The 56,300-nt window shown below is 70.6% G+C and carries 52 protein-coding genes, 2 pseudogenes and 1 riboswitch (2 of these 55 running past the window's edge); of the genes and pseudogenes, 19 read left to right on the forward strand and 35 right to left on the reverse strand.

The window, feature by feature from the left end:
* A protein-coding gene (ileS, locus tag ACZ48Z_RS22015; RefSeq protein WP_468737550.1) for an isoleucine--tRNA ligase crosses the window boundary here: on the forward strand, positions 1–1,211 show its end. It extends 1,927 nt beyond the left edge of the window; the window shows 1,211 of its 3,138 coding nt (coding positions 1,928–3,138); its start codon lies off the left edge, out of view; it ends in the stop codon at positions 1,209–1,211.
* 169 nt (positions 1,212–1,380) lie between these two features.
* Here ileS and ACZ48Z_RS22020 read toward each other — a convergent pair whose 3' ends face one another.
* The 16 genes from ACZ48Z_RS22020 to rsmH form a co-directional block, all read right to left on the reverse strand.
* Positions 1,381–2,616 (reverse strand): DivIVA domain-containing protein, encoded by a 1,236-nt coding sequence (locus ACZ48Z_RS22020; RefSeq protein ID WP_468737551.1) that lies wholly within the window; start codon positions 2,614–2,616, stop codon positions 1,381–1,383.
* A gap of 46 nt (positions 2,617–2,662) precedes the next feature.
* Entirely contained in the window at positions 2,663–2,947 is a 285-nt protein-coding gene (locus tag ACZ48Z_RS22025; RefSeq protein ID WP_328746617.1) for a YggT family protein, read from the reverse strand.
* Positions 2,948–3,019: 72 nt separating this feature from the next.
* The gene (locus ACZ48Z_RS22030) at positions 3,020–3,661 is read right to left on the reverse strand and encodes a cell division protein SepF (protein WP_468737552.1); all 642 of its coding nucleotides are present in this window, start codon (positions 3,659–3,661) and stop codon (positions 3,020–3,022) included.
* A gap of 129 nt (positions 3,662–3,790) precedes the next feature.
* The gene (locus ACZ48Z_RS22035) at positions 3,791–4,510 is read right to left on the reverse strand and encodes a YggS family pyridoxal phosphate-dependent enzyme (protein WP_468737553.1); all 720 of its coding nucleotides are present in this window, start codon (positions 4,508–4,510) and stop codon (positions 3,791–3,793) included.
* Positions 4,511–4,516: 6 nt separating this feature from the next.
* The gene (pgeF, locus tag ACZ48Z_RS22040; protein ID WP_468737554.1) at positions 4,517–5,245 is read right to left on the reverse strand and encodes a peptidoglycan editing factor PgeF; all 729 of its coding nucleotides are present in this window, start codon (positions 5,243–5,245) and stop codon (positions 4,517–4,519) included.
* Positions 5,242–6,438 (reverse strand): cell division protein FtsZ, encoded by a 1,197-nt coding sequence (gene ftsZ / locus ACZ48Z_RS22045; RefSeq protein WP_468737555.1) that lies wholly within the window; start codon positions 6,436–6,438, stop codon positions 5,242–5,244. The genes pgeF and ftsZ overlap by 4 nt, the downstream gene beginning before the upstream one ends.
* A 278-nt stretch (positions 6,439–6,716) precedes the next feature.
* A complete protein-coding gene (locus ACZ48Z_RS22050; RefSeq protein ID WP_468737556.1) occupies positions 6,717–7,511 on the reverse strand; it encodes a cell division protein FtsQ/DivIB in 795 nt (264 codons plus the stop codon).
* A 25-nt stretch (positions 7,512–7,536) separates the two neighbouring features.
* Entirely contained in the window at positions 7,537–8,628 is a 1,092-nt protein-coding gene (murG, locus tag ACZ48Z_RS22055) for an undecaprenyldiphospho-muramoylpentapeptide beta-N-acetylglucosaminyltransferase (protein ID WP_468737557.1), read from the reverse strand.
* A gap of 6 nt (positions 8,629–8,634) precedes the next feature.
* A complete protein-coding gene (ftsW, locus tag ACZ48Z_RS22060) occupies positions 8,635–9,996 on the reverse strand; it encodes a putative lipid II flippase FtsW (RefSeq protein WP_468737558.1) in 1,362 nt (453 codons plus the stop codon).
* 20 nt (positions 9,997–10,016) lie between these two features.
* Entirely contained in the window at positions 10,017–11,450 is a 1,434-nt protein-coding gene (gene murD / locus ACZ48Z_RS22065) for a UDP-N-acetylmuramoyl-L-alanine--D-glutamate ligase (RefSeq protein WP_468737559.1), read from the reverse strand.
* Positions 11,432–12,505 (reverse strand): phospho-N-acetylmuramoyl-pentapeptide-transferase, encoded by a 1,074-nt coding sequence (gene mraY / locus ACZ48Z_RS22070; RefSeq protein ID WP_468737560.1) that lies wholly within the window; start codon positions 12,503–12,505, stop codon positions 11,432–11,434. The genes murD and mraY overlap by 19 nt, the downstream gene beginning before the upstream one ends.
* Entirely contained in the window at positions 12,502–13,911 is a 1,410-nt protein-coding gene (locus ACZ48Z_RS22075; RefSeq protein ID WP_468737561.1) for a UDP-N-acetylmuramoyl-tripeptide--D-alanyl-D-alanine ligase, read from the reverse strand. Before ACZ48Z_RS22075 ends, mraY begins: the two co-directional genes overlap by 4 nt.
* 4 nt (positions 13,912–13,915) lie before the next feature.
* Positions 13,916–15,436 carry a UDP-N-acetylmuramoyl-L-alanyl-D-glutamate--2,6-diaminopimelate ligase gene (locus tag ACZ48Z_RS22080; RefSeq protein WP_468737562.1) on the reverse strand — a complete coding sequence of 507 codons (1,521 nt, stop codon included), beginning with the start codon at positions 15,434–15,436 and terminating at the stop codon, positions 13,916–13,918.
* 190 nt (positions 15,437–15,626) lie between these two features.
* Complete coding sequence (locus ACZ48Z_RS22085; protein WP_468737563.1) at positions 15,627–17,603, reverse strand: peptidoglycan D,D-transpeptidase FtsI family protein; 1,977 nt, start codon at positions 17,601–17,603, stop codon at positions 15,627–15,629.
* A 5-nt stretch (positions 17,604–17,608) separates the two neighbouring features.
* Positions 17,609–18,196, reverse strand: a complete 588-nt coding sequence (ftsL, locus tag ACZ48Z_RS22090) for a cell division protein FtsL (RefSeq protein ID WP_468737564.1) — start codon at positions 18,194–18,196, stop codon at positions 17,609–17,611.
* 60 nt (positions 18,197–18,256) lie between these two features.
* Positions 18,257–19,213, reverse strand: coding sequence for a 16S rRNA (cytosine(1402)-N(4))-methyltransferase RsmH (rsmH, locus tag ACZ48Z_RS22095; protein WP_468737565.1), 957 nt, complete (start codon positions 19,211–19,213; stop codon positions 18,257–18,259).
* A 435-nt stretch (positions 19,214–19,648) separates the two neighbouring features.
* Here rsmH and ACZ48Z_RS22100 point away from each other — a divergent pair, with 435 nt between their 5' ends.
* The 4 genes from ACZ48Z_RS22100 (at position 19,649) to ACZ48Z_RS22115 (ending at position 25,244) form a co-directional block, all read left to right on the forward strand.
* Positions 19,649–20,191 (forward strand): beta-class carbonic anhydrase, encoded by a 543-nt coding sequence (locus tag ACZ48Z_RS22100; protein WP_468737566.1) that lies wholly within the window; start codon positions 19,649–19,651, stop codon positions 20,189–20,191.
* 237 nt (positions 20,192–20,428) lie between these two features.
* The gene (locus ACZ48Z_RS22105; RefSeq protein WP_468737567.1) at positions 20,429–21,463 is read left to right on the forward strand and encodes an AAA family ATPase; all 1,035 of its coding nucleotides are present in this window, start codon (positions 20,429–20,431) and stop codon (positions 21,461–21,463) included.
* Positions 21,463–22,833, forward strand: coding sequence for a DUF58 domain-containing protein (locus ACZ48Z_RS22110; RefSeq protein WP_468737568.1), 1,371 nt, complete (start codon positions 21,463–21,465; stop codon positions 22,831–22,833). The genes ACZ48Z_RS22105 and ACZ48Z_RS22110 overlap by 1 nt, the downstream gene beginning before the upstream one ends.
* Positions 22,833–25,244, forward strand: coding sequence for a transglutaminase TgpA family protein (locus tag ACZ48Z_RS22115; RefSeq protein ID WP_468737569.1), 2,412 nt, complete (start codon positions 22,833–22,835; stop codon positions 25,242–25,244). The genes ACZ48Z_RS22110 and ACZ48Z_RS22115 overlap by 1 nt, the downstream gene beginning before the upstream one ends.
* A 169-nt stretch (positions 25,245–25,413) precedes the next feature.
* On the opposite strand, the gene ACZ48Z_RS22120 is transcribed toward ACZ48Z_RS22115, so the two are convergent.
* From ACZ48Z_RS22120 to ACZ48Z_RS22130, 3 genes are all read right to left on the reverse strand, one after another.
* Positions 25,414–25,809 carry a DUF3040 domain-containing protein gene (locus ACZ48Z_RS22120; protein WP_468737570.1) on the reverse strand — a complete coding sequence of 132 codons (396 nt, stop codon included), beginning with the start codon at positions 25,807–25,809 and terminating at the stop codon, positions 25,414–25,416.
* Between the two features lie 276 nt (positions 25,810–26,085).
* A complete protein-coding gene (locus tag ACZ48Z_RS22125; RefSeq protein WP_468737571.1) occupies positions 26,086–26,856 on the reverse strand; it encodes a methyltransferase in 771 nt (256 codons plus the stop codon).
* Positions 26,857–27,132: 276 nt separating this feature from the next.
* Positions 27,133–27,720, reverse strand: coding sequence for an SAV_6107 family HEPN domain-containing protein (locus tag ACZ48Z_RS22130; RefSeq protein ID WP_468737572.1), 588 nt, complete (start codon positions 27,718–27,720; stop codon positions 27,133–27,135).
* 186 nt (positions 27,721–27,906) lie between these two features.
* Here ACZ48Z_RS22130 and ACZ48Z_RS22135 point away from each other — a divergent pair, with 186 nt between their 5' ends.
* From ACZ48Z_RS22135 to ACZ48Z_RS22155, 5 genes are all read left to right on the forward strand, one after another.
* A complete protein-coding gene (locus ACZ48Z_RS22135; protein ID WP_468737573.1) occupies positions 27,907–28,665 on the forward strand; it encodes an ATP-binding cassette domain-containing protein in 759 nt (252 codons plus the stop codon).
* A complete protein-coding gene (locus ACZ48Z_RS22140; RefSeq protein WP_468737574.1) occupies positions 28,637–30,721 on the forward strand; it encodes a YhgE/Pip family protein in 2,085 nt (694 codons plus the stop codon). The genes ACZ48Z_RS22135 and ACZ48Z_RS22140 overlap by 29 nt, the downstream gene beginning before the upstream one ends.
* A gap of 47 nt (positions 30,722–30,768) precedes the next feature.
* Positions 30,769–31,401: a TetR/AcrR family transcriptional regulator gene (locus ACZ48Z_RS22145; protein ID WP_468737575.1), complete on the forward strand. Its 633-nt coding sequence runs from the start codon at positions 30,769–30,771 to the stop codon at positions 31,399–31,401.
* A gap of 382 nt (positions 31,402–31,783) precedes the next feature.
* On the forward strand, positions 31,784–32,398 hold the full coding sequence (locus ACZ48Z_RS22150) for a DUF4126 domain-containing protein (protein WP_468737576.1): 615 nt from the start codon (positions 31,784–31,786) through the stop codon (positions 32,396–32,398).
* Between the two features lie 45 nt (positions 32,399–32,443).
* A complete protein-coding gene (locus ACZ48Z_RS22155; RefSeq protein WP_468737577.1) occupies positions 32,444–33,946 on the forward strand; it encodes a phytoene desaturase family protein in 1,503 nt (500 codons plus the stop codon).
* A gap of 12 nt (positions 33,947–33,958) precedes the next feature.
* Here the strand turns inward: ACZ48Z_RS22155 and ACZ48Z_RS22160 are convergent, their stop codons facing one another.
* From ACZ48Z_RS22160 to ACZ48Z_RS22185, 6 genes are all read right to left on the reverse strand, one after another.
* On the reverse strand, positions 33,959–34,942 hold the full coding sequence (locus tag ACZ48Z_RS22160; RefSeq protein ID WP_468737578.1) for an SCO2102 family sporulation regulator: 984 nt from the start codon (positions 34,940–34,942) through the stop codon (positions 33,959–33,961).
* 56 nt (positions 34,943–34,998) lie between these two features.
* Entirely contained in the window at positions 34,999–35,922 is a 924-nt protein-coding gene (gene metF / locus ACZ48Z_RS22165) for a methylenetetrahydrofolate reductase [NAD(P)H] (protein ID WP_468737579.1), read from the reverse strand.
* A gap of 130 nt (positions 35,923–36,052) precedes the next feature.
* Positions 36,053–36,703 carry a thiamine phosphate synthase gene (gene thiE, locus ACZ48Z_RS22170; RefSeq protein ID WP_468737580.1) on the reverse strand — a complete coding sequence of 217 codons (651 nt, stop codon included), beginning with the start codon at positions 36,701–36,703 and terminating at the stop codon, positions 36,053–36,055.
* Positions 36,704–36,796: 93 nt separating this feature from the next.
* Positions 36,797–37,168: an Rv2175c family DNA-binding protein gene (locus ACZ48Z_RS22175; protein WP_468737581.1), complete on the reverse strand. Its 372-nt coding sequence runs from the start codon at positions 37,166–37,168 to the stop codon at positions 36,797–36,799.
* A gap of 573 nt (positions 37,169–37,741) precedes the next feature.
* On the reverse strand, positions 37,742–38,962 hold the full coding sequence (locus ACZ48Z_RS22180; RefSeq protein WP_468737582.1) for an NAD(P)/FAD-dependent oxidoreductase: 1,221 nt from the start codon (positions 38,960–38,962) through the stop codon (positions 37,742–37,744).
* Between the two features lie 32 nt (positions 38,963–38,994).
* Positions 38,995–39,366 carry an avidin-fold protein gene (locus ACZ48Z_RS22185; protein ID WP_468737583.1) on the reverse strand — a complete coding sequence of 124 codons (372 nt, stop codon included), beginning with the start codon at positions 39,364–39,366 and terminating at the stop codon, positions 38,995–38,997.
* Positions 39,367–39,418: 52 nt separating this feature from the next.
* A riboswitch (TPP riboswitch) is annotated at positions 39,419–39,530 on the forward strand.
* On the opposite strand from ACZ48Z_RS22185, the gene thiO reads away from it, so the two are divergent.
* From thiO to ACZ48Z_RS22210, 5 genes and pseudogenes are all read left to right on the forward strand, one after another.
* On the forward strand, positions 39,528–40,685 hold the full coding sequence (gene thiO, locus ACZ48Z_RS22190) for a glycine oxidase ThiO (protein WP_468737584.1): 1,158 nt from the start codon (positions 39,528–39,530) through the stop codon (positions 40,683–40,685). (Overlaps the previous riboswitch by 3 nt.)
* Entirely contained in the window at positions 40,682–40,882 is a 201-nt protein-coding gene (gene thiS / locus ACZ48Z_RS22195; protein WP_468737585.1) for a sulfur carrier protein ThiS, read from the forward strand. The genes thiO and thiS overlap by 4 nt, the downstream gene beginning before the upstream one ends.
* Before the next feature lie 3 nt (positions 40,883–40,885).
* Positions 40,886–41,683, forward strand: coding sequence for a thiazole synthase (locus ACZ48Z_RS22200; protein ID WP_468737586.1), 798 nt, complete (start codon positions 40,886–40,888; stop codon positions 41,681–41,683).
* Positions 41,684–41,996: 313 nt separating this feature from the next.
* Complete coding sequence (gene pknB / locus ACZ48Z_RS22205; protein WP_468737587.1) at positions 41,997–43,928, forward strand: Stk1 family PASTA domain-containing Ser/Thr kinase; 1,932 nt, start codon at positions 41,997–41,999, stop codon at positions 43,926–43,928.
* A gap of 75 nt (positions 43,929–44,003) precedes the next feature.
* A pseudogene (locus tag ACZ48Z_RS22210) lies at positions 44,004–44,270 on the forward strand (deoxyribonuclease IV); the annotation flags it as partial.
* Between the two features lie 101 nt (positions 44,271–44,371).
* Here ACZ48Z_RS22210 and ACZ48Z_RS22215 read toward each other — a convergent pair.
* A complete protein-coding gene (locus ACZ48Z_RS22215) occupies positions 44,372–44,572 on the reverse strand; it encodes a hypothetical protein (RefSeq protein ID WP_468737588.1) in 201 nt (66 codons plus the stop codon).
* 99 nt (positions 44,573–44,671) lie between these two features.
* Between ACZ48Z_RS22215 and ACZ48Z_RS22220 the strand changes: the two genes are divergently transcribed.
* Positions 44,672–44,908, forward strand: coding sequence for a GntR family transcriptional regulator (locus ACZ48Z_RS22220; RefSeq protein ID WP_468737589.1), 237 nt, complete (start codon positions 44,672–44,674; stop codon positions 44,906–44,908).
* Between the two features lie 548 nt (positions 44,909–45,456).
* Here ACZ48Z_RS22220 and ACZ48Z_RS22225 read toward each other — a convergent pair.
* The 8 genes from ACZ48Z_RS22225 to ACZ48Z_RS22260 all read right to left on the reverse strand — a co-directional run bounded on the left by ACZ48Z_RS22225 (position 45,457) and on the right by ACZ48Z_RS22260 (position 54,100).
* Positions 45,457–46,857: a phage major capsid protein gene (locus ACZ48Z_RS22225; RefSeq protein ID WP_468737590.1), complete on the reverse strand. Its 1,401-nt coding sequence runs from the start codon at positions 46,855–46,857 to the stop codon at positions 45,457–45,459.
* A gap of 254 nt (positions 46,858–47,111) precedes the next feature.
* Positions 47,112–47,306: a hypothetical protein gene (locus ACZ48Z_RS22230; RefSeq protein WP_468737591.1), complete on the reverse strand. Its 195-nt coding sequence runs from the start codon at positions 47,304–47,306 to the stop codon at positions 47,112–47,114.
* Complete coding sequence (locus tag ACZ48Z_RS22235) at positions 47,303–48,277, reverse strand: hypothetical protein (protein WP_468737592.1); 975 nt, start codon at positions 48,275–48,277, stop codon at positions 47,303–47,305. Before ACZ48Z_RS22235 ends, ACZ48Z_RS22230 begins: the two co-directional genes overlap by 4 nt.
* Positions 48,274–49,473 carry a helicase HerA domain-containing protein gene (locus tag ACZ48Z_RS22240; protein WP_468737593.1) on the reverse strand — a complete coding sequence of 400 codons (1,200 nt, stop codon included), beginning with the start codon at positions 49,471–49,473 and terminating at the stop codon, positions 48,274–48,276. The genes ACZ48Z_RS22235 and ACZ48Z_RS22240 overlap by 4 nt, the downstream gene beginning before the upstream one ends.
* A 68-nt stretch (positions 49,474–49,541) precedes the next feature.
* The gene (locus tag ACZ48Z_RS22245) at positions 49,542–49,778 is read right to left on the reverse strand and encodes a hypothetical protein (RefSeq protein WP_468737594.1); all 237 of its coding nucleotides are present in this window, start codon (positions 49,776–49,778) and stop codon (positions 49,542–49,544) included.
* 127 nt (positions 49,779–49,905) lie between these two features.
* Complete coding sequence (locus ACZ48Z_RS22250; protein WP_468737595.1) at positions 49,906–51,918, reverse strand: bifunctional DNA primase/polymerase; 2,013 nt, start codon at positions 51,916–51,918, stop codon at positions 49,906–49,908.
* 279 nt (positions 51,919–52,197) lie between these two features.
* Entirely contained in the window at positions 52,198–52,395 is a 198-nt protein-coding gene (locus ACZ48Z_RS22255) for a hypothetical protein (protein WP_468737596.1), read from the reverse strand.
* Between the two features lie 220 nt (positions 52,396–52,615).
* Positions 52,616–54,100, reverse strand: a complete 1,485-nt coding sequence (locus tag ACZ48Z_RS22260; protein WP_468737597.1) for a recombinase family protein — start codon at positions 54,098–54,100, stop codon at positions 52,616–52,618.
* 44 nt (positions 54,101–54,144) lie between these two features.
* Here ACZ48Z_RS22260 and ACZ48Z_RS22265 point away from each other — a divergent pair.
* Positions 54,145–54,765: pseudogene (locus ACZ48Z_RS22265) on the forward strand (deoxyribonuclease IV); the annotation flags it as partial.
* Positions 54,766–54,840: 75 nt separating this feature from the next.
* On the forward strand, positions 54,841–55,353 hold the full coding sequence (locus ACZ48Z_RS22270) for a DUF4396 domain-containing protein (RefSeq protein WP_468737598.1): 513 nt from the start codon (positions 54,841–54,843) through the stop codon (positions 55,351–55,353).
* A gap of 20 nt (positions 55,354–55,373) precedes the next feature.
* Here the strand turns inward: ACZ48Z_RS22270 and ACZ48Z_RS22275 are convergent, their stop codons facing one another.
* On the reverse strand, positions 55,374–56,006 hold the full coding sequence (locus tag ACZ48Z_RS22275) for a sulfite oxidase-like oxidoreductase (protein WP_468737599.1): 633 nt from the start codon (positions 56,004–56,006) through the stop codon (positions 55,374–55,376).
* 177 nt (positions 56,007–56,183) lie between these two features.
* Between ACZ48Z_RS22275 and bfr the strand changes: the two genes are divergently transcribed.
* Positions 56,184–56,300, forward strand: the 5' end (the start) of a protein-coding gene (bfr, locus tag ACZ48Z_RS22280; RefSeq protein ID WP_007381448.1) for a bacterioferritin. It continues 363 nt past the right edge of the window; 117 of the gene's 480 nt are visible here — the first part of the coding sequence; its start codon is at positions 56,184–56,186; its stop codon lies beyond the right edge, outside the window.

Raw genomic sequence — 56,300 nt, forward strand, 5'->3', positions numbered from 1 at the left:
AGGAGGTCGTCCGCAAGACGCTCCTCACGTACTGGAACACGGTCGCCTTCCAGGCCCTGTACGCCCGTACGTCGAACTGGGCACCCTCCGCGGCCGACCCGGCCCCGGCCGACCGCCCGGTCCTGGACCGCTGGCTGCTGTCCGAACTGCACGCGCTGACCGACCAGGTGACCCAGTCCCTGGAGGCGTACGACACCCAGCGCGCCGGCAAGCTCCTGTCGGCGTTCGTCGACGACCTGTCCAACTGGTACGTACGACGGTCCCGGCGCCGCTTCTGGCAGGGCGACAAGGCCGCGCTGCGCACCCTGCACGAGGTCGTCGAGACGGTCACCAAGCTGATGGCCCCGCTGACCCCGTTCATCACCGAGCGGGTCTGGCAGGACCTGGTCGTCCCGGTCACCCCGGACGCCCCGGAGTCCGTGCACCTGGCCACCTGGCCGGAGGCGGACCTCACCGCGATCGACCCGGAGCTGTCGAAGCAGATGGTCCTGGTGCGCCGGCTCGTCGAGCTGGGCCGGGCCACGCGCGCGGAGTCGGGCGTGAAGACCCGTCAGCCGCTGTCCCGGGCGCTCATCGCCGCGACCGGCTTCGACGCCCTCGACCGCGAACTGCACGCGCAGATCACGGAGGAGCTGAACGTGAGCTCCCTGGCGTCCCTGAGCGAGGTCGGCGGCAGCCTCGTCGACACCACCGCGAAGGCCAACTTCCGTGCCCTCGGCAAGCGCTTCGGCAAGCGCGTCCAGGACGTGGCCAAGGCCGTCGCCCACGCCGACGCGGCCGCGCTCTCGCTGGCCCTGCGCGAGGGCACAGCGTCGGTCGAGGTCGACGGCGAGACGGTCACGCTGGCGCCCGACGAGGTGATCATCACGGAGACCCCGCGCGAGGGCTGGTCGGTCGCGTCAGACTCGGGCGCGACGGTCGCCCTGGACCTGGAGATCACGGAGGAGCTCCGCCAGGCGGGCCTGGCCCGTGACGCGATCCGCCTGATCCAGGAGGCCCGCAAGAACAGCGGCCTCGACGTGGCCGACCGCATCGCCCTGCGCTGGACGGCGACGGACCCCGCGGTGATCGCGGCCCTGTCCGAGCACAGCTCCCTGATCGCCGACGAGGTCCTGGCGACGGACTTCGCCCAGGGTGAGGCGGACGACACCTACGGCACCCCGTTCACCGACGAGGGCCTGTCCCTGACGTTCCGCCTGCGCAAGGCGTAGGTCCACGCGGAAGGCCCGGTCCCACGGAAAGGGACCGGGCCTTCCGCATGCCCGGGACGTCCACGGACGTACGACACCGTGATCAACACGCGTAAAAGGGCGGGGCCCCGGATCAAAATCCGGGGCCCCGCCCTGAACGCCGCCGACGCCTAAGGCGTACTAGAGGCCGTCAGTTGTCGTCCTCATCGATGAGGAACCCACGCATCGGCGACGGAGCCTGGCCCATCGGGCCGGGACCCTGCGGCCGCACCGGCGCCATCGGCTGGGTCATCGCGGGCGACATCTGCTGCTGACCGCCGTAGGACGGACCGGCCGGCGAAGGGCCGCCACCCATGCCCTGGTTGCCGTAGGACGGGGCGCTCGCGCCCGCCGGAGCCATGGACGGCGCCGGGGACGGCGGCAGCGACGCGGTCGCCGGGGTCCGCGGCGGAGCCAGCGAGTCGTCGGCCTGGGTCTCCAGCTGACGCAGCTGCGACTCGAGGTACGACTTCAGACGCGTGCGGTACTCGCGCTCGAAGCCGCGCAGGTCCTCGACCTTGCGCTCCAGCGTGGCGCGAGCGGACTCCAGGGAGCCCATCGCGACGCGGTGCTTCTCCTGCGCGTCCCGCTCCAGGGCGTCGGCCTTGGCACGGGCGTCCCGCTCAAGACCCTCGGCACGCGAACGCGCCTCGCCGACAATCTTGTTGGCCTCGGAACGGGCCTCGGCGATCGCCTGGTCGGCGGTCTGCTGGGCCAGCGAGAGGACTCGGGCGGCGCTGTCGCCACCGGGGCCCTGACCGGGGCCGCCCATCGGACCGCCCATGGGGCCGCCCATCTGCTGCTGCATGGGATGGCCGCCCATCGTGCCCTGACCCATGGGGCCCTGGCCCATCGGACCCTGGCCCATGGGGCCCTGACCCATCGGACCCTGACCCATGGGGCCCTGACCCTGCGGGCCGCCCTGGCCGCCGGGAGGCAGCTGCGGCGCACCGCTCGGCAGCTGGGGCGGGCCGCCCATGGGGCCGCCCATCTGCTGCGGCGGACCGGATATGCCGGCCGGGACGGGGGCGCCGGGACCGGGCCCACGCATGCCCTGCTGAGGCATACCCTGCTGCTGCATTCCCTGTCCGGGCATACCACCCTGCTGCATACCGCCCTGCTGCATGCCACCTTGTTGCATGCCGCCCTGCTGCATGCCGCCCTGCTGGTCCTGCTCCGGGGGCTTGCGCATGTTCTGCTGGTTCTGCGCAGCGGCGCGCGTGGCCGCGGCCAGCTTGGCGCGCAGGTCCTCGTTCTCGCGGAGCAGGCGGGTCAGTTCGGCTTCGACCTCATCGAGGAAGGCATCGACCTCGTCCTCGTCATAGCCTTCTCGGAGGCGGACGGTCGTGAACTGCTTGTTCCGCACGTCCTCGGGGGTCAACGGCATCTCTTCACCTCAACGTAGTCGTCGGCATTCGGCAAGACCGTATCGTTCACAGCCGGCTCACGACGGAGATCAGGATGTAGACGATGATCATCAGTACGAAGAAGGACAGGTCGAGCGCCACGCCCCCGAGACGCAACGGCGGGATGACCCGCCGCAGAAGCTTGAGTGGTGGATCAGTGACAGTGTAGGTGGCCTCCAGAACGACCACCATCGCCTTGCCGGGTTGCCACGAGCGGGCGAACTGGAAGACGTAGTCCATGACCAACCGGAAGATGAGCACGATGAGGAAACACATCAGCGCGATGTAGACGATCTGAACAACCACGCTCATTGCTGGTGCTTCCCTCTCCCCTGTTTCCGTGCTGCTGGGTACTGCTCGTACTGCTGATTCCGGTCCTGCGTCTCAGCTCTGGTTGAAGAACCCGCCCTCTGCGATGCGGGCCTTGTCCTCCGCCGTGACATCGACGTTAGCAGGCGACAACAGGAACACCTTCTGCGTCACCCGCTCGATGCTGCCGTGAAGACCAAACACCAAACCGGCCGCAAAGTCGACAAGTCGCTTGGCGTCTGTGTCATCCATCTCAGTCAGATTCATGATCACCGGGGTGCCCTCACGGAAGTGTTCCCCGATGGTACGGGCCTCGTTGTAGGTCCGGGGGTGAAGCGTGGTGATCCGGTAAGGCTCTCGTTCGGACACGACCTTGGGCATGATCACCGGTGCGTTCTTCTCCAGGCTTGCGCGCTCTTGTGTGATGGATGCCACGGGCGCGATACGCGCGGGGCGCACCGATTCCGCGGCCGGCGAAGCGGATCGGGACACCGGGTCGCGCGGTGCCGCAGAGTGCACAACTCTGACCGATTCGTCCCTTTCGGGCTGAAGTGCCTGATGGGACTGGTGTGACGGCTCGTGCCGTCGGCGGTCCCTCTCGAGCTCCGGGTCGAGTTCGGGCTCGAAGTCGTCGTCGGGGTCAAACCCGCGGCCGTCGTACCCGTCGTCCTCCACGAGGCCGAGGTAGACCGCCATCTTGCGCATCGCGCCGGCCATTCTCTGAGTCCTCCGCTCTGTGGTGGATCGGCTGACGACTGCCAAGTGCCCGCGATCCACGAGGTCGTTACGACCGCCCTCCGGCGGTAATGACCATATTTTCTGCTGTGGTCCGACTTCCTGGCGACGTTACCCGAGCCTGGGACGGACTCCGAGTACCGCGGTGCCGACGCGTACATGTGTCGCCCCTGCCGCCACGGCCTGTTCGAGGTCCGCACTCATCCCTGCGGAGACCATGTTCGCAGCCGGATGAGATCGGCGCAGGTCGGTCGACAAATCCATCAACCGCTCGAATGCCGCCTGTTCGCGTCCCGCGTACTCACCGGTGAGCGGAGCGACGGTCATCAGCCCGTCGAGCCGCAGCCCCGGGGCGCGCGCCACGAGTCCGGCCAACTCCTCGATCCCGCCCGGCGCCACACCACCCCGCTCCCCGCGCTCGCTCGCCCCTGCGTCCAGCGCGACCTGGATGAGGCATCCCACCTCGCGCCCGACCTTCACGGCCTCCTTCGAGAGGGCCGTCACCAACTTCGAACGATCGACGGACTGCACAAGATCCGCGTAGCCGACCACGGATCGCACTTTGTTGGTCTGCAACTGGCCAACAAAGTGCCAAGTCAGCGGCAGATCCGAGCATTCGGCGGCCTTGGGCGCCGCGTCCTGGTCCTTGTTCTCGGCGACGTGCCGCACGCCGAGCTCCGAAAGGATCCGTACATCGCTCGCGGGGTAGGTCTTGGTGACCACGATGAGGGTCACCTCCTCCCGCTTGCGCTCGACGTCCGCGCACGCGGCGGCGATGCGCTCCTCCACTTTCGCCAGGTTCGCGGCGAGTTCGTCCCTGCGGTCTGTCATGTCCCGTCAGCCCAGCCAGACATATCCCGCGAGTCGCCCCGTGGTGCGATCGCGGCGGTACGAGAAGTGGTCGCCCGACTCGAGCGTGCAGACCGGCGACCGGCGTCGGTCGCGCACCCCCAGCCGGTCGAGTTGCGCGTGCACTCCGGCGGTCACGTCGACCGCGGGTGTGCCCCAACTCGTCTCGGCGTGCGCCGCGGGCTCGACGGCGGCGACGTCGGCGCGCATCGGCTCGGGCACTTCGTAGCACCTGCCGCAGACCGCGGGTCCGGTGCGGGCGACGATCCGGGCGGGGTCGGCGCCGAGTTCCGTCATCGCGCGCAGCGCGGCGGGGACGACTCCGGCGATCATGCCGGGCCGGCCCGCGTGGGCCGCCGCGGCGATCCCGGCGACCGGGTCGGCGAGCAGGACGGGCACGCAGTCCGCGGTGAGGACGGCGAGGGCGAGGCCGCGTTCGGCGGTGACGATCGCGTCCACCTCCGGCACCTTCCTCTCGCCCCACGGCGCGGAGACCTCCACGACGTCCGCCCCGTGCACCTGGTTCATCCAGACCACCTGCGTGGGATCGAGTCCCAGTGACTTGGCGGCCAGTTCACGATTGGTCCCCACGGCCTCCAGGTCGTCGCCGACCGCCCCGCCGAGGTTGAGCTCCTCATACGGAGCGGCGCTCACCCCGCCCCACCTGTCGGTGAAGGCGAAGTGCGCGCCGCTCACGCTCTCGCGCTGTCCTATCACTTCAGGAAGTCCGGCACGTCCAGTTCCTCGGCCGCGCTGTCGGAGTAGGTCCGCGACGGCGGGACCGGCGGGGCGACCGGGAGGTCGGCGACCGGCTCGGGCGCGGGCTCCGGGTCCTCCTTCGGCGTGACGCTGCCGAGCGAGCCGAAGGACGGGCGGCTCTCGGTCTGCCGTACCGGAGTGGGCTCCTCGCGGCGGGCCGACGCCGAGGACGAACCCATGACGGTCTCCCGGCGGGTCGGCGGCTGCCCCCCGTCGAAGCCGGCGGCGATCACGGTGACGCGGACCTCGTCGCCGAGGGCGTCGTCGATGACCGCGCCGAAGATGATGTTGGCCTCCGGGTGCGCGGCCTCGCTGACCAGCTGGGCCGCTTCGTTGATCTCGAACAGGCCGAGGTCGGAGCCGCCGGAGATGGAGAGCAGCACACCGCGGGCGCCGTCGATGGACGCCTCCAGGAGCGGCGAGGAGATCGCCATCTCGGCTGCGGCCACCGCGCGGTCGTCGCCGCGGGCCGAGCCGATGCCCATGAGAGCCGAACCGGCCTCGGACATGACCGACTTGACGTCGGCGAAGTCGAGGTTGATCAGACCGGGGGTGGTGATCAGGTCGGTGATGCCCTGGACGCCGGACAGGAGGACCTGGTCGGCCGACTTGAAGGCGTCGAGCACCGAGACCTGGCGGTCCGAGATGGACAGCAGCCGGTCGTTGGGGATGACGATGAGGGTGTCGACCTCTTCGCGGAGTTCCGCGATGCCGTCCTCGGCCTGGTTGGCCCGGCGCCGTCCCTCGAAGGTGAACGGACGGGTGACCACGCCGATGGTGAGGGCGCCGAGGGTGCGGGCGATGTTGGCCACGACGGGCGCGCCGCCGGTGCCGGTGCCGCCGCCCTCGCCGGCCGTCACGAAGACCATGTCGGCCCCCTTGAGGACCTCCTCGATCTCCTCGCGGTGATCCTCGGCGGCCTTGCGGCCGACGGCCGGGTTGGCTCCGGCGCCGAGTCCGCGGGTGAGTTCACGGCCGACGTCGAGCTTGACGTCGGCGTCGCTCATCAACAGCGCCTGCGCGTCGGTGTTGATGGCGATGAACTCGACGCCCTTGAGACCGACCTCGATCATCCGGTTGATGGCATTGACACCACCGCCGCCGACACCGATGACTTTGATGACTGCGAGGTAGTTCTGCGGTGCTGCCACGTCGAAGGCCTCTCGCCTCGAGTTACGTGTCGTCGCTTCGCGGGTGAGTGCGATCCGACGACTGATGCCGAATGGGACGGTCCGTAGCGCCGACCCGAACCCTAACGCTGAAGTTTAGGGTTACCAGTGTGTCTGTTCTCTGGAGTCTTCCGAACAGGACACTAAGTCGACAAGTGGCGCACGTTCAACGAACACGCCGAACCTCCCGTTTTTCTTTTCACCCTATGTGATCAGCCATAGCCGTGCCCAACCAGGGTGTTGGCCTGCGCTGATGTGCGTCAACTCCCTGATGACACAGGGGCGGTGGGAGCGCTGACATCGAAGTACCGCGCATCGGGGGTGGCTTTCAGGAGAGCCGTGAGGGTGCGCGCCTTCGCGGCACCCTTCTCTCCACTGCCCCAGGCGACGGTCCGGCCGTCGGTCAACTCCAGCGAGATGTCGTCGTACGAACGCACCTTGACGGAACGGGTCGCGCGGGCGACGACGGCCGGAATGTCACCCGCCACACGCACCGCTTCGCGCACGAGCCGGCTCTCGCCGAATCGGCGCAGGCTCGCGGCGCGGGAACCCGGCTGAGAGAGCGTCAATTCCAGTGCGGGGACGCCTTTCGGGGCCTGGGAAACCGTGGCGAATCGGACACCTTCATCGTCCACTTCGACAAACTTTCCGCCCTTTTGGACAAGCAGAACCGGAGTACGCTCGGTCACTTTCAGCCCGATTCCGTGGGGCCAGGAACGGGTCACATCAACCGCGTCAATTCGGGGCAATTTCCGGCGCAGTCGCGCCTCGATCGTGTCGGTGTCGACGGAAATCAACGGGGATCCGACCGGTACGTCGGCGGCCTCGCGCACCTGCTCCGGAGTCAGCACGTCGGTTCCCGAGACCGACACCCGTTCGACGCGCAGCCACTGGGAGCCGTACAACAGCCAGACGGAGCCCGCGGAAAGAAGCACGAGCGCCACGGCGAGGATGATGATCGTACGAAGTCGACGCACCCTCAACCGACGGACGGGAGGCGGGCCGGACGACTCCTGCTGGCGTTCACCGCGCTCGGCGGTTGTCGATCCGGCCACGCTTCCTGCCCTCCGTACACGGGTCCTAACGGCGATGCGAGGCGATCGCCTCGTACACCATGCCGACGAGCAGTTCGTCGGCGTCCCGGCGGCCGAACTCGGCGGCAGCGCGGGACATCTCGTACAACCGGTGCGGGTCGGCGAGCACGGGCAGGACGTGGCCCCGTACCCAGTCGGGCGTCAGTTCCGCGTCGTCGACCAGCACTCCGCCGCCGGCCTTGACCACCGGCTGGGCGTTCAGCCGCTGTTCGCCGTTGCCGATGGGCAGCGGGACATAGGCGGCCGGGAGCCCGACGGCGGAGAGTTCGGCGACGGTCATCGCGCCCGCGCGGCAGAGCATCATGTCGGCCGCGGCGTACGCGAGGTCCATCCGGTCCAGGTAACTTACCGGGATGTACGGGGGCATTCCCGGCATCTGCTGTACATGCGGCAGTTCGTTCTTCGGGCCGACCGCGTGCAGGATCTGGATCCCGGCCTGCTGGAGCCAGGGCGCGACCTGCTGGACGACCTCGTTCAGGCGCCGCGCGCCCTGCGAGCCGCCGGAGACCAGCAGGGTCGGCAGGTTGGGGTCGAGGCCGAACGCGTGCCGGGCCTCGGGCCGGACGGCGGCCCGGTCCAGGGTGGCGATGGAGTAGCGCAGCGGGATCCCGATGTAGCGGGAGTTGCGCAGCTTGCTGTCCGGCGTGGCGACGGCGACCTGGGCGGCGTACCGGGAGCCGATCTTGTTGGCCAGACCGGGGCGGGCGTTGGCCTCGTGGACCACGATGGGCACCCCTAGGCGCTTGGCGGCGAGATAGCCGGGCAGCGCCACGTAGCCGCCGAAGCCGACGACGGCGTCGGCCTTGGTGCGCTCCAGGATCTGCTCGGTGGCCTTGATCGTGCCCCGCAGCCGGCCCGGGACGGTGATCAGCTCGGGGGTGGGCTTACGGGGCAGCGGGACGGCCGGGATGAGCGCGAGCTCGTAGCCCCGCTGTGGGACGAGCTTGGTCTCCAGCCCCCGTTCCGTGCCCAGAGCCGTGATCCCCACGCTCGGGTCCTGCCTGCGCAGGGCATCCGCGAGGGCGAGCGCCGGCTCGATGTGGCCGGCGGTCCCCCCACCGGCGAGTACGACATGCACCGAAATTCACCGCTCTCCGGACGAACGCGCCACCGGGGCGCGCCGTCGCATCGTGTTCCATCTCCGAGGCCCCCGTGCCGGCACGGGAGCTCCCGCCCGCTTTCTGCCGAAGCGAGGTTGCCGCATCGACAGCGCCGCCCGCGCGGCGGGGTCGTCACGCGCGAACGCGATCAACAGCCCGACGGCGAACATGGTCGGCAGCAGGGCGGAACCTCCGTAGGAGAACAGCGGGAGCGGGACGCCGGCGATCGGCAGCAGGCCGAGCACCGCACCGATGTTGATCACCGCCTGAGCGGTGATCCAGGTGGTCACGCCACCCGCGGCATACCTGACGAAGGGATCCTCCGTGCGTCCGGCCACGCGGATACCCGCATAGCCTAGAGCCGCGAAGAGGGCGAGCACCGACAGCGTCCCCGCGAGGCCCAGTTCCTCACCGGTGACGGCGAAGATGAAGTCGGTGTGGGCTTCGGGTAGTTGGCCCCATTTCTCCACACTCGCCCCGAGCCCGGAACCGAAGATTCCGCCCGAGGCGAGCGCATAGATGCCATGCACGGCCTGCCAGCAGTCGGCGCCGCCGGACCTGGGCTCGGTGGCACCGATGCAGGCGAGCCGGGCCATGCGGTTCGGGCTGGTCTTGATGAGGATCACACCGATGAGGGCGGCGACCGACAGCACTCCGACGAACAGCCGGGTCGGCGCCCCCGCCAGCCACAGCAGGCCGAACAGGATCGCCGTCAGGATGATCGCCGTGCCCATGTCGCCGCCGAGCATGATCAGCCCGAGCAGCAGGAAGGCGACCGGCACGAGCGGCACCAGCATGTGCTTCCACTGGGTCAGCAGCTTCTTGTCCTGCTTGCGGGCGAGCAGGTCGGCCGCCCACAGCACGAGGGCGAGCTTGCCGAACTCGCTGGGCTGGATCTGGAAGGAGCCGCCGAGCGAGATCCAGTTCTGGTTGCCGTTGACCGACATCCCTATCCCCGGCACCTGCACGAGCGCCATCAGGAAGACCGCGCCCGCGAGGATCGGATAGGCGAGCGCGCGGTGCAGCTTGACCGGCATCCGCGAGGCGACCAGCAGCAGGACGCCGCCGATGACGGCGGCCAGGAACTGTTTGCGGAAGAAGAAGGATCCGGGCAACGACATCTGCAGGGCCGTGATCTGCGAGGCCGAGTAGACCATCACCAGGCCGAGCACGGTGATCAGCAGACTGCCGCCGAGGATCAGGTAGTAGGCCGTCAGCGGCCGGTCCCAGGCGCGCCTGGCGTTGCCGTACAGCCGTCGTACGGGGTTGTCGCGGGGCGGCCGGGAGACGGCGGGACGGCGGGGCGCCCGCTGCACGGGCGGCCTGCCGGTACGGCTGGTGGGCATCAACGCCTCCGCTACGTCGGTCAGGAGCCGAGTTCGCGAACCGCCTCCGCGAACGCGTCACCGCGCTTGTTGTAGTTGGCGAACATGTCCATCGAGGCGCAGGCCGGTGCCAGCAGCACCGTGTCACCTGCGACGGCGAGGCGCGAAGCCTCCTGGACAGCCGCGAGCATCGCCCCAGTGTCGGTCCGGTCGAGGTCGACCACGGGTACTTGCGGGGCGTGTCGCGCGAGGGCTTCACGGATCAGGGCGCGGTCCCGGCCGATGAGAACGACACCGCGAAGGCGCTTTGCCGACTTGGTGACCAGCTCGTCGAAGGTCGCGCCCTTGGCGAGCCCGCCCGCGATCCACACGATCGACTCGTACGCCGCCAACGAGGCTTCCGCCGCGTGGGTGTTGGTGGCCTTGGAGTCGTCGACGTACGCGACCTCGGCCACGTCGGCCACGTGGGCGATGCGGTGGGCGTCCGGGGTGAAGTTCCGCAGCCCGTCCCGTACGGCCCTTGCGGGCACCCCGAAAGCGCGTGCGAGGGCCGCCGCCGCGAGGGCGTTGGCGATGTTGTGCGGAGCCGGCGGGTTGACGTCGGAGACCTCGGCGAGTTCCTGGGCGTTCTTCTGCCGGTTCTCGACGAAGGCACGGTCGACCAGGATGCCCTCCACGACGCCGAGTTGGGAGGGCCCGGGAGTGCCGAGGGTGAAGCCGACGGCCCTGCAGCCCTCCTCGACGTCCGCCTCGCGCACCAGGTCCTCGGTGGCCTTGTCGGCGACGTTGTAGACGCAGGCGACCCGATTGCCCTCGTAGATGCGGCCCTTGTCGGCGGCGTACGCCTCCATGGAGCCGTGCCAGTCGAGATGGTCCGGCGCCAGGTTCAGGACGGCGGCGGAGTGGGCGCGCAGAGAGGGCGCCCAGTGGAGCTGATAGCTCGACAACTCGACGGCCAGGACGTCGTACTGCTCGTCGCCGAGCACCGCGTCCAGCACCGAGACGCCGATGTTGCCGACGGCGGCGGTGCGCAGGCCCGCCGCCGCAAGGATCGACGCCAGCATCTGGGTGGTGGTCGTCTTGCCGTTGGTGCCGGTGATCGCGAGCCAGGGGGCCGCGTCGGGGCCCCTGAGCCGCCAGGCGAGTTCGACGTCGCCCCAGATCTCCAGGCCGGCTTCACGGGCCGCCGTGAAGAGCGGCTTGTCCGGCTTCCAGCCCGGAGCGGTGACGACGAGTTCGGCGCCGTCGGGCAGGGTCGCGCCGTCACCGAGGCGCACGGTGATGCCCAGCGCCTCCAACTCGGCGGCCTGCTCACGCGCGCGTGCGTCGTCGCCGTCGTTGACGACCGTGACGTTCGCCCCGCGCGCGTGCAGCGCCTTGGCCGCCGGGAGCCCGGAGACACCGAGCCCGGCGACGGTGACGTGCTTGCCCTGCCAGTCGACGGGCGCCGAGGAGGTCACTTTTCTGCTGCCCATCCCGCGTAGAAGAGACCCAGTCCGACGATCACGCAGATGCCCTGGATGATCCAGAAGCGGACCACGATGAGGACTTCGGACCAGCCCTTGAGTTCGAAGTGGTGCTGGAGGGGCGCCATGCGGAAGACCCGCTTGCCGGTCAGCTTGAAGGAGCCGACCTGGATGACGACCGACATGGTGATGAGGACGAACAGACCGCCCATGATGGCGACCAGGAGCTCCGTGCGGGACACGATCGCCAGCCCCGTGAGGACACCGCCGAGGGCGAGCGAACCGGTGTCGCCCATGAAGATCTTGGCCGGCGAGGTGTTCCACCACAGGAAGCCCAGGCAGGCGCCCATCAGAGCGGAGGCGATCACCGCGAGGTCGAGCGGATCGCGCACCTCGTAGCAGGCGTTCGGGTTGGTCAGGGTCTGCGCGTTGGCGCAGGACTCCTGGAACTGCCAGACGCCGATGAACGTGTACGCGCCGAAGACCAGCACCGAGGCACCGGTGGCCAGGCCGTCCAGACCGTCCGTCAGATTCACGCCGTTCGACATCGCGAGGATCATGAACAGCGCCCAGACCACGAAAAGGATCGGGCCGATCTTCCAGCCGAAGTCGGTGATGAACGACAGCCGCGTCGAGGCCGGGGTGTTGCCGTGGACGTCCGGGAACATCAGCGCGAGCACCGCGAAGCTGATGCCGACGATCAGTTGGCCGGCCATCTTCGCCTTGGCCCGAAGACCCAGCGAACGCCTCTTGACGATCTTGATGTAGTCGTCGAGGAAACCGACCAGGCCCATGCCGCACATCAGGCCGAGCACCAGCAGGCCCGAGTAGGTCGGGGGGTAGCCGGTGATGACCTTGGACAGGAAGTAGGCGGCGACCGTCGCGGAGATGAAGGCGATACCGCCCATCGTCGGCGTACCGCGCTTGCTGCCGTGCGAGCGCGGGCCGTCGTCCCGGATGTACTGGCCGTAACCCTTGCGCGCGAGCAGCTTGATCAGCAGCGGGGTGCCGACCAGGGTCAGAAAGAGGCCGATGACTCCTGAGAACAGGATCTGCTTCATCATCGGGCGGCAACCTCACCCTCGGCGTCGAGCAGCGCCTGGGCGACGCTCTCCAGGCCGACCGAACGGGACGCCTTCACGAGGACGACGTCTCCCGGGCGCAATTCACTGCGCAGCAGGTCGACCGCCGCCTGTGCGTCGGACACGTGCACCGACTCCTCACCCCACGAACCCTCGTTATATGCGCCCAGTTGCAGCCAGGACGCTTCCCTGCCCCCGACCGCGACGAGCTTGCCGACATTGAGCCGGACGGCGAGCCGTCCGACCGCGTCGTGCTCGGCGAGCGCCTCGTCCCCGAGCTCGGCCATCTTGCCGAGCACCGCCCAGGTCCGCCGCCCCCTGCCCATGGCCGCGAGCGCGCGCAAGGCCGCTCGCATGGACTCGGGGTTCGCGTTGTAGGCGTCGTTGACGATGGTCACGCCGTCCGGGCGCTCGGTGACCTCCATACGCCAGCGGGAGAGGGAGCCCGCCTCGGAGAGCGCGGTGGCGATCTCACTTGCGGACATGCCCAGCTCATGGGCGACGGCGGCCGCGGCGAGCGCGTTCGACACGTGGTGCTCACCGTACAGGCGCATGGTCACTTCGCTTGCACCGGAGGGTGTGCGAAGGCTGAAGGCGGGCTGTCCGCTGTCCGTGAGTCGCACGTTCTCGGCGCGTACGTCCGCTTCGCCGGACTCTCCGAAAAGGATCACCTTCGCCTTCGTACGGGATGCCATGGCCCGTACGAGGGGATCGTCGGCATTGAGGATCGCGGTGCCGCCGTCCTGTGACGACGGAAGCGCCTCCACGAGTTCGCCCTTGGCCTGCGCGATCTGCTCGCGGCCGCCGAACTCGCCGATGTGGGCGGTGCCGACGTTGAGGACGAGGCCGACCTTCGGGGGCGTCAGATCCGTGAGGTAGCTGATGTGGCCGATGCCGCGGGCACCCATCTCCAGGACGAGGAACTGGGTCTCCTCGGTGGCGGTGAGCGCGGTGAGCGGCAGCCCGATCTCGTTGTTGAGCGAGCCCGGCGTGAAGACCGTCGGCGCCTTGCTGCGGAGCACCTGGGCGATCAGGTCCTTGGTGCTGGTCTTGCCTGCCGAGCCGGTGAGGGCGACCAGGGTCGCGCCGAGCCGCCGTACGACATGACGCGCGAGGGCGCCGAGAGCCGTCTGGACGTCCTGGACGACGATCGCGGGGACCCCGACGGGGCGCTGGGCCAGTACGGCCACCGCGCCCGCCCGGACGGCCTGCTCCGCGTAGTCGTGGCCGTCGACGTGCTCCCCCACGAAGGCGGCGAACAGAGAGCCGTCCTTCACCTGCCGGGAGTCGATGACGACGGGCCCGTGCACCTGCACCGACGGATCCGGTATGTCGTGCGTCTGCCCGCCGACGACTGAGGCGATCTCGGCGAGAGAGAGGGCGATCACAAGTTCATCCCTGGGTCTGCTGGATGGCTTCTCGAAGCACCTGGCGGTCGTCGAAGGGACGGACCACCCCGGCGATGTCCTGGCCCTGCTCGTGGCCCTTCCCGGCGACCAGTACGGTGTCGCCCGGCCGCGCGCGGGCCACGGCCGCGGCGATCGCGGCCGCCCGGTCCTCGAAGACCTGGACCTCGCCGCGCTCGTGTACTGGCACGGACGCCGCGCCCTCGAGCATGGTTGCGAGGATCGAGAGGGGATCCTCGGAGCGGGGGTTGTCGGAGGTCAGTACGGCGGTGTCGGCGAGGCGGGCCGCGGCGGCGCCCATGGGCCCGCGCTTGGTCCGGTCCCGGTCGCCTCCGCAGCCCAGCACGATGTGCACCTTGCCCTCGGTGACCTTGCGGAGCGCCCTGAGGACCGACTCGACGGCGTCCGTCTTGTGGGCGTAGTCCACGACCGCGAGATAGGGCTGTCCGGCGTCCACGCGCTCCAGGCGGCCCGGTACACCCGGCACCGCGGCGACGCCGTCGGCGGCGGTCTGCGGGTCGAGTCCCGCGGTGGCGAGGGCGACGATCGCGGCGAGCGAGTTCGCCACGTTGAAGGGGCCCGCGAGCGGTGACCGGGCGGTGATCCGCTCGTCCTTGGGGCCGATCACCGTGAACGTCGAGTCCATGGGCCCGACCTGGACGTCCGTGGCACGCCAGTCGGCGTCGGGGTGGCCCTCGGCGGAGAAGGTGACGACCGGGACCGTGGCTTCCTCGACGAGCCGCCGGCCGTACTCGTCGTCGAAGTTGACGACGCCGATACGGCTGCGTTTCGGCGTGAACAGCTGCGCCTTGGCCTGGAAGTAGTCCTCCATGCCGGAGTGGAACTCCATGTGTTCCGGGCTGAGGTTGGTGAAGACGCCGATGTCGAAGACGCAGCCGTCGACCCGGCCGAGGACCAGCGCGTGGCTGGAGACCTCCATGGCGACCGCCTCCACCCCGCGCTCGCGCATGACCGCGAACAGGGCCTGGAGATCGGTGGCTTCGGGCGTGGTGCGCTCCGACTTGATGCGCTCGTCGCCGATGCGCGTCTCGACGGTGCCGATGAGCCCCGTGCTGCGGGAGGTCTTCAGGCCGCCCTCGACGAGATACGCCGTCGTGGTCTTGCCGGAGGTGCCGGTGATGCCGATCTGGAGCAGGTCGGCGCCGGGGCGGCCGTAGATGGTGGTCGCCAGTTCGCCCATCCGCGCGCGGGGGTCGTCGACGACCAGTGCCGGAAGTCCGCTCGCGGCGGCGCGCTCGGCGCCGGCCGGGTCGGTCAGCACCGCGACCGCGCCGAGGCCGACGGCCTGGGTGACGAAGTCGGCGCCGTGCAGGCGGGCGCCCGGGAGGGCGGCGTACAGGTCGCCGGGGCGCACCGCGCGCGAGTCATGGGTGATGCCCGTGACCTGCGCGGCACTGTCCGGCGTGGCGGCACCCAGCTGATCGGCGAGCTCCGCGAGGGGTGTTGCGGAGACCCGGACCGGCCGGGGCGGTCCCGGATATGTCACGGGTGCGCCCTTCTGGGTGGTTTGGGACTGATCAGGGTGTGGCACGGCGGTGAGCGTACCGGGCGCACCCGCCTCGGGGCGAAGCGAGGGGCGCGGGGTGCTCTGGTTCCCGGAATCGGAGGTGATCGTCGTCACGAGGTGGTTCCTGGTGGCCTTTCGAGGTGCTGACGGGATGCCGCTGAGGCGCTGATCAGGGCGTGTAGGTGACGGGCAGGTTCGCGGCCTTCGCCCCCGTGGGCGGGACCTGGAGGGTCTTCAGGGCGAACTCCATGACCTGCTTGTAGACGGGTCCGCAGATCTGGCCGCCGAAGTAACTGCCCTTGGTGGCGTTCTGGATGGCGCAGTAGACGGTGATGCGGGGCTTGTCGGCGGGCGCGAAGCCGGCGAACGACGAGGTGTAGCCCTTGTACTTGCCGGTGGCCGGATCCACGCGGTTGGCCGTACCCGTCTTGCCCGCGACCCGGTAGCCGGGGATGCGCGCCTTGCCGCCGGTGCCCTCCTGGTCGTCCACGACCGACTCCAGCATCTTGGCGAGCGTCCTGGCCGTCTTCGCGCTGACGACCCTTGTCTGCTTGGGGGTCGCGGCGGGGGTGAAGCGTCCGTCGGGCCCCTTCGTGCCGCGTACGAGCGTGGGTTCGACGCGGACTCCGCCGTTGGCGATCGTCGAGTAGACGGACGCGGCCTGCATCGCGTTGAGGGACACGCCCTGGCCGAAAGGAATCGTGAACTGCTGCGAGGTCGACCAGTCGGCGGGCTTGGCGAGGATGCCCGGGGTCTCGCCGGGGAAGTCGAGTCCGCTGTACCTGCCGAGGCCGAACTTGCGCAGGTACGAGTAGAGGACCTGGTTGGCCTGTGCCTGGGTCTTGCCGAGCTGTCCGGTGGCCAGGATGGTGCCGATGTTGCTGGACTTGGCGAGCACGCCGTTGAGCGTGAGGTACCAGGTCGCGTGGTCGATGTCGTCCTTGAAGAGCCGGTCGCCGCGGTGCAGGCGGTTGGGCACGATCACATGCGTCAGCGGGGTGGCAACGCCCTGTTCCAGTACCGCGGCCATCGACATGACCTTGGCGGTGGAACCGGGCTCGTAGGCGTCCTGGAGGGCCGCGTTGCCCATGTTCACCGAGCTGGCCCTGGACAGGTCGTTGGGGTCGAAGCCGGGCGCGTTGGCCATGGCGAGGACCTGGCCGGTCTGCGTGTCCTGCACTATCACGTACCCGCGGTCCGCACCGGACTCCTTCACCTGGTCGGTGATGGCCTGCTGGGCGGCCCACTGGATGTCGCGGTCGATGGTGAGCTCGACGTCGCTGCCGGGTACCGCCGGGGTCTCGGTGGAGCCCACGGTGGGCACCTGGCGGCCGCCGGACTGGGCGTAGCGGATCTTGCCGTCCTTGCCGGCCAGCAGGGTGTTCAGCTGCTGCTCGACCCCGCCGCCGCCCTTGCCGTCGGCGTTGACCCAGCCCAGTATCCCGGCGGCGAGATCGCCGTTGGGGTACACGCGTTTGGTCGTCGGCACGGACAGGACGCCGGCGAGGACGTTGGCCGTGCCGGGGTCGGTCTCCGCCTTGGTCGACAGCGCGGTCCTGAGGTCCTTGATCTGCTTCCAGACCTGCGGGGTCCGGCGGTTCGCGAGCAGGACGTAGCGGAGCTTCTTGTCCTTGGGCCGCAGCTTTTTCACGATCGTCTCCTGGTCCTGCCCCAGGATCGGGGCGAGCAGGGCGGCGGCCTGTTCGGGGCCGTCATCGATCTTCAGCTGCTTGCGGGTGAACAGCGTGGGGTCGGCCGTGATGTCGTACGCGTCCTCGCTGGTCGCGAGGGCCACGCCGTCGCGGTCGGTGATCCCGCCGCGCTCGGCGGCCAGCGTGTAGCCGACGTACCGGTTCTGCTCGGCCTTGGCGGCATAGGTGCTGGCGTCGACCGCCTGCACCTGGAGCAGTCGTACGACGAAGGCGCTCAGCACGAGGGTCAGCGCGAGGCCGACCAGGCGCAGCCGGGGGCGGGGGCTGCCCAGGCGGATGGTCTTGGGCGCCGCGGAGCGGGGCGCCGCCGGGCGGCGGGCCGGGCGGGCTCCGGGACCCGGGCGCGGCCGGCCGACAGGGCGGGCGGAGCGCTCGGGGCGCGCGGGTCCGGGCACGCGGCGGCGCGGCGGTTGCCTGCCGAAATCGTCGGACACTTCCGTCACCTGCCGGGGGTCGGGGTCGGGTTCGTGGAGGGCGGCGTTTCGGAGGGGGCGGTCTCCGGGGCCGGTACGGCGGATTCGGGGGTCACGGCGGCCTCGGGGGCCTGCGACAGGGCGTCCGTCGGTGTGGGACTCGCCGCCGGCGTCGGGACGGCCGCGTTGGCGATCGCCTCGGGCGCGAGGACGAGCGGCATCCGCGCGGAGGCCGATTCGGCGCCGGAGGCGGGGGACGGGACACCCTTGACGGTGCCGTCGGGGTCGAGGAAGGCCGGGTCCCCGCCGGGCACCATGCCGAGTTCACGGGCGCGGCGCACGAGGGCCTCGGGCGCGGAGTAGGCGTCGATGTCCCGCTGGAGGGCCTGTTGCTCGTCGGTGAGGCTCTTCGTGTCCTTCTGGAGGTCGCTGAGCTTGAACGACCCCTCGCTGAGCGCGGAGTTCAGCACCAGCAGCCCGATGAGGCCGCCGCCGAGAAGCAGGACCACGAGGAGCACGAAGGGGGTGCGGGCCGCCTGTCCGGGGCTCGCCGTGCCGGGGAAGAGGCGTGCGAGCCGGGCCGCCCTCCCTCTCAGTTCGGGTTTCCTACTCACACGTCCTCCAGTGAGTCCGGTTTCCCGACTCACTCACACCCGTCACGCGCCTCATGCACTTCACTCGATGGACTCCCTGATTCGCTCGGCGCCCCTGCAGCGCGCCGGTGCGGCCCGCCGGTTCTCGGCGACCTCTTCCTCCGTGGGAAGTTCGGCACCGCGCGTGAGCAGCTTGAGCCGGGGCTGGTAACGCTCGGGTACGACGGGCAGTCCGGGCGGGGCGGTGGTGGCGGCGCCGGCCGCGAAGACCTGCTTGACCAGCCGGTCCTCCAGCGAGTGGTACGACAGCACGGCGATCCGGCCGCCGACGGCCAGCGACTTCACCGCGGCCGGGATGGCCCGCTCCAGGACGGAGAGTTCGCCGTTGACCTCGATGCGCAGGGCCTGGAAGGTGCGCTTGGCCGGGTTGCCGCCGGTCCGCTTGGCGGCCTGCGGCAGGGAGTCCCGGATCAGTTCGACGAGCCGCGCGCTGTGCGAGAACGGCTCCTTGTCGCGCTCGCGCACGACCGCGGACACGATCCGCTTGGCCTGCTTCTCCTCGCCGTACGCTCTGAGGATCCGCACGAGTTCACCCGGCGGGTAGGTGTTGAGGACCTCGGCGGCGCTCATGCCGGTCGTCTGGTCCATGCGCATGTCGAGCGGCGCGTCCTGGGCGTAGGCGAACCCGCGGTCGGCCTCGTCGAGCTGCATGGAGGAGACGCCGAGGTCGAACAGGACGCCCTGCACGCGCGCGATACCGAGCCTGTCGAGGACGTCCGGGAGTTCGTCGTAGACCGCGTGCACCAGGGTCGCGCGCTCGCCGAAGGGCGCGAGCCGCTCGCCGGACAGGCGCAGGGCCTCCTTGTCCCGGTCCAGGGCGACGAGCCGGGCCTCGGGGAACCGCTGGAGCAGGGCCTCGCTGTGGCCGCCGAGGCCGAGCGTGCAGTCGACGACCACCGCTCCGGGCCGCTCCAGGGCGGGGGCCAACAGGTCCAGGCACCGCTGGAGCATCACCGGGACGTGTCGACTCTGGCTCAAGGGGCCCTCTCAGGTCCGGCGGGCGGTGCGCACCGCCGGTTACCTCGCGCTCCCCCGGCACGCGGGGCCCCGGTGAAGGGGAGGCCTGCCGGCGCCGGAAGCGTCAGCCGACCGGGAGCGGGAGGAGGCCGAGCCGTACGTACGCGCCGCGCACGTGGGGAGACCGTCCGTGCGTGAGCCGGGGGCCTCCGGGGAGTGTCAGCAAGGAGGCCTCGCCTCCCGCTTCGCGTCACTTTAGTCCACGGGGTCTCGCGGTCAATCAACCGGCCTGCGCGTCGCGCAGCGGTCCGGACCCGAAGCGACGAGAGGACGGAAAACACCCGTTCGGGCGCACCCGACGGCCTGTGTGGGTTACCTCACACAGAGGACGTGATGACGCTCTTTTTCCCTTCTCACGGCAGGACCGGGAGCCCCGTGACCAGTACCGTCATGGTTATGACGACTTCCGCATCCGTTCCCACCGAAGGCGCCATATCCCGCGACGGCACCGTGACCGACCGCCTGGTCGACGCCAACGAGCGTTACGCCGCCGCGTTCACCGACCCCGGTATGGACGCCCGCCCGGTCCTGCACGTCGCCGTCGTGGCCTGCATGGACGCCCGTCTCGACCTGCACGCCGCGCTCGGCCTGGAGCTCGGCGACTGCCACACCATCCGCAACGCGGGCGGCGTGGTCACCGACGACGTCATCCGCTCGCTCACCATCAGCCAGCGCAAGCTCGGCACCCGCAGTGTCGTCCTCATCCACCACACCGGCTGCGGTCTGGAGGCGATCACCGAGGACTTCCGCACCGAACTGGAGATGGAGGTCGGCCAGCGCCCGGCCTGGGCCGTGGAGGCCTTCCGGGACGTCGACCAGGACGTACGGCAGTCCATGCAGCGGGTGCGCACCTCCCCCTTCATGCTTCACACCGACGACGTGCGCGGCTTCGTGTTCGACGTGAAGACGGGTCTGCTGCGCGAGATCGACCCCGCCTGACGGACCGCCGAAGCTGTCGTTCGGCTGTTGATTTCGGCCCTTGGGGTGCCCAGAACGCCGCAAGACCGACATAGTGCAGCCAGTTGTCCACAGTCGAGTGACACGAATCGGTAACGGCAGCAAGAATGCGGGTGTGGCATCACGCGGAACGTTTCACGCGTGGTGTCCGTGATTCGGGGTGGGCCGGTTACGCATCACAGAGCGTCGGCCCGGAACGTACGGGCCGAGGAGGGCCGGGTGACCACCTATGACGATCGAGCGAGCCTCACTGATCTGACCGCCGTCGTGGAGCGGGTACGCAGTTCGGTTGAGGGCGTGATCGAGGGGAAGCCCGAGGTCGTACGGCTCTCTCTGACCGTGTTGCTCGCCGAGGGACATCTTCTGATCGAGGATGTCCCCGGCGTCGGCAAGACCATGCTGGCCAAGGCCCTGGCGCGGTCCATCGACTGCTCGGTGCGCCGCATCCAGTTCACGCCCGACCTGCTGCCCTCGGACATCACGGGTGTGTCCATCTGGGACCAGCAGCGCCGGGACTTCGAGTTCAAACCGGGTGCGATCTTCGCGCAGATCGTGATCGGCGACGAGATCAACCGCGCCTCGCCGAAGACCCAGTCGGCGCTCCTGGAGTCGATGGAGGAGCGCCAGGTCACCATCGACGGGCAGACCTACGAACTGCCCCACCCGTTCATGGTGGTGGCCACCCAGAACCCGGTCGAGATGGAGGGCACCTACCCGCTTCCGGAGGCCCAGCGCGACCGCTTCATGGCGCGCGTCTCCGTCGGCTACCCGAGCACGGAAGCCGAGCTGCAGATGCTCGACATCCACGGCGGAGTGAGCCCGCTGGAGGACCTTCAGCCGGTGGCCCACGCGCACGACATCGTGAAGCTCATCGAGGCCGTCCGCGGCGTCCACGTCGCCGAAACGGTCCGGCGGTACGCCGTCGACCTGGTCTCCGCCACGCGCACCCACCCCGATCTCAGACTCGGCGCCTCCCCGCGCGCGACGCTGCACCTGCTGCGCGCGGCCAAGGCCTCCGCCGCGCTCAGCGGCCGGGAGTTCGCCCTGCCGGACGACATCCAGGCGCTCGCCGTCGCCGTGCTCGCCCACCGGCTGCTGCCCACCGCCCAGGCCCAGTTGAACCGGCGCACCGCGGAGCAGGTCGTGCAGGAGATCCTCCAGCGCACCCCGGTGCCCGCCGCGCCCCAGCAGGGCGGCCTCGGGATCGGCCGCGGCGCGCCCTCGTATCCGCAGCAGCCGCCGCGGAGTCTGTGATGAGCTCCGGCGGCCCTGGCGGCGCCGGCCATGCCGAGGCCGACCGGGGCGACAAGGGCGGGATCCGTACGGCGCTGGCCGGTCTGACCACGCGGGGCCGTTCCTTCTTCGCCGCCGGCATCGCCGCGGCCATCTGCTCCTACGTTCTCGGCCAGAGCGACCTGCTGCGGGTCGGCCTGCTGCTGGCCGTGCTGCCCCTGGTGTGCGCCGGCGTGCTCTACCGCACCCGCTACCGGGTGGCGGGCAGCCGCAGGCTCTCCCCCGCGCGTGCGCCCGCCGGCAGCGAGGCCCGCGTCCATCTGCGGATGGACAACGTCTCCCGGCTGCCCACCGGCCTGCTGATGCTCCAGGACCGGGTGCCCTACGTCCTCGGCCCGCGCCCCCGCTTCGTGCTCGACCGGGTCGAGCCGGGCGGCCGCCGCGAGGTGTCCTACCGGGTCCGCTCCGACCTGCGCGGCCGCTACCCGCTGGGCCCGCTCCAGCTGCGCCTGACCGACCCGTTTGGGATGTGCGAACTGACCCGCTCCTTCTCGACGTACGACACCCTGACCGTGATCCCGCGCGTGGAGGCACTGCCGCCGGTGCGGCTGAACGGCGAGGCCAGGGGGTACGGCGACGGACGGCAGCGCTCGCTCGCACTGGCCGGCGAGGACGACGTGATCCCGCGCGGCTACCGGTACGGCGACGACCTGCGGCGCGTGCACTGGCGCTCCACCGCCCGCTACGGCGAGCTGATGGTCCGCCGCGAGGAGCAGCCCCAGCGCGCCCGCTGCACGGTGCTCCTGGACACCCGGGGCATCGCCTTCGCGGGCGCGGGCCCGGACTCGGCCTTCGAGTGGGCCGTCTCTGGCGCCGCCTCCGTCCTGGTGCACATGCTCGAACGGGGCTTCTCGGTGCGGCTGTTGACGGACACCGGGAACTCCGTGCCCGGCGAGGGCGCCGACGGCTTCGCGGGCGCCGGCCAGGGGACGGCGGACGCGGCGGGGCTGATGATGGACACACTCGCGGTGATCGACCACTCCGACGGCACCGGGCTGTCGCTCGCGTACGACGTGCTGCGCAGCGGGAACGAAGGGCTGCTGGTGGCCTTCTTCGGGGACCTCGACGAGGAACAGGCCACGGTGGCCGCCAAGATGCGGCAACGCAGCGGCGGCGCGCTCGCCTTCGTGCTCGACAGCGAGAGCTGGGTACGCGAACCGACCGACGCGGCCGGACCGGTGGAGGAGCGCGAGGAGCGGCTGCGGATGCTGCGCGAGGCGGGCTGGACGGCACTGGGCGTGCCGCGCGGCACCTCGCTTGAAGAACTGTGGCGCCTCGCGGACCGCGAGCGCACGGGCGTCGGTGCGGCCGGCGCCGGGGAGGCATCGTGATGAGCGGGCGGGCACGACTGGCGCTGTGCGCGTGGGCGGCCACGCTGATGGCCGCGTGCGCCCTGCTCCCGCTGGTCGAGCCGGTCACCTGGATCATCCAGGTGGCCTTCCTGCTCGGGGTGCAGACCGTCGTGGGCGCGGTGACCCGGCGGATACCGCTGGCCCGTCCGCTGACGGTGGCGGCCCAGACGATCGTCACGCTGGTCATGCTGACCCTGATCTTCGCCCGTGCTCAGGCCTTCCTCGGGCTGATCCCGGGCCCGAGTGCGTTCCTGCACTTCGGGGACCTGCTCCAGCAGGGCGGCGACGACATCGCGCGGTACGCGATCCCGGCACCGCTGGAGTCCGACGGCATCAAGCTGATGGTGTTCGGCGGTGTCCTGATCATCGGGCTCGCGGTGGACACCATCGCGGTGACCTTCCGCAGCGCGGCCCCGGCGGGCCTGCCCCTGCTCGCCCTGTACTCCGTCGCCGCGGGGCTGTCGGACGGCGGGGGCGACTGGCTGTGGTTCCTGCTCGCGGCGGCCGGCTATCTGCTGCTGCTCCTGGCCGAGGGCCGCGAACGGCTCTCGCAGTGGGGCCGCGTCTTCGGCGGGGCCTCGCGGGTACCGGGCGTCGACACCGGCCCGGTGGCACCGGTCCGTACCGGGCGGCGCATCGGCGCGGTCGCGCTGGGCATCGCCCTCGTGGTGCCGATCGCCCTGCCGACGATGAACGGCGGTCTCCTGGACGCGGCCGGAGCGGGTGTGGGCGTGGGCAACGGGAGCGGCGGCACCATCTCCGCGGTGAACCCCCTGCTGTCCCTGCGCGACAGCCTGAACGTGGACGAGGACCGCCAGGCCCTGTCCGTGCGGACCAGCGACGACACCGACGTCTCCAGCCTTTACCTGCGGATCGTCTCCCTGGACGAGTTCGACGGCCGGACCTGGAAGCCGTCCAAGCGGTCCATCACCGGCGTGCCGGACGACTTCCCCACCCCGGTCGGCCTCGGCTCGGACGTCAAGCGCACCGAGATCGAGACCACCATCTCGGCGGCGAGCTGGTACCAGCAGAACTACCTGCCGATGCCGTATCCGCCCAGTGGCGTCAAGACCCACGGCAACTGGCGGTACGAGCCCCAGGGCATGGCGCTCGTCGGCGACCACGGGCAGAACACGGGCGGGCTGACCTACCAGGTGAAGAGCCTGGAGGTGGAGCCGACGGCCGAACAGCTCGCGGCGGCACCGGCCGCTCCCCCGGCCATCCAGCGCGAGTACACCAAGCTGCCCGACTCGCTGCCCTCGGTGGTCGCCGAGACCGCCCGCCAGGTCACCGAGGGCTCGAAGAACCCCTACGAGCAGGCGGTCGCGCTCCAGGACTACTTCGCGGTGAACGGCGGCTTCGAGTACGACACCCATGTGGAGGTCGGCGACGGGCCCAACGCGATCGCCAACTTCCTGCGCGACAAGCAGGGCTTCTGCGTCCACTTCTCCTTCGCCATGGCGGCGATGGCCCGCTCCCTGGGCATTCCGGCCCGGGTCGCGGTGGGCTTCGCGCCCGGTGTCCCGCAGGCTGACGGCTCGGTGTCGGTGGGGCTCAAGGACGCCCACGCCTGGCCCGAGCTGTACTTCGAGGGGGTGGGCTGGACCCGCTTCGAGCCCACTCCGACCCGGGGCACGGTGCCCTCGTACACCGTCCCGGACGCCACCGGCAACCTGCCTCCCGACGTGGCGCGGCCGTCCGCGGGGTCGTCCACGGCGCCGTCCGCCTCGGCCTCGGCGAGCGAGAACTGCTCGGCCCAGCTGCGGAAGCTGGAGGCGTGCGACAGCGCGTCCCCCGCGGCAGCGGCGGCCCCGGGCGACGGGGGCCCCTGGTGGGCCGTAGGCGGCCAGTGGTGGTACCTGAAGCTGCTGTTCTGGATGGTCGTGGGGCTGGCCGGTCTCGCGATTCCCTTGGCGCCGATGCTGTGGCGACTGCGCACCCGTTCGGTACGTCTGGGCGCGCACGGCCGCAGCGACGCGGACGCCGCCGCGCACACCCTGGCGGCCTGGCAGGAACTGACCGACACGGCCTGGGACTTCGGGATCCCGCCGGACGACTCGCAGACGCCACGCAAGGCGGCGGCGCGGATCGTACGGCTCGGACATCTCGATCCGACGGCCGCGGCCTCGGTGCACCGGGTGGCGGACGCCGTGGAGCAGGTCCTCTACGCCCCGCGGCCCCGGCCGACGGCCGGGCTCGCCCAGGACGTCCACCGGGTGATCGGCGGACTGCGCGGCTCGGTCAGCAGGGGCACACGGCTGCGCGCGCTGGTCGCGCCGCGTTCGACCGCACGGGTGGTGTGGGAGGCGTCGGAGTGGTGGGCCGGGGTCAGGACACGTGTGGTGGCGGCCCGGCCGACCCTGCGCAAGCCGTCCGGTCAGGAAGGCTGAAAGCCGCGCCCACGGGCGACGGAACGGCGGTGGCCCGGGCCTCTCGAAGGCCCGGGCCACTGTGCTGCGGGGGACGTCCTGCGAGCTGAGGGCATGTGTGAGGGGGTGACCTCACCCGGCTGGGTGAGGTCACCCCCTCAGGAGTTCTGTGGGAGCGGCAGGGCCGCGGCTACTGGCCGCCCTGCTCGTCGCGGCGCCGCTGCCAGCGCTGCTCGATCCGGTCCATCATCGAGCGCTTCTGGCGTGCCTGGCGACGGGCGTGCGGGGCGCCCGCGGCGGGCTGTTCGCCCGGCTTGGGGGCCTTGCGCCAGCCGGTCACTGCCAGTACGGCACAGCCCAGCATGACCAGGAAGCCCACCACGCTGAGCCACACCTGCTTGGCGACCATGCCGGCCATGAGGAGCGCGATACCCACGAGGAAGCCGGCGACCGCCTGGTAGACCCGTCGCCGGGTGTACGTACGCAGCCCGCTTCCCTCAAGCGCTGTCGCGAACTTGGGATCTTCGGCGTACAGCGCTCGCTCCATCTGCTCGAGCATTCGCTGCTCGTGCTCCGAGAGCGGCACGTCGTCCTCCTCATCGTGCAGTCGCCGGGGCGACTCGGGGGGTCCCTTCAGGATAGGCAGGGAATCGCCCCCGTGAAACCCGCCCCTCTGCGCCAATTGGCCGACCGGGATCCACCATGGCGCTCCGGCCGCTGAATCTTGTCATTCCCCAGCGGCCGTCCTGTCATGCCGGGCGGTCTCCCTCGATCATACGGCGCTGAACGCCCGATCGGGGGGCCTGTGGCGTACTCCATGTGCCATCAAGTACCTGATCAGCACTACGGCGCGGGAGGCTGCTCAGGCCCCGGCGGCCTCCCGCGTCCCGCCGAGCACATGGAGCTGGGTGGCAACGGAGTGGAAGGCGGAGAGTTCGGCGACCGCCTCCTCCAGCTTCAGCAGCGCTTCCAGGGCACCGGGCTCGGTGTCCACGAGCACGCCGGGGACGAGGTCGGCGAAGACCCGCACGCCGTGCACGGCGCCCACGGTGAGGCCCGCGCCCTCGACGAGCGCGGTGAGCTGTTCGGCGGTGAAGCGGCGCGGCACGGGGTCGCCGTCGCCCCAGCGGCCGTCCGGGTCGCCGAGCGCCTGCCGGGCCTCCTTGAAGTGACCGGCGAGGGCCCGCGCGAGCACGGCGCCGCCGAGACCGGCGGCGAGCAGGCTGAGGACGCCCTCGGGGCGCAGGGCGGCCACCACGTTGCGCATCCCCTCGGCCGGGTCGTCCACGTACTCCAGGACGCCGTGGCACAGCACCACGTCGTAGGCGCCGCGCTCGGCCACGTCGAAGAGACCGTGGACATCGCCCTGAACACCCCGCACCCGGTCGGCGACGCCGGCCTCCGCGGCGCGGCGCTCCAGCGCGAACAGCGCGTTGGGGCTGGGGTCGACGACGGTGACCCGGTGGCCGAGGCGGGCGACGGGCACCGCGAAGTTGCCGCTGCCGCCTCCGGTGTCGAGGACGTCCAGCGCCTGGCGTCCCGTGGCCTTGACCCGGCGGTCGAGGGCCTCCTGGAGGACATCCCAGACCACGGCGGTACGGAGAGAGGCGCGGGGTCGCAGCGGGTCCGACACGGCAGTTGACTCCTCGGCGCGGCGCCGCCTGGTGCACGGCGGAGCGGATCGGGGCGCCTTCCCGGCCGGGGGCGCGGACGGGGAAGGCTGCAGGCGTCCCCCACCCTATTGCCTCGGGTACCACGGCTGGTCATCGCGGCCCGGGCCACCGGGCAGGTCTCACCCGGCGGGCCCCGGGGCGGCTCGCGCGGTGCCACCGCCCGCCGGACCGGATGCCGGCCCACCGCTTTGGTCATGGCCACGGTCCCGGCTCCGACCGCGGCCGTGGCCGCCCGGTCAGCCCGCGTCCGGGAAGTCTCGGTGGGTGTCGCCGCCGCGGCCGGTGCCGTGGCCGGGCTCCTCAGGCCCGTCCGCGTCCTGGCGGGGCTGGGGCAGGACCGGCTGAAGCACGAGCATCCGCTCGACGAGGCGCAGGAACATCGCCACGTCACGTATGAGGTCGTCGGCGTCCCGGCGGCTCGCCGCGCCCTGGATGCCGGCCTCCGCACGGGCGCGGCGCCGGGCCCCGGAGGCGAAGAGCCCGCTCCACTCGGCGAGTTCGGGCGCGATCTCCGGGAGCACTTCCCAGGCGCTGCGTATTTTGGCGCGGCGTCGGGGCGTCGGTTCCGGGCGCCCCCGGGCGGCGAGTACGGCGGCCGCGGTGCGCAGGGCGGCGAGATGGGCCGTGGCATAACGCTCGTTCGGCGTCTCCAGCGCCGAGGCCTCGTCGAGGCCGGCACGGGCCTGGGCGAGCAGGTCGAGGGCGGCGGGCGGGGCCGTCGCCCGGCGCAGCACGGGGTGTACGTCGCTCGCCGGGCCGGTCAGTGAGGGGGCAGGGCCGGTGGCGCGGCGCCGACGGGCGGCGGCTGCGTGGTAGCTGGCCATGACGAACCTCCTGTCGTCTGGTTGACGGCACATCCCGCTACGGAGTGCCGTATGTGCCCATCGTGAGGTATGCCACTGACAATCCGTTCTGACCTGGGCTTTTGCTTCGATCGCAGGTTCGGGTTAGTTTTTGCACTGACCAGTCAGTTCAAAAAGTTCCGGGTTCAAGAGGATCAGGGGGTGGCCGTGGACGGAGTCGCTGTGACGGCCGAGGGTTTCGGGCTGAAGGGGCCCCGCGGCTGGGCGTTCCGCGGGATCGACCTCGCCGCGGAGCCCGGTGCGTTGATCGCCGTCGAGGGGCCCTCGGGGTCCGGCCGTACGAGCCTGCTGCTCGCGCTCACCGGACGGATGAAGGCCACCGAGGGGACCGCGACCGTGGGCGGGATGCGGCTCCCGAAGCAGCTCGCGGCGGTGCGCCGGTTCAGCGCGCCCGCGCACGTCCACGGGGTCACCGACCTCGACCCGGCCCTGACCGTCGGGGAGCACCTGCGCGAACGGGCGCTGCTGCAACACCGCTTCGGCGACTCGGTGCGCGCCCTGCTGCGGCCGCGCGGTGAGCGTACGGCCGAGGCGAAGCTGCGGATCGACACCGCGCTGACGGCCGCCGGGCTCGACCGGGAGACGCTGCCCAAGGGCGCGCGGACCGCCGTACGCGACCTGGAGCGGCTGGAGGCCCTGCGGCTGTCGATCGCCCTGGCGCTGATCAGCCGCCCGCGGCTGCTCGCCGTCGACGACCTGGACCTGAAGCTGTCGGACGCCGAACGCACCGAGGCCTGGGCCCTGCTCAGGTCCCTCGCCGCGGCCGGGACGACGGTCGTCGCGGTGTGCAGCGAAGCCCACGAGGACGCCGTGACGGTGTCCACGCGACCTCAGTCCGAACAGGACACACGGCCCGAGACCCTGAAGGAGGAGGCCGATGCGCTCGCCGAGACTGGCCGCGCTTGAGCTGCGCCGATTCGGCAGGGGGAAGCTGCCGCGTGCCGCCCTGGTGGCCCTGCTGGTGCTGCCGCTGCTGTACGGCGCCCTGTACCTGTGGTCCTTCTGGGACCCCTACGGCCGCCTGGACCGTATCCCCGTCGCCCTCGTGAACGACGACAAGGGCGCCACCGCCGACGGCAGCAGGCTCGCCGCGGGCGACCAGATCACCAAGGGCCTGCGGGACAGCCAGGTCTTCGACTGGCACCAGGTGAGCGCCGCCGAGGCACGGGAGGGCGTCGAGAACGGCAGGTACTACCTGTCGCTCACCATGCCGGCCGACTTCAGCCGCCGGGTCGCTTCCAGTGCGGGCGACTCCCCCGAGACCGGCGCGCTCCAGGTCCGTACGAACGACGCCAACAACTACATCGTCGGGCAGATCTCGCGGACGGTCTTCGCCGAGGTCCGCCAGGCCGCGTCCACCAAGGCCTCACGGTCCTTCCTGGACCGGATCTTCATCTCCTTCTCCGACATCCACGGCGCCACGGTGAAGGCCGCGAACGGGGCCGACGACCTGGAAGGCGGCATCGGCAAGGCGGAACAGGGCTCCGAGGATCTCGCCACCGGTCTGACGAAGGCCCGCAGCGGCAGCTCCCGGCTCGCCGACGGGCTGACGAGGCTCGACACCGGCTCGGGTGACCTGGCGGACGGGGCGCAGCAGGTCGCCGACGGCACCCGGACACTGGCCGGCAAGGTCAACGGGGTCGCGGACAAGCTGGGTCCCTTCCTCCAGGACAACGAGAAGACCATCGGCGACACGGCCCGGCTCGTCGCCGACTCGGCCGGGGTCGTCCGCCACAACCTGGACACGCTGGTGAGGACCGCTCCGGCGGCCGCCAAGGACGCGCATACGGCCGCCGACACCCTGAACGCCGTCTACAAGGCGCGCTGCACGGATCCGGTACTGCCGGACGCCGCCTGCGCCGACCTGAAGAAGGCGCGGCAGGCCGCCGCCGACGTGGCGAAGGTCGCCGACGACGTCAACGCGCTGGTCGCCGACCAGAACGGCGACCTGAAGAAGCTCGACGGACAGCTGGCCACCCTCCAGCGGCAGGCCCACGCGCTCGCCGACCGGGCGCCCCGGCTCTCCGAGGACCTCGACGACGCCGTGTCGAAGATCAACAAGCTGAACGAGGGCGCGGGCAAGGTCGCCGCAGGAGCCAGGACGCTCCACTCGGGCCTCGGCACCGCGCGGACCGGCGCGCAGGACCTGGACGAGGGTGTCGGCCGGCTCAAGACCGGGGCCGACGACCTGAGCGGCGGCATGTACAAGCTCGCCGACGGCTCCGGGAAGCTCTCCGACGGTCTGCACGACGGCGCCTCGCAGATCCCCGACTACGGCAAGAAGGACCGCGACCGGCGCACCGACGTGATGGCCGACCCGGTCCAGCTGGTCTCCAGGGATCTGCACAAGGCACCGAACTACGGCACCGGTTTCGCCCCGTACTTCATCCCGCTGTCCCTGTGGGTGGGCGCGATGGTGGCGTACATGCTGATCACACCGATGAACCGGCGTGCGCTCGCCGCCGGTGCCCCGGCCTGGCGGATCGCGCTGGCGGGCTGGCTTCCGGTGCTGGCGATCGGAGTGCTCCAGACGGTGGCCCTGATGTCGGTGCTGCACTGGGCGGTCGGCCTGCAGATGGTGCGGGCGGCCGGGACGGTGGGCTTCCTGTTCCTGGTCACGGCGTGCTTCGCGGCGATCGTCCAATGGCTGAACGCACGCTTCGGACCGGCGGGCCGGATCCTCGTCCTCGCCCTTCTGATGCTCCAGCTGACCTCGGCCGGCGGCACCTACCCCGTCCAGACCAGTCCCGGTTTCTTCAACGCGCTCCACCCGTTCCTGCCCATGAGTTACGTCGTCGAGGCCCTCAGGAGGCTCATCACGGGCGGTGGTCTGACGCCGGTGTGGCACGCGTGCGTGGTGCTCCTCGCCTTCACCGCGGGCGCCCTCGCCCTGACCGCCCTGTCGGCCCGCCGACGCCAGGTGTGGACACTGGACCGGCTGCACCCGGAGCTGACCCTGTGAGCCCTTCCGCGAGCTCGGGGGCCGCCTCACCTGTGAGAATCAGAGGCATGGAAAGCAGCAGCGCCACGGCGGGCGTCAGTACGCGCCGCGAGGCCACCCGGCAGAAGCTCTACGAGGCGGCCGTCACGCTCATCGCCGAGCAGGGCTTCTCCGCCACCACGGTCGACGAGATCGCCGAGCGGGCCGGAGTCGCGAAGGGCACGGTCTACTACAACTTCGCGAGCAAGTCCGTCCTCTTCGAGGAGCTGTTGCGGCACGGCGTGGGTCTCCTCACGGCCTCCCTGAGGGAGGCGGCCGAGAGCACGGCACGCGCGGGCGGCGGCAAGGTGGACGCCCTGGACGCGATGATCCGGGCCGGCCTCGTGTTCATCGACCGCTATCCGGCCTTCACCCAGCTCTACGTCGCCGAGCTGTGGCGCACCAACAGGGCCTGGCAGTCCACGCTCATGGTGGTCCGTCAGCAGGCCGTGGCGGTCGTGGAGGACGTGCTGCGCGAGGGCGTGGAGAACGGCGAGTTCAGCGACGAGATCGACGTCCCGCTCAGCGCAGCCGCCCTGGTCGGCATGGTCCTGGTGGCCGCCCTGGACTGGCAGGCATTCCAGCCCGAGCGCTCCCTGGACGACGTGCACGCGGCGCTGTCGCGGCTGCTGCAGGGGCGGGTGAGCGGGCGCCGGGGATGACGGACGAAGGCGCCGGTCCGCTGTGGCCGCGTCCCCCGCGGGCCACCTCGAACCGGCGCCTTCTCCTGCTCCCCCGTTTTCCCCCGTATCCCCCGTGCCCCCCGTTGGGCCCCCGTTCGGTCGTTCCCCCGCTTTCCGGGATCCCCCGTGCCTCGCTCCCGTCGGCCTCGGCCGACGGAAGGAGCGGATCCGGGGCGGCTCCGTTCCGGCGCCCCGTGTCGCCGGTGCCGGAGCCGTTCCCCTTCGCCGTGGCTCCACTCTCTCGTCCGCGCAGGCCGCAGCCCATCCGCGCGCGTACTCATCTCACGCCCTAGGTACGGATACTCAGTCGTCCGCGCTCACCCCCAGGACTCCTTGTCGCCGACTGGTTACGATCGCCTCCGTGTCCGTACTCCCCTTGGTGTTCACCAGCGGCTGGGCCAGCGGTGTCAACGCGTACGCGGTGGTGCTGCTGCTCGGCGTGTTCGGCGCGACCGGCCTGAGCGACGACGTCCCGGAGACCCTTCAGCGCCCCGAGGTCCTCGTCGTGGCGGGCGTGCTGTTCCTGTGCGAGGCGGTGGCCGACAAGATCCCGTACGTCGACTCCGCGTGGGACACGGTGCACACCGTGATCCGGCCCGTCGCGGGCGCGTGGGTCGGGGCGCTGCTCGCCGGGCAGAGCGGTTCGCTCTCCGACGTGGCGGCGGGTCTGATCGGCGGTTCCACGGCGCTGGCCAGCCACACGGTCAAGGCGGGCACCAGGATGGCCGTCAACGCCTCCCCCGAGCCGTTCAGCAACATCGTCCTGAGCCTGGCCGAGGATCTCGGCGTCGGCGGCATCGTCACGTTCGCGATGTTCCACCCGGAGGCGGCCGCGATCATCGCGGGCGTGCTGCTGCTGGCCGGCCTGACGGTGCTCTTCTTCCTGATCTCCCGCATCCGCAGATTCCGGCGCCGCAGGGCCCAGCGCCGGGAGGAGAGGCGCCTCGCGGCACGGACCGGACGACCGCCCGGCTGACAGGGCGCGGCCGGAGTGTCAGTGGGGGTCGATAAAGTCGCAGGCATGGCAAGGGTTGCGGTGATCGGCGCCGGGATGGGCGCGATGGCGGCCGCTGCCCGGCTGGCCGTCGCGGGCCACCGGGTGGCGGTGTACGAGCGTACGGAGACGTACGGCGGGTCGGTGCGCCGTCTCGAGCGGGACGGCTTCGCCTTCGACACCGGACCGGGGCTGCTCACGCTGCCCGCGGTCTACCGCGATCTGTTCGTCAAGACCGGCAAGGAGCCGCTGGAGTCGGCCGTCGAGCTGGTCCAGGTCGACCCGTCGTCGCGGCACCTCTTCACGGACGGCACCGAGGTCTCGCTGCCGAACGCCTCCCGCGCGGGCGTCGTCGCCGCTCTGGACGAGGCCCTGGGCGCGGGCGCGGGCGGACGCTGGGGCGACTTCCTGATCCGGGCCCGTGAGGCCTGGGACCGCACCCGCAGGCCGCTCCTGGAGGAGCCGCTGTGGCCCAACTGGCCGGTGCTGATGGACGAGCCCTACCCGGCGGTCCCGCACAAGCGCCTGCTGCGCACCCGACGCGCCTGCACGCTGTACGAGATCGGCGCGTGGGAGCTGCGCGACCCGCGCCTCGCCGCCCTGCTGGACGGCCACGCGCTCGCGTACGGCGTCGACCCCGGTACCGCTCCGGCGAGCGCGGCGATCCTGCCGTACATGGAGCACGCCTTCGGTACCTGGTATGTGCGCGGCGGCATGCGGGAGTTGGCGCGCGCGGTGTACGAGCGGTGCCTTCAGCGCAGGGTCGAGTTCCACTTCGGCGCCGAGGTGACCGCCGTCCTGGAGAAGGACGGCCGTCCGGCGGGGGTGGAGTTCGCCGACGGGACGGTCGCGGAGGCGGACACCGTCGTCGGCACCGGACCGTGGCGCCTGCGCGGACTCGTGCCGGGCCGCGAGCTCTACGGCGCGAAGGACGTCCCGCCCGGCGCCGAGGACCTGCACCCGGGCCGGGTGGTGGTGTGCCTCGCGCTGCGGGGTGCGCGGGACCCTGACGCCGTGCACCGCTCGGTGGTGTACGGCGAGGCCCCCGGGGACGAGCTGGACCTGTTCCGGCACGGCGAGTTGCCGGAACCCACGGTGCGGGTGGACCGGCCGGACGACCCGGCCCTGCGTCCCGACGCGGAACACGAGTCCGTGGTGCTGACGGCGACGGTGCCGTGCGGGCGGGGGTACGACTGGGCCACGCCGTCGGTCGTCGACGCCTTCGCGGACAAGATGGTCGCCGCCGCCGAGCGGGCGCTGCTGGGGCTGCGTGAGCGGGTGCTGTGGCGCGAGGTGCGGACACCCGTGCACACCGAGCGGGAGACAGGGGCCGAGGGCGGAGCCGTTCCGCCGCCCTCGCTGGCGGGTGGTGAAGGCACCCTCCACCCGTCCAACAACACGGCGATGCCGGGCCTGTTCACGGCCGGTGGCTGGTCACATCCCGGCGGGGGCCTCCCCCACGCAGGCATGTCGGGCGCGCTGGTGGCCGGGCTGATCGTGGAGGGGCCGGAGTTCCGCGGTTCTCAGTGAGGAGCCGCGGGATCAGAAGCGGTACTGCTCGTCGTACCCGTTCCCCTGGCCCTGCCCCTGGTTCTGTCCCTGGCCGTTGTCCTGGTAGTACTGCTGCTCCTGCGGGAGTTCGCCGCCGTACTCGTCGGTGCGCTGCTGCGGCACCCACACGCCGCCGGCCGGGGTCTCACCGCCATACCCGGCGTACTGGTCCTGGCCGTAGTCCTGCGGGACGAACTGCTGCTGACCGCCGTAGGAGGTGTCGTACGACCCCGCCCCGTAGGTCTGGGTGCCGATGTACGGGTCGGAGTAGGCGGCGTACTGCTGCTGCCCGGCCTGGTCGTAGCCGTACTGCTGCTGGTCGTAGCCGGAGTAGCCGTCGTAGCCGTACGTCTGGTCGGCGGCGGCTGTCGCGTACTGGTCCTGGCCCTGGTCCGCGGGCGCGTAGGACTGGTCACCGGCGTAGGCCTGATCGCTGTACACGCCGTAGGAGCCGGTGTCGTCGGGCAGGGGCTGGGGTTCGTAGACCGCGGTGCTCTCGGCGGCCGTGGGGCCGGCGGAGCGCGCCGGGGTGAAGACGTCGTCGCGGTCGTAGTCGTCGTCGTGCCCGTAGCCGACGCTGTCCGGGCGGCCCTGGTCGTACCCGGCCTCGTCGCCGTAGGCCGCGTCACCCGACTCCAGGTCGGAGACCTCCAGGCCGGGCTCGTCGTGGCCGCGCTCCCGGCGGCTCTTCTTGCCGCCCGTCAGACCGCCCAGCGCGGCCGGCGGATTGACCGCCCAGCCCTGCTCGAAGCCGCGGCGGAACGAGAGAGTGACGTAGGTCTGGCCGACCGCGAAGGCGATCGCACCGAGCCCGATGACGATCACCTGCGAGATCAGCACGCCGAGGACCACGCCCAGGAAGCCCGCGAAGGCCAGCACCCGCCAGCGCAGTCGTGCCTTGTACTGCAGCAACACCTCGCCGAGCAGCCACAGCGCGACGAATCCGAACGCGATGTAGAGGACCGTCCAGCCCATGTACGCCCCTCTCCCAGTGACCGCTACGCAGTGTGTCGTATGGCCGTGCGGCCGGTCTAGGCCTGCGGTGGATGGTGCAGGCCCAGGTTTTCGTAGATTTCCAGGGACGCCGTGGAGTTGTTCAGCGTGATGAAGTGCAGTCCGGGCACTCCCTCGGACAGCAGCCGTGCACAGAACTCCGTGGCGAACTCGATTCCGATCGAGCGTACAGCGGCCGGATCGTCCTTTGCTGTGAGGATCCGCTCTTCCAGGGCGGAGGGGATGATCGCGTTGCTCAGCTGCGGGAGCCGCTCCAGCATCCGCACGCTGGTCACGGGCATGATCTCGGGAATGACGGGGGTCGCACAGCCCGCCGCGTCGACTCGGTCACGCAGCCGCAGATAGGACTCCGGCTGGAAGAACATCTGGGTGATGGCGTAGTCGGCGCCGGCCCGGCACTTGTCGACGAAGTGCGCGACGTCGGCGTCCCAGCCGTCGGAGCGCGGATGCATCTCCGGGAAGGCCGCGACACCGACGCAGAAGTCGCCCGACTCCTTGATGAGCCGGACGAGTTCGGCGGCGTAGGTGAGGCCCTGCGGGTGGGCGAGCCAGTCGCCCATGGGGTCGCCGGGCGGGTCACCGCGCACGGCCAGGATGTTGCGGATACCGGCGTCGGCGTACTGGCCGATGATGTTGCGCAGTTCCGCGATGGAGTGGTTGACCGCGGTGAGGTGGGCGACCGGGGTCAGGGTGGTGTCCGCGACGATCTGCTCGGTCTCCTTGACGGTGCCCGCGCGGGTGGAGCCACCGGCACCGTAGGTGACGGAGACGAAGTCCGGGGCGACCGCCTCGACCCTCCTGAGCGCACTCCACAGGTTCCGCTCACCCTTGGGGGTCTTCGGCGCCGAGAACTCGAAGGAGTACGTCGTCTTGCCTGCGGCGAGCATGTCACGCACGGTGCGCGCGCGGTCAGTCCTGGTGGATGCGGTTCCGAGGGCCATACCCGCAGGTTAGTCAGGGGGCGGCGGCCACCCAACCGAATCGGGGAAATTTGCCGGGTTTGTCGACTTGTTGTCCACCCCTCGGACACGCCTGGGAGATACGGCGGGACCGTGGCGGTCGTCGGCGCGACTACACCGGGTGCCGGAGCCGCTTCGCGAACTCCGCCGCCGCCGCACCGGGGTCGTCCGCCTCGGTGATCGCCCGGACGACCACGACCCGGCGGGCGCCGGCCTCCAGGACCTCGTCGAGGTTGCCGAGGTCGATGCCGCCGATGGCGAACCAGGGACGGTCGGTGCCGAGCGCGGCGGTGTACCGGACCAGGCCGAGGCCGGGCGCGTGCCGGCCGGGCTTGGTGGGGGTCGGCCAGCAGGGGCCGGTGCAGAAGTAGTCGACGCCGTCCTGGACCGCGGCCGCGGCGGCCTCCGCCTCGGCGTGCGTGGAGCGGCCTATGAGGATGTCGTCGCCGAGGATCGCGCGGGCGGCGGGGACGGGGAGATCGCCCTGGCCGAGGTGGAGTACGCCGGCCCCGGCCGCGTGGGCGACGTCGGCCCGGTCGTTGACCGCGAGGAGCTTGCCGTGCCGGGTGCAGGCGTCGGCGAAGACCTTCAGGTGCTCCAGCTCCTCGGCCGCCTCCATGCCCTTGTCCCGCAGCTGCACGATGTCGACGCCGCCTGCCAGGACCGCGTCCAGGAACTCGGCGAGGTCGCCCTGGCGTCTGCGGGCGTCCGTGCAGAGGTAGACGCGGGCGTCGGTGAGCCGGTCTCGGGCGGTGTCGGGCATGCGGTGTCTCCCCCGGGTTCGGTGGCGTACGGGCCGTGCCGAATCATGGCCGTGGCCTCGACGGTCACGGCCCGTACGCCGGTGCTGTTCGGATCAGACGGCGAGCGCCTGGGCCCGGCGCTTCACCTCCGTGCCGCGATTCTCGCTCAGGGCCTGCGCGGGGGTGCCGGGCAGGCTCTCGTCAGGAGTGAAGAGCCACTCCAGCATCTCTTCGTCGGAGAAGCCGTCGTCCCTCAGGAGCGTCAAGGTCCCGGCCAGGCCCTTGACGACCTTCTGCTCGACCCCGTCGATGAAGGCGGCGGGGACGTGCAGCGCGCGGTTCTCACCGCGGCGTACGGCGATGACTTGGCCGTCCTTGACCAGCTGCCGCACACGCGTCACCTCGACATCGAGGATCTCCGCGATGTCGGGGAGGGTGAGCCAGGCGGGGACGAGTGCATCGGTCTTTGCGTCAATCTCGGTCACGGGATTAAGCGTGCCATCCCGCACTGACAGTCGGAAGCCGGGGCGCCTCCGACGGGCGAAGCGGGGGGCGCGGCCGGACCCCGACGGGTTGTTCCGGACCGACTCCGGAGAAGGCCGGAACCCTGTCCGGCCTTCGGTTCACCGGGACCGGGCAGCACCGGCCACGACCGAACCCCGGTGACTTTCCGACATGCTGGGCGCCCCGGCGGGCGAACCGGGGAACCGCCCCGCCGACAGCGTCGTGCCGTGGCCGGGCAGTGCGGGGCGCCGCCGCCGGGCGAATCCCCGATGCACGGCTCACCCCCGGCGGAAACAAGCGGGTGCGCTGCCGCCAAAACCTTCCGGACCGTTTCCGGCAAGGACCGGCACCTCGGCGAACGGTGCTTCGCGGCGGCCTCGGGCACTGCCGCCCAGCGACTCGCCGACACGTGCGGGCCGCCGCGGCAAGGGAACGAGGCATGAGCAGCCGCGCGCCACCGGAACCGCCACCGGCGATGACCAGGGCCGGCGACTTGGCCGGCGTCGGGCTCACCGGGGCCGGGCAGCACCGGGCTCGGCACGGCACCCGTGCCGCTACGCCGTCGCCGCCTTCAGCGGCCTCGCCGGGTCCGCCAGTAGTTCCGGGCGCATCTCCGTGCCCGCCTCGATCAGGCGGCGCCCCTGGGCCAGGTCGCGGGGGCGGCCCACCGCCAGGAGGGCGACCAGACGGTTCTCCCGGAGCCAGCACACCGTCCAGGCGGGACCGGACGGCTCGCCGCGCCACAGGGTCGTGTCGGCGGACGCGTGGTGGCCGGCGTACTGGACGAAGCGGCCGAACTGTTCGGACCAGAAGTACGGGACCGGGTCGTAGACCGTGGGGGTCTCGCCCAGGATGTCGGCGGCCACCGTGCGGGGCCCCTGGAGGGCGTTGTCCCAGTGGTGGACCAGCAGGCGCTCGCCGTACCGCGCCGAGGGGAAGGAGGCGCAGTCGCCGACCGCGTAGACGTCCGGCGCGGAGGTGCGCAGCCGCTCGTCGGCGACGACCTCACCGTGTGCGCCGAGCTCGATGCCGGAACCGGCGAGCCAGGCGGTGGCGGGCCGCGCGCCGATGCCGACCACGACCGCGCCCGCGGCCACCCGGGAGCCGTCGTCGAGGACGACCTCGCCGGGCTCGACGCGCGCCACACGCGCGTGGGTGCGAAGAGAAGCGCCCGCGTCGGCGTACCAGGAGGCCATCGGCGCGGCCACCTCGGCGGGCAGGGCTCCCGCGAGCGGGCGGTCGGCTGCTTCCACGACCGTCACCGCGCAGCCCGACTCGCGCGCGGCGGTGGCGAACTCGGCGCCGATCCAGCCCGCGCCGACGACCACGATGTCGTGCTGCCGGCCGAGCACCGGGCGCAGCCGCTCGGCGTCGTCCAGGGTGCGCAGCAGATGCACGCCGGGCACACCCTCCGTGCCGGGCAGCCGGACCGGTTCGGCGCCGGTGGCGATGACAAGGACGTCGTACGGCACGGTCCCGGCCTCGGTGTCCAGCTCGTGCGCGTCCGGGCGCACGCCCAGGACCTCGCGGCCGAGCTGCAGGGTGATGCCCAGGGCCTCGAAGTCCACGTCGAAGGCGGAGCCCTCGGCCTTTCCGAGCAGGACCGCCTTGGACAGCGGCGGACGGTCGTACGGCTGGTGGGGCTCCGCGCCGATCACCGTCACGGTGCCTTGGAAGCCCTGCTCGCGCAGGGCGACGGCGGACTGGACGCCGGCCATGCCCGCACCGACCACGACCACCCGCTGCTGCGCCTGTGCCTGCGTCCGCTCGCTCATTTGATCACCATAGTCACCTGACAATCAGTCAGTCAGGGGTCGTGCGCCGTGACCTGCTGCACAACCTCGTCGACCTGTTCCACCACACTCGTCCCGCTGCCCGGCTGCGACTCCCACTCCCACGTCTCCTCCAACCGCACCCGGCCGTCGGGGCCTTCGACGACCGTCGAGAGACAGTGCCCGCAGGACGTCGTTCCGTCGCGCTTGAGCTGTACGTAGCGGAAGTCGAGCCGGTCCCCCGCGCGGGTGCCGACCAGATGCCCGCGTACGACGTCACCGCCCGCGTACTCGGCCCAGATCTCCCCGTCCTTCTCGTGGTACGTGAACCGGGTCCGCGTGCCCACCTGACCCGGGGCCTGGTCGGCCACCGGGGCGAGGACGAGGCCGTCGAGCGAGCGGGACATGGCGGCAGGCTCCCTTACTGAGGCGCGGAGCGAAGGGCTAGGGTGGCCAACGTAGAGCACTCGCGGGAGCCCGGACGCACCGGGCTGAGAGGGAGGCTGGCGGCCTCCGACCGTACGAACCTGATCCGGGTCATGCCGGCGAAGGGAGGGGCTGGACGCCCATGTCCTCAGGTACGTCAGACGTCCTCGTCGTCGGGGGCGGCATCATCGGCCTGGTCACGGCCTGGCGGGCCGCGCAACGCGGTTTCACCACGACCGTCGTGGACCCGGAGCCGGGCGGCGGGGCCGCCCAGGTGGCCGCCGGAATGCTGGCCGCCGTCACGGAACTGCACTACGGCGAGCAGACCCTGCTCGGTCTGAACCTCGCCTCGGCCCGCCGCTACCCCGACTTCGCGGCCGAGCTCACCGACCTCACCGGGCACGACCTCGGTTACCGCCGCTGCGGCACCCTCGCCGTCGCCCTGGACGCCGACGACCGTGCCCACCTGCGCGAACTGCACACGCTCCAGCGCCAGTCGGGGCTGGAGTCGGAGTGGCTGTCCGGCCGGGAGTGCCGGCGTCTGGAGCCGATGCTCGCACCGGGGGTGCGGGGCGGCCTGCGCGTGGACGGCGACCACCAGATCGATCCGCGGCGCCTCACGCGCGCGTTGCTGGCCGCATGCGAGCGGGCGGGTGTGGTCCTCCACCGCGCGTCGGCCGAGCGCCTGCGTGTCGTAGGGGACCGGGCCGCCGGGGTCACCACGACGGACGGCGCCGACCTGGGCGCGGGACAGGTGGTGCTCGCAGCCGGGAGTCTCAGCGGACGCCTGAAGGGGGTCCCGGACGACGTACTGCCTCCCGTGCGGCCCGTGAAGGGTCAGGTGCTGCGACTGACCGTGCCCCCGCGGTACGCGCCCTTCCTGAGCCGTACCGTGCGGGCCGTCGTACGCGGCAGCCAGGTCTATCTGGTGCCCCGGGAGAACGGCGAGCTGGTGGTCGGCGCGACCAGCGAGGAACTGGGCTGGGACACGACGGTCACCGCGGGCGGCGTGTACGAGCTGCTGCGGGACGCGCACGAACTGGTTCCCGGGATCACCGAGCTGCCGTTGACGGAGACCCGCGCGGGACTGCGCCCGGGCTCCCCGGACAACGCCCCGCTGCTCGGCCCGACGGACCTGCCCGGCCTCCTGCTGGCCACCGGGCACTACCGCAACGGCGTGCTGCTGACGCCGGTCACCGGGGACGCGATGGCGCACGTCCTGACGACCGGTGAACTGCCCGAGGTGGCCCGCCCGTTCACCCCGAGGCGTTTCCTGAGGCTCGTGGAGCAGCCGGCATGAAGATCTCCGTCAACGGGGAGCCCCGGGAGTTCGCCCCCGGCACGGCTCTCGACACCGTCGTGCGGGCGCTGACCCCGGCGCCCTCCGGGGTCGCCGCCGCGCTCAACGAGACCGTCGTCCCCCGCACGCAGTGGCCCTCGACGTCCCTCGCCGAGGGGGACCGCGTGGAAGTCCTCACCGCCGTCCAAGGAGGCTGACCCATGGCCGACGATCCCTTCGTCATCGGCGGTACGTCCTTCTCGTCCCGGCTGATCATGGGCACCGGCGGGGCGCCCAGCCCGGATGTGCTGGAGCGTGCGCTGGTCGCCTCCGGCACCGAACTGACCACGGTCGCGATGCGGCGCGTGGAGGCCTCGGTGCACGGTTCCGTGCTGTCCGTCCTCACCGGGCTCGGCATCCGGGTCCTGCCGAACACCGCGGGCTGTTTCACCGCCGGTGAGGCCGTTCTGACGGCCCGCCTCGCGCGCGAGGCACTCGGCACCGATCTGATCAAGCTGGAGGTCATCGCCGACGAGCGGACGTTGCTCCCGGACCCCATCGAGTTGCTGGACGCGGCGGAGACCCTGGTGGACGACGGCTTCACGGTGCTGCCGTACACGAACGACGACCCCGTGCTGGCCCGCAGGCTGGAGGACGTGGGCTGCGCGGCGATCATGCCGCTCGGCTCGCCGATCGGCTCGGGCCTCGGCATCCGCAACCCGCACAACTTCCAGCTGATCGTCGAGCACGCGCGCGTGCCGGTGATCCTCGACGCGGGGGCGGGCACCGCGTCCGACGCCGCGCTGGCGATGGAGCTGGGGTGCGCGGGTGTGATGCTCGCCTCAGCGGTGACGCGGGCGCGGGAGCCGGAGCTGATGGCTCACGCGATGCGGCACGCGGTGGAGGCGGGGCGTCTCGCCCACCGGGCGGGCCGGATCCCCCGGCGGCACTTCGCGGAGGCGTCGTCCCCTACAGAGGGCCTGGCCGCACTGGACCCCGAACGACCTGCTTTCCGCTGACCGACTGGGGGGCCGACTGGGGACGGGTCACGCCGACCACCGCGGTGCACACCTGAGGGCGCGGGAAACCACGCGCCCAGCCCCACCCGCCCGCAGCCGCAGGCCGAACGCCGCCCAGCTGCACGACTGGCCACCCTGCACCCACCCAGGGGCGCGGGGAACTGCGCGACCAGCCCCCACCCGGCCGCAGCCGAACGACGGCCCCAGCGCCGGAGGCGTCCGTGTGCGATCTGCGTCACAGGACGGCTGCAGTACCACCCCTATCCCGGCCGAACCGGATGGGCTGTCAGCGTCGGCTCGTACACTCGCCTGCGTGGATACGACCCTTCAGGACCCGCTGGTCGGGCAGGTGCTCGACGGCCGCTATCGCGTGGACGCGCGCATCGCGGTCGGCGGGATGGCCACGGTCTACCGGGCCGTGGACACCCGTCTGGACCGCGTGCTCGCCCTCAAGGTGATGCACCCGGCGCTCGCGGCGGACGGGATCTTCGTGGAGCGCTTCATCCGTGAGGCCAAGTCCGTCGCCCGGCTCGCCCACCCCAACGTCGTGCAGGTCTTCGACCAGGGCACCGACGGGTCGTACGTCTACCTCGCCATGGAGTACATCGCCGGCTGCACCCTGCGCGACGTGCTGCGCGAGCGCGGGGCACTGCAGCCGCGCGCCGCCCTGGACATCCTGGAGCCGGTCCTCGCCGCCCTGGGCGCCGCCCACCGCGCCGGGTTCGTGCACCGGGACATGAAGCCGGAGAACGTCCTGATAGGGGACGACGGCCGGGTCAAGGTCGCAGACTTCGGGCTGGTGCGGTCGGTGAACACCGTGACCAACACCTCCGGAGCCGTCCTCGGCACGGTCTCCTACCTGTCACCCGAGCAGATCGAGCAGCCCGGCACCGCCGACGCCCGCGTCGACGTGTACGCGTGCGGTGTCGTCCTGTACGAGATGCTGACCGGCGACCTTCCGCACGACGGCGAATCGCCCGCCATAGTGCTGTACAAGCACCTTCACGAGGACGTCCCGCCGCCCTCGGCCGTGGTCCCGGGACTGCCGTACGAACTGGACGCGCTGGTCGCGTCGGCCACCGCCCGCACCCCGGACCTGCGGCCGTACGACGCCGTGGCACTGCTCGCGCTGACCCGCGAGGCGCACGGCAGGCTGAGCGCCGACCAGCTGGACGCGGTGCCGCCGCAGGCGCTCGCCGCGAACCACTCGGGCGCCGAGAACCGTACGAGCGTGATCCCGCGCACCCTGACCGTCCCGCGCCCGCTGCCGGTCGACGAGGACGAGCCGCAGTACCACCGCACCAGCCGTCTGGAGAGCGCTCCGCCCCCGCCGCCCCGGCGCGGACGCTCCTCCGGCGGCTCCCGGCGCGGCCCGCTCCTGATCGTCGCCGCGGTCCTGCTGGCCCTGGGCCTCGGGGCGGGCGTCTGGTACATCAACTCCGGCCAGTTCACCCGGGTCCCGGCCGTGCTGACGAAGACCGAGGCACAGGCCCGGGACCAGCTGGACGGGGCCGGGCTGGAGACCGGGAAGGTCACCTACGCCTACAGCGACACCGTGAAGCGCGGCACCGTCATCAGCACCGACCCGGGGGTGGGCGCCCGGATACGGGACAACGACTCCGTGTCGCTCACCGTCTCCAAGGGCCCGCAGAAGGTGAAGGTGCCCGATGTGCAGGGGGACGCGCTGGGCACGGCGAAATCCCGGTTGCGGGCGGAGGGACTCCAACCCGGCATGGTCACCCGGGAGTTCAGCGACGACGTCCCGAAGGGCTTCGTGATCAGCACGGACCCCGACGACGGCACCACCCTGCGGGCCGGCTCCGCGATCGCGCTCACCGTCAGCAAGGGTGCCCCGGTCGACGTCCCGGACGTCACGGGCGAGGACCTGGAGGACGCGAAGGCCGACCTGGCGGAGGCGGGCCTGAAGGTGAAGGTCGCCGCCGTCCGCGTCAACTCCGAGGACGACGCGGGCCAGGTCGCCCGGCAGAGCCCCGGCGAGGGCAGCCAGGCGGCCGACGGCGACACCGTCACGCTGACGCTCTCCAAGGGCCCCGAGATGGTCGAGGTCCCGGACGTCACCGGCGACAGTGTCGACGACGCGAAGGCGGAGCTGGAGGCCAAGGGCTTCCAGGTCGACGAGGACCGGGGTCTGCTCGGCCTCTTCGGCGACACGGTGAAGAAGCAGTCCGTGGAGGGCGGGGACACGGCGCCGAAGGGCTCGACGATCACGATCACCATCCGTTGACGCACGCCGGTACGGCCTCGGGCCCCAGGCCCACCCGAGCCGTACCGGCGCGGCGGGCAATGGCACCCTTGACCGGTGACAACTCAGCGCAACCCCGTCGGCGGCCATGTCCCCGTGGCCGGCGGTCTGAACTCCGTGGGCCTGTCCTACGCCCGTGAACTCGCCGCCGAAACCGTGCAGGTCTTCGTCGCCAATCCACGCGGCTGGGCCACGCCTCCCGGCAACCCCCGCCAGGACGAGGCGTTCCGCGAGGCCTGCGCCGAGGAGAGGATCCCGGCGTACGTCCACGCCCCGTATCTGATCAACTTCGGCTCGCACACCGAGGCGACGGTGGACACCTCACCATCGTTGGTAGCAATGCCCGTGTGATCTTCTCCAGGACCGATCGTAAGCATGGCGCAGCCCCCGGCGGGGGGTGCCGGGGGCTGCGGGTCTCTTCGGCGTCAGAGGGCGCGGTACGCGGCCCACAGGGTCTTCTCGGTACCGCACCCGCCATCGGTGGAGCAGTCCTTACAGGTGCCCAGGTGGCTCATCCAGGCGGCATAGGCGGCGTGGCGTGAGGGGCCGTCGCCGATCCAGATCACTGTCTTGGGGACCCCGATCGGGCCCGACCCCGTGTCGGCCAACTGCTCTCGCATGTCCATGGTCCGCTCCCTCGGTCTCGGTCTCCTCGCACCGTACTACCCCCTGCTACCCCCGTGGGTAGCTATGGCGGGACAGGGCTGGTCGACCAGACTTGGATCATGAGCATTGACCGCGAGGGACCCGTGCCGCCGTACCGGCAGATCGCCGACGACCTGCGCGCGCGGATTGCCAGCGGGGAGATCGCCCCGGGCAGGCGCATCCCGACCATGGTCGAGCTGGAGGACACGTACCAGGTGGCGCGGGACACGATCCGCAAGGCGACCCAGGTACTCAAGGATGAGGGCCTGGTGGAGACCGTGTCCGGGATGGGGATCTACGTCGTCAAGCCGGAGTGATCACGGCCGGTGGCGACGGAACCCCCGAGAACATCCCCGGACCCAAGGGCCCCGCCTGAGGCGCCCCAGCCTCTGGTGATCAGCGTACCGCATGCGTCCCTGACCCGGTTTGCAGGGGTTTGCTCCCCGAGGACGCCTGATCCAGTTTGCTCCAACGTTTGCTGAATTGTGCCAGCGCGGCCGAGGCCATACCCCCTCTGACCTGCACGTTTGCTAGGTTGTCAAGCTATCCCGGACCTTTGCCGGATCGTACGGGGAGAAAACGATCACAGGGGCTTTGCGGTCCCGGAGGGAGGGGCTACGTGATCCACCCACCCCCCTTCGGCCGCACAAACGTGCAGGTCAGGGGCATGATCAGCCCGCCTGTGGGTTTGCTCGGATCCCCGGCCGACTTTGCTTGGGTGAATCAGTACGAATCGCAAGATCGAAGGGTCGCAGCAATTTGCACAGCAAACAGCCACCTGCCGCGCCCGGGGACCGAGGCCCTTTGCGGCAGGTGGCCGTCTGCACCGCGCTACGTGATCACTCAGGGTTCACGAGGCGGTGCGTCACGTGACGTTGAGCATGCGGAACGCGTTGTCGTTCACGCTGTCTGATCCAGTACGACTCCAGAGCAGCGCACCACGCTGACCAATCGGACGACGATTGGAACCGAGCATGTTCGGGATGAGTTCCAGAGTGCTACCGATTCGATCAACGATGACGAAGTTCTTGAAGTCACCGTAGATCAGCGTGTAGTTCTCTGCGCCAGCGTTGATCACACCATCCATGTTGGACAGCTCGCTGATCGGCTTGCCCAGCAGGCGGCCGTCGGACAGCTCGGGGAACAGGCGCGCTCCGTTGGTGGTCTCCATCTGGCTCATGGTGTTGATGACCGGGAGGGTGGCCGTCCACTGTGCGTTGCCGGAGAAGCGCGGCGGGAGCGCGTTCTGAAGCGCGTACACGTCGGCCTTGGCGAACGCGTCAGCACCGGCACTGGCCACCAGCACGGTCGGGGAGGACGCCACCAGGGCCGTCACGATGCCGGTGGGCTGTGCCGACCCGGAACCGGTGGTGTAGGCCGTGGCCTGCAACTGGTCCGCCGCATCGGCCAGCACCATCTTGAGCTGCCCCAGGAGATCCACAGCGTCGGCCCCCACCTCGAAGGAGTAAGTGGCGAACGCATCATTCTTGTAAACCGGGACGGCGGGCTGAGCCACGGCCGGGGGCGCGTCGGCAACCTCGGAGCCCTCCCCGATCCACTCGGCCGACACACCCGCACTGGTCACGCCGCGCCACTCGTTCGTCATGGTCTGCACGACGCGCGAGATCTTGCGGAGCGGGTTGATCGATCCAGCGCTGGTCAGGATGATCGCGGGGTCGAGCGTGAGAGGGATCATGTACCCGCCTGCCGCGCCGCTCGTGCTCATGGCACGGAGTTCGTCCTGTACGCCGGCCGCGCGGCGGAAGGCTGCGCCCTCCTCGGGTGTCCAGAGCAGGTGACCGCGCTCGGGGTCGGCGGCCAGGCGGGCGAACGCGGTCGCGTACGCCTCGTCACCGGCGGCCACGGCCCAGCGGGCGGCCAGGTTGCGGGAGGTCGGGAGACCGGTGGTCAGCAGGCCCTCAACGCGTTCTGCGCCGTACGCCTCCAGGGCACCGGAGCGCGTCAGGCCGTCCACGGTCCGCATGGCGCGGTTGTAGCCCTCGGAGCGGGCCGGGGTACGCGACCCGCCCCCCGATCCGAAGCCGGTCCCGTTCTCGGTGGAGCCGTCGGCGGCCAGGCTCCGGATGTCTTCCTTCTTGATCGCATTGAGGAGACCGAGGTAGAAGGCACCGGCGAGACCGCCGGGCACCTCACCCTCGTCGCTCATGCGGCGCTTCTCGGCGAGGATCTCGGCATGGGTGGCGCCGGTCAGCCAGGCTTCCAGCTCGGGGCGCGTGGCGGTCTTGGGATCGGGTGCTGCGGACATGGGGGATCTCCCTGGAGTCAGGCGGATGTGTGCACGCCGTTCGGTGGAGATGCCGCGCCCGTGCGCGCTCCGGCCGGAGGTACTGCGGTGGCGTCCGCCCCCTGGGCGTCATCCGGCCGCGACCTAGCTTGATCAGTGTACGCGCCCCGAGGCCTGAGCGGCCCTGAGACCGCGTGGGGGCGCGGGCCGGGGCAGGGAGACACAGAACCGCCCCCCGGCGGTCTCAGGGCCAGCCAGGGGGCGGGAAGGGCGGGTCAGGCGCCGAACATCCCGCCTATCGCGGTGAACAGTTCGATCAGGAAGCCGGTCACGGCGGCGCCGTACGAAGCACCCAGGGTGACGCCCCACAGGGCCGCGACGACCATCCGCAGACGGTCCTTGCCGCCGCTCACGAAGAACACCACGGCCACCACCATGGTCATGATCAGAGTCACCATGGCGGCGGTCATGACGCGCTCCCGTTCATCCGCACGTGGGCCAGGTCGCGCTTCGCCGTGGCGGGGCTCACCCCGAGCTTCTCGGCGGCCTGGGGGCCGGTCAGGGCCGGAGTCTCCGCCAGCAGCTCACGCAGCCTCTCGTGCCGCTCACGGGCGGCGGTGAGCGGCTCATGAGCGCTCGTGAGCGGCTCGTGAGCGGCTCGTGAGCGCTCGATGAGCGGCTCAGGGGTGGCTTCGAGCGGCTCATGAGCGCTCGTACCCGCGATCTGCTTCCGGATCTTGTCCGCCTCGTACTGCGCCACGCGGTGCAGCTCCACGGGGTCGGTGTCCGTCTCGCTCGCGGACAGGTGCACACCGGCCGGGCGGGCGGGCTCCAGGGAGAGGCGTACGGCGGAGGTCTGAGCGTCCAGCCGCGCCACCTGACGATCCACGGAGGCCATCGCCATGCGCACCCCGGCCTTGCTGCGCTTGTCCCTCAGGTTGCCCTTGTCCACCTCGCTCAGGGTCACCTCGATGTGCTTCATGATCCCGAGCCACAGGATCTTGGCGACCCCGGACACCACCGCGCCGATCACGGCGTACCGCAGGTCAGGCATGGCGTGCCAGAAGATCGCGCCCATGGTCACGGCGAGCAGGCCCCAGCCCAGGACCAGCGGGAACGTCCGCTTGTCGTCGTCGTACCGGCTCTTCCACTCCAGGATCAGCGCGGTCCCCCAGCTCAGATCGAACACGATCGCGGCCAGGTAGCCGATGCCGCCGTGCAGCAGAGAGCCGATGGACCAGGTCGACCAGGCCACGGCCACGGCCGTCAGCACGAGGACCATGGCCACGGCCACGCGGGTGCTGAGCAGGTCCCAGTCCCGGGGCGGGGCCACCACGGGGTCGTGGTTCACGGTCTTGTCGTACTCGAACGTGCTGCCGTCATCGCGGGTCGCGATGGCGAGTTCCTTCGTGGGCTTCGGCGTGCGGAACTTCACCGTCATGACGGGTCCTTGGGGGTGTTGAGGGCGAACAGTGCGGGGCGGTTCTCGTCGTCCTTGGTGACCAGGCCCTTTTTGACCAGGGCGTTCAGGGCGTCGGAGGTGCGGTTCTGCGGGAGTCCGGTGGCGTCCATGATCTCTTTGGTCTCCATCGGGCGGTCCGCGATCTCCAGGGCCAGACAGGTCAGTTGCTGGTTGTCGGAGAGCGTGACCGGCCGCGCCTCGGGCGCCTCGGGCGGCGGGATCTTGGCCAACGTGACCGTCGGGGCGGTGTCGGCGGTGACTTCCGGTACCGGGGCGGATACCGGGGCGCGAAGCGCCCCGGGGATCCCAACGGGGTTGCCGAGGGACGCGAAGCGGACCTCGGACAGCCACAGAGCGGCCAGCGGGTGCGGCTTGCTGCGCCGGTCCTCCGTGTGGATGAGCAGGCTCCCGGGGGCGGTCAGCTCATGCGGCTGCCAATCGGCCATACCGGGGAAGACGACGCCGCTCTCGATGCTGCTGTGTACGCGGTGAGCGAGCGTGGTGGTGATGTTGCACTGGATCTCGCTCGGCAGGTTGACCCTGCTGGGGTGCTGGATCCCGAAATACCACCTGATCTTGAAATGCCGGGAGATGTCGATCAGGGTGCAGAGGCTGCCGAACTGGGCCTTGGTGAGCTGCCGGATCAGGGCGGACGTCTCGTCGACGATGATCACTAGGTCGCTGCCGTCGCGCCCCGGGTCGGCCAGAAGAGACCGGATCAGAGAAACGGTATCGGCCGAACTGGTTACCACCCTGGCCTTGCCCGCGTACAGCTCCCCCTCGGGTGCTCCGGGTTTGAGGTCTATCAGGACCAGGGACGCACCGGCCTTGAGGGCGTGCATGGCCAGTACGCGCGTGGTGCTGCTCTTTCCACTGCCGGTCAGACCCGCAATGACGATATGGCGGTCGATCCGGATTTTCACCTTGCGCCACAGGCCGCGCCGGGCGACCACGGCGGGGGTCTGCATCGTCACGCGGCCCCGGGGCGCCTGCCACACGAACAGGCGGGCGAACGCCTTGTAGAGGATCCAGCGGGCGGCCCTGCGGGCGTACCGGCGGGGGTTGGCGGCCCTGACGCGGGCCCGTTCTGCCTTGCGGAGCTTGCGCGTGGTCTTCGCGTGCCTGGCCCACATGGCCAAGGTCAGCAGCGTGACCACGAATATGATCGAAAGCATGGGTTGCGACTCCTCCTAGTCGTTGTCCCTAGGCGCGCTCCCGGGCTTTCACCCCGGGGGCGTGCCGCTTACAAGTACTGGCCGGTCTCCGGAGCCTCGGGCTCGGAGGGCGGGGCCTGGTAGGGCAGGATCCGGATGTGATCGCGGTCGATGACGATCGCGGTCTCCCCGTCGATGAACTGCCGGGCGTACGCGGGTGCTTCGGGGTCGGCCTCCAGGGCCGCGAGGAACGCGCGGAATTCGTCCTGGATGTTGTCCGTGATCTTCGTGACCACGTCGGCGGGGTTGATCTCGGGGCCGGTCATGGTGTGGCTCCTTCGGGGCGTTGGATCATGGTTTGGGGTGTCCCCCTCAGAGGGGTACGGAAGGGTGTCCCCCTCGGTCGGAGGGGTACAGGGGACACCAGGGGGACACCCCCTGATGACCTGGGCTTTAGCCGTCCCCCTCCAGGGGGACACCAGGGGGACGCCCGGTGTACCCCTCACTCCCCGGGGACGTAGTCCCGGGGGAGGGGGACAGGCGCAGCTTGCGAGCAGCGATAGCGGTAGAGAAGTCATCCGTCTTGTGCTTGATCACCACCTGGTTCAGGGCCAAGTGGCCCTTCGCGCCCCGGATGCTGGCGTCGTCCGGCACACCTGCCGCGTCAAGCTCGCGGATGATGCGATCAACGTTGTTGACCGGCGCGGGGGCCGACAGTTCCTCGTTGAAGGGGTCCGGCTCGGTGAACGTCGTGGATACCGGTCCCGGCTTCCCCTCCTCCGCCGTGGAGACCATGACCGCGATGGCTACCGCCCGCCCCTTGGCACCGAGTGATCCCTTGTTGTCCTTGCGCAGCACCAGCCGGGTCCGCCCGGTGGTGCCCGCGTTCAACTCGTCGACCTTGGCGGCCTCGTACAAAGCCCCTTGGACGGCCTGCGACTTGCGGACGGATCCGATCTGCCGGTCCTTGTTCTCGTGGCCGACGTGGTCAATGAAGACGCCGCAGGCACCGCGCAGAGTGAACGGCCCCAGGCACTCCCGCACCACGGTGTCGGTGCCGTCCGAGTCGTTGACCTTGACCCCCAGGGCCGAAACCGCCGGGTTGACGGCGTCCAGGGTCACCAGCGCGACCGTCTGCCCGGCGGGCAGGGCGTCGCGCTCCGCGATGGACCGCAGCACGGTGAACCGCTCGCGGATGACCGGGGCACCCGCTCCCGCCCGAAGCAGCCTCTGGACGATCGCGCGTGTGTCGTTGTTGTCGAACTCCCAGTGGACGACCCGGCCACCGTCGGCCAGCGCGCGCGCCTGGAGTTCCGCGATGATCACGGACTTGGCGACGCCCTCGTCCCCGTAGATCCCGTTCGCCACGCGGGGGTAGAACAGCCCGTAGCCGCGCGGGTGTCCGTCGATGAGCCCCACGGTGGGCGCGTCCGTGACGCCGCTCAGGATCGCGTCCAGAGCGTCACTGACGGACTCCTCGGACGCGCCCCGCTGGGCAGCCTCGTACGCGGACACGGCGGCGGCGGCTTTCCGGTGCCGGTAGATCTCCAGCGCCTTGCTGCCGACCGTCGCCCCCAGCTCGGAGACGAACGCGGGCTCATCGGCAGCGGGCGCGGACTCCATCCACTTCGCGGACGTCTCCTCCCAGATCGCGTCGACCATCTCGGCCGTCCAAGGCTGGTCGGCCTTCAGGTTCACGAACTGCCCGGCGAGGGACTGCACGGCTGCCTTGCCGACCAGCCCGGGTACGCCCTGCTTGCACAGGGACCCGATGGCGGAGATCAGGAATTCCCGCTGGGTCACGTCGCCCTCGCGCAGGGCGGCGGCGTCCGCGTACGCCGTGCTCCAGTTGAAGCCGCTCATGAGGCCCGCGTCCCCGGGGTCGGCGGTACCCGCCGTGTCCTTCGCCCTGGGCTTGGCCCGGTGCGCCTTCTCCAGCCACGGGGGCACGGGCAGGACGTCGGCGTCAGGGTCTTCCGGGGCGTAGGTCACGCCGGTCTCGTGCTTCGCGCCGGGGGCCATGACGTAGCCGCCCGCGCCCCGGGTGTCGATGTTGTACCCGTCCTGCTTGAACGGGTTCCTGTTGGTCAGCGGGTCCCCGGCGGGCTGCGTGAAGGCGTAGTGCCAGCCTTTGCCGGTCTTCGTCCGGAAGGTGTCCGGTACGTCGTGACCGAGGTCGCGGCACAGCCGCTCGAACTCGCCCTCGGAGTCCTCGTCGTAGACCACGAGATCCGACTTGCCGCAGTCGATGGCGAAGTTCACCGCGCGGCCGGCGGACCAGGTGGCGATGTCCCCTGGGTCCTTGGACGACGCCTTGGACCACGAAGTCTGCGGGTGCTTGCCGCGCTTCGTGCAGGTATCGGGGTTGTGCTCCTTCGTGCGTGCTCCGGTGCACTTCGGGCTGTCCGGGTGATCGCACGGGTGCAGGTACCAGCCACGCTTTATCAGCGCGTACGCGGTGGTCATCCCGACCGTCCCCGCAGGAGGGAGCGCAGTACTGCGAGGGTCGAGGAATCGGGTATCCGAGCGGTTTCCGAGGGTCGCTTCGCTGCGGTACCCTGGGAACAGGTCATTACGGGATTTTCATGGTCCGCCTCGCTGGGCACGGGGCGGATCTTTTTTGCGCTCATGGGGGTATGCCATTCCGTCGTTGATCGAAATTCGGCACACCGCCCTATCGGTCGTAGTAGGTCGGTCCGGAATGGGGTGCCTACCCCGGACCTTGCGGGACTCTGGTGGTACGGACTATCGGTTGTCGTGCTCGGTCTGGCCGCTCAGCAATTCCTTCGCCTCGCGCTCCAGCCGGTCGGCCTCACGCCGTGCGTGCGCTGCGATGGCGAGCCAGTACGCGGCACGGGTCTCGGGGGTGTCGCTCCGGGCGATCGCCAGCCGGTGGCGCTGAAGCTCGGGGCCCTTCAAGTCGAGCGGCCTGCGTTTCTGCAAGGGATGATCTCCTTTTACAATTCATAACAGAGGGCCCTCAACGTGCGAGACCCGAAGCGAATAAGTCTCGCTTCGGGTCTCGCGCTGTCTCGGTCTCGATCTTTTTGTGGTCCCGGTCCCTTCGTGGTCCCGATCTCGATCTGTGTTCCACAATACACGTCCCATAGGGACTTAGGGGATCTTATTCCCCCGCACGGGGGATGAATTCCATTGTGTGTTCCTACAAACTTTTGGCCTGATTCCAAATCAGCCGGTCGGCTGCCGGAATCCGGTCCGCATGGGCGCCCATGTACGGGGCGCGCTTGACGCGTACCTCCCCGAGCAGCTCGGGGACCAGGAGGATGGCCGCGATCTCCCGTTGCGCGGTGACCGGCAGCGCGGCCCACCGGCCGTCGATGTCCTCCGCGTCGCCGAAGATCTCGGCAAGCCGGTCGGGCCGCGACAGCTTCGAGACCCGCGCCTCAAGATCCTTGATGTACGCCTCCTTCGCCTCGGTCATGCGGGCGATGACGCGCCCTTCGGCGAGGCTCTCGGGGGTCGCGGCCTCCAGCTCGCGCAGCTCCGCGCGCCTGGTGGCCAGCTCGCCCCGTACGGCCTTGAGTTGGGGGGTGTCCTCACCGGTACTCCCCAGCTCCAGCAGACCGAGCCCGTGGAGCCGTTCGAGGTACGCGACAATCTCGCCGGTGATCTCGTCGTCCACGCCCTCTTTGGTGATCCTCGTGCACGCCTTCTGGTGGCACTGGTACCCGGGCGGCAGCGGCGTCTTGACCGCGTCCCGGAACGTCACGGACATGGGCCCGCCGCACACGTCGCACCTGATCGTCATGGAGAACGCATGGCGGATCCCGGCGCCGGTGTGCGACCGGCGGGACGGGTCGGCGAGCAAGGCCTGAACGCCGTGCCAGGTCGTCTCGTCGATGATCGCGGGCCAGCTCGCCCGGACCGTCCGGCCGTGGTGGATCCGGTATCCCCGGTACGCGTCCTTGACCAGCGACACCCGCAGGGTCGCGGCGCTGAACGGCACCCCGCCCCGGGACGTGATCCCGCGTGATGCCCAGTCACGGGACACGGACAGGATGCTGTCCCCTGCTAGGACCCTGCGGAACAGTTCCTTGATCAGAGGCGACTCGTCCGGGTCGGGGTACTGCCGGATGGGCTTCGAGCGGCCGTCGACCAGGCCGTACTCCCGGGCGTAGCCGAACGGGACCTTGCCATGCGGGCGGGCGCCGTCCTCGGCATTGAAGGCCGACGTCACGCCGCGCAGGGTACGGGCGGACAGCCGCCGGGACTCCTTCTCCGCGTCCAGGATCCCCGAGTTGATCGCGTGGTAGTCCGCGTAGTTCCGGGGGTCGAAGGTGTGTTCCTCGGATGTGACGTGGATCTTGTAACCGCGCGCCTCACACAGCTTGACGATCTTGTTGCCGATCCCCATTTCGCGGCTCAGCCGGGAGATTTCCCAGAGCACGAGCACGTCGCCGGTCTCTCCGAACGCGCCGGTCTCCAGGTCGGCCAGCAGCCGCGCGAAGTCGTCGCGGGCCCGCTTGGCGTACATGGAGGCGGAGCCGGTGTCGGCGTACGGGGCGCCCCACGTCCAGGGGCCGTGCTCCTTTTCGGCGCGCAGGTTGTCGGCGTGCTGGTCCTCGGTCGACCGGCTGCGGTTGTCGCGGCCCTTCGAAGATCGTGCGTATTCGCGGGCGGTGGTCATAGGGGGGCGCCTCCTCGGCTCCCCTCCATCATGTCACCAACGATGGTGATTTGACCGTGGAGAGGTCGGTGGAGTCGCTGCGGCACTCCCTCAGGCGCGGGCGTGAGATCGGTGCCCTCGGCGTCGTCGTGCACACCGGCAGCGCCACCGGGGGCCGGGACCGTTCCGTGGCCCTGAAGCAGGTCCGCGAGTACCTGCTGCCGCTGCTCGACGAGCTCACCCACGACGACGACCCGTATCTGCTCCTGGAGTCCACCGCGGGCCAGGGCTTCTCGCTCTGCTCGCGGACCTGGGACTTCGGCCCGTACTTCGAGGCGCTGGACGCCCATCCGAAGCTGGGCGTCTGTCTGGACACCTGCCACATCTTCGCCGCCGGGCACGACCTGACCGGCCCGAGCGGTATGCACCAGACGCTCGACCTGCTGGTGGACACGGTGGGCGAGGGCCGGCTGAAGCTGATCCACGCCAACGACTCCAAGGATGTGGTCGGCGCACACAAGGACCGCCACGAGAACATCGGCTCCGGCCACATCGGCGAGGACCCGTTCCGCGCGCTGATGACCCACCCCGCCACCGAGGGCGTACCTCTGGTCATCGAGACTCCCGGCGGCAAGGAGGGCCACGCGGCGGATGTGGAGCGGCTGAAGAAACTCCGGGACGGCTGAGACGTTGAGGAATACCCCTAGGGGGTATACGGTTCCTGCTCACGCAGGAACCGTCGTCCGTCATTGGGGGCTTCCATGGAGCACGAGGCGCACACACATCACGAGCAGCACGAGCAGCACGAGACGCACCACCACGACATGGCACCGTCCGCCGCGACCTGGGCCACCGCCGTCCAGGCCACCCTCCACTGCCTCACCGGCTGCGCCATCGGAGAGGTGCTCGGCATGGTCGTCGGCACCGCGCTGGGCTGGGGCAACCTGCCCACCACCGTCCTGGCGATCGTGCTCGCGTTCTTCTTCGGCTACTCACTGACCCTGCGCGGCGTCCTGAAGGCGGGCGTCGACCTGCGGACGGCGGTACGGGTGGCACTGGCCGCGGACACGCTGTCCATCGCCGTGATGGAACTGGTCGACAACTCGGTGATCGTGCTGTGGCCGGGCGCGATGGACGCCGGGCTGGGCGACCTGCTGTTCTGGGCGACGCTGGCGATCTCCCTGGCCGTCGCCTTCGTGATCACCACACCGGTCAACAAGTGGACGATCGGCCGGGGCAGGGGTCACGCGGTGGTGCACCAGTACCACCACTGACGCACGCCGGGACCAGGGAGTCAGAGTTCGGGCCCGTCGCCGGGCTCCTCCTGGTACGAGTACCGCTGTTCCTTCCAGGGGTCGCCGACGTTGTGGTAGCCGCGCTCCTCCCAGAAACCCCGGCGGTCGGCGGTCATGTACTCCACGCCGCGGACCCATTTGGGGCCCTTCCAGGCGTACAGATGGGGGACGACGAACCGGAGCGGAAAGCCGTGTTCCGCGGTCAGCAGCTCCCCGTCCTTGTGGGTCGCGAAGATCGCGCGCTCGGACGCGAAGTCGGCGAGGCGGAGGTTGGAGCTGAAGCCGTACTCGGCCCAGACCATCACATGGGTGACCGCCGGCGCGGGTGGGGCGATCTCCAGGACCGTCCGCGCGGGCACCCCGCCCCACTCGGAGCCGAGCATGCTGAACTTCGTCACGCAGTGCAGGTCACCGACGACGGTGGTGTACGGCAGGGCCGCGAACTCCTCGTGGTTCCAGGAGTACTTCTCGCCGTCCGCGGTGGCACCGAAGACCCCGAACTCCCAGCGCTCGGGCCGGAACCTGGGAACCGGGCCGTAGTGCGTGACGGGCCAGCCGCGCTGGATCCGCTGCCCCGGCGGAAGCTCGGAGTGCGCCGCTGCTCCACTCTCACGCTCCACCGGCTGCCCCATGCCTTCCATCCTGACAGACCCGAGGCGATGCACCCGACCAGCCGCCGCCCAATTCGCATGAAATTGGACTAAGCATGCCCTTACTTACTAAGTGAAGACTTACTGGACGATCTTCCTCGCCGATGCAAGGATGCGGCGCAATCTGCCAGTTCCCCACAGTCGGAAGGAGCCTCTGCGATGCAGGGCGACCCCGAGGTCATCGAATTCCTCAACGAGCAGCTCACGGGCGAGCTCACCGCGATCAACCAGTACTTCCTGCACGCGAAGATGCAGGAGAACTTCGGCTGGACGAAG

It is taken from the genome of Streptomyces sp. NPDC031225 (genome assembly GCF_055570355.1).

What these genes read in the sequence shown, in the direction of transcription:
- ACZ48Z_RS22020 (WP_468737551.1), bottom strand. Translation starts at nt 2,616, where the DNA reads ATGCCGTTGACCCCCGAGGACGTGCGGAACAAGCAGTTCACGACCGTC.
- ACZ48Z_RS22025 (WP_328746617.1), bottom strand. Translation starts at nt 2,947, where the DNA reads ATGAGCGTGGTTGTTCAGATCGTCTACATCGCGCTGATGTGTTTCCTC.
- ACZ48Z_RS22030 (WP_468737552.1), bottom strand. Translation starts at nt 3,661, where the DNA reads ATGGCCGGCGCGATGCGCAAGATGGCGGTCTACCTCGGCCTCGTGGAG.
- ACZ48Z_RS22035 (WP_468737553.1), bottom strand. Translation starts at nt 4,510, where the DNA reads ATGACAGACCGCAGGGACGAACTCGCCGCGAACCTGGCGAAAGTGGAG.
- ftsW (WP_468737558.1), bottom strand. Translation starts at nt 9,996, where the DNA reads ATGCCCACCAGCCGTACCGGCAGGCCGCCCGTGCAGCGGGCGCCCCGC.
- murD (WP_468737559.1), bottom strand. Translation starts at nt 11,450, where the DNA reads ATGGGCAGCAGAAAAGTGACCTCCTCGGCGCCCGTCGACTGGCAGGGC.
- mraY (WP_468737560.1), bottom strand. Translation starts at nt 12,505, where the DNA reads ATGATGAAGCAGATCCTGTTCTCAGGAGTCATCGGCCTCTTTCTGACC.
- ACZ48Z_RS22100 (WP_468737566.1), top strand. Translation starts at nt 19,649, where the DNA reads ATGACGACTTCCGCATCCGTTCCCACCGAAGGCGCCATATCCCGCGAC.
- ACZ48Z_RS22110 (WP_468737568.1), top strand. Translation starts at nt 21,463, where the DNA reads ATGAGCTCCGGCGGCCCTGGCGGCGCCGGCCATGCCGAGGCCGACCGG.
- ACZ48Z_RS22115 (WP_468737569.1), top strand. Translation starts at nt 22,833, where the DNA reads ATGAGCGGGCGGGCACGACTGGCGCTGTGCGCGTGGGCGGCCACGCTG.
- ACZ48Z_RS22130 (WP_468737572.1), bottom strand. Translation starts at nt 27,720, where the DNA reads ATGGCCAGCTACCACGCAGCCGCCGCCCGTCGGCGCCGCGCCACCGGC.
- ACZ48Z_RS22140 (WP_468737574.1), top strand. Translation starts at nt 28,637, where the DNA reads ATGCGCTCGCCGAGACTGGCCGCGCTTGAGCTGCGCCGATTCGGCAGG.
- ACZ48Z_RS22145 (WP_468737575.1), top strand. Translation starts at nt 30,769, where the DNA reads ATGGAAAGCAGCAGCGCCACGGCGGGCGTCAGTACGCGCCGCGAGGCC.
- ACZ48Z_RS22155 (WP_468737577.1), top strand. Translation starts at nt 32,444, where the DNA reads ATGGCAAGGGTTGCGGTGATCGGCGCCGGGATGGGCGCGATGGCGGCC.
- ACZ48Z_RS22160 (WP_468737578.1), bottom strand. Translation starts at nt 34,942, where the DNA reads ATGGGCTGGACGGTCCTCTACATCGCGTTCGGATTCGTCGCGCTGTGG.
- metF (WP_468737579.1), bottom strand. Translation starts at nt 35,922, where the DNA reads ATGGCCCTCGGAACCGCATCCACCAGGACTGACCGCGCGCGCACCGTG.
- thiE (WP_468737580.1), bottom strand. Translation starts at nt 36,703, where the DNA reads ATGCCCGACACCGCCCGAGACCGGCTCACCGACGCCCGCGTCTACCTC.
- ACZ48Z_RS22180 (WP_468737582.1), bottom strand. Translation starts at nt 38,962, where the DNA reads ATGAGCGAGCGGACGCAGGCACAGGCGCAGCAGCGGGTGGTCGTGGTC.
- ACZ48Z_RS22185 (WP_468737583.1), bottom strand. Translation starts at nt 39,366, where the DNA reads ATGTCCCGCTCGCTCGACGGCCTCGTCCTCGCCCCGGTGGCCGACCAG.
- thiO (WP_468737584.1), top strand. Translation starts at nt 39,528, where the DNA reads ATGTCCTCAGGTACGTCAGACGTCCTCGTCGTCGGGGGCGGCATCATC.
- thiS (WP_468737585.1), top strand. Translation starts at nt 40,682, where the DNA reads ATGAAGATCTCCGTCAACGGGGAGCCCCGGGAGTTCGCCCCCGGCACG.
- ACZ48Z_RS22200 (WP_468737586.1), top strand. Translation starts at nt 40,886, where the DNA reads ATGGCCGACGATCCCTTCGTCATCGGCGGTACGTCCTTCTCGTCCCGG.
- ACZ48Z_RS22215 (WP_468737588.1), bottom strand. Translation starts at nt 44,572, where the DNA reads ATGGACATGCGAGAGCAGTTGGCCGACACGGGGTCGGGCCCGATCGGG.
- ACZ48Z_RS22220 (WP_468737589.1), top strand. Translation starts at nt 44,672, where the DNA reads ATGAGCATTGACCGCGAGGGACCCGTGCCGCCGTACCGGCAGATCGCC.
- ACZ48Z_RS22225 (WP_468737590.1), bottom strand. Translation starts at nt 46,857, where the DNA reads ATGTCCGCAGCACCCGATCCCAAGACCGCCACGCGCCCCGAGCTGGAA.
- ACZ48Z_RS22230 (WP_468737591.1), bottom strand. Translation starts at nt 47,306, where the DNA reads ATGACCGCCGCCATGGTGACTCTGATCATGACCATGGTGGTGGCCGTG.
- ACZ48Z_RS22235 (WP_468737592.1), bottom strand. Translation starts at nt 48,277, where the DNA reads ATGACGGTGAAGTTCCGCACGCCGAAGCCCACGAAGGAACTCGCCATC.
- ACZ48Z_RS22240 (WP_468737593.1), bottom strand. Translation starts at nt 49,473, where the DNA reads ATGCTTTCGATCATATTCGTGGTCACGCTGCTGACCTTGGCCATGTGG.
- ACZ48Z_RS22245 (WP_468737594.1), bottom strand. Translation starts at nt 49,778, where the DNA reads ATGACCGGCCCCGAGATCAACCCCGCCGACGTGGTCACGAAGATCACG.
- ACZ48Z_RS22250 (WP_468737595.1), bottom strand. Translation starts at nt 51,918, where the DNA reads ATGACCACCGCGTACGCGCTGATAAAGCGTGGCTGGTACCTGCACCCG.
- ACZ48Z_RS22260 (WP_468737597.1), bottom strand. Translation starts at nt 54,100, where the DNA reads ATGACCACCGCCCGCGAATACGCACGATCTTCGAAGGGCCGCGACAAC.
- ACZ48Z_RS22270 (WP_468737598.1), top strand. Translation starts at nt 54,841, where the DNA reads ATGGAGCACGAGGCGCACACACATCACGAGCAGCACGAGCAGCACGAG.
- ACZ48Z_RS22275 (WP_468737599.1), bottom strand. Translation starts at nt 56,006, where the DNA reads ATGGGGCAGCCGGTGGAGCGTGAGAGTGGAGCAGCGGCGCACTCCGAG.